Source organism: Pseudomonas protegens (assembly GCF_003363755.1).
Taxonomy (GTDB): domain Bacteria; phylum Pseudomonadota; class Gammaproteobacteria; order Pseudomonadales; family Pseudomonadaceae; genus Aquipseudomonas; species Aquipseudomonas danubii.
This window is the reverse complement of sequence record NZ_CP031396.1, coordinates 6,030,297-6,087,401: the sequence shown is the minus strand read 5'-3', so window position 1 is coordinate 6,087,401 and position 57,105 is coordinate 6,030,297. Positions and strand designations below refer to the sequence as shown.

General features: G+C 64.4%; 51 protein-coding genes and 1 pseudogene (2 of these 52 running past the window's edge). 26 read left to right on the top strand and 26 right to left on the bottom strand.

Annotated elements, in window-relative coordinates; genetic code table 11:
* Positions 1–247, top strand: partial view of a hypothetical protein gene (locus DWF74_RS27605; RefSeq protein ID WP_162884132.1) — the 3' portion only. The gene continues 290 nt to the left of window position 1, outside the view; the window shows 247 of its 537 coding nt (coding positions 291–537); its start codon lies beyond the left edge, outside the window; its stop codon occupies positions 245–247.
* A 339-nt stretch (positions 248–586) separates the two neighbouring features.
* On the opposite strand, the gene DWF74_RS30520 is transcribed toward DWF74_RS27605, so the two are convergent.
* The 7 genes from DWF74_RS30520 to DWF74_RS27570 form a co-directional block, all read right to left on the bottom strand.
* A complete protein-coding gene (locus DWF74_RS30520; protein WP_162884131.1) occupies positions 587–1,468 on the bottom strand; it encodes a ubiquitin-like protein in 882 nt (293 codons plus the stop codon).
* A gap of 304 nt (positions 1,469–1,772) precedes the next feature.
* On the bottom strand, positions 1,773–2,297 hold the full coding sequence (locus DWF74_RS27595; RefSeq protein WP_115582131.1) for a hypothetical protein: 525 nt from the start codon (positions 2,295–2,297) through the stop codon (positions 1,773–1,775).
* Between the two features lie 149 nt (positions 2,298–2,446).
* Entirely contained in the window at positions 2,447–3,376 is a 930-nt protein-coding gene (locus tag DWF74_RS27590) for a PoNe immunity protein domain-containing protein (RefSeq protein WP_115582130.1), read from the bottom strand.
* Positions 3,377–3,524: 148 nt separating this feature from the next.
* Entirely contained in the window at positions 3,525–4,073 is a 549-nt protein-coding gene (locus DWF74_RS27585) for a cupin domain-containing protein (RefSeq protein ID WP_015635120.1), read from the bottom strand.
* A gap of 250 nt (positions 4,074–4,323) precedes the next feature.
* Positions 4,324–5,604: an NAD(P)/FAD-dependent oxidoreductase gene (locus DWF74_RS27580; protein WP_115582129.1), complete on the bottom strand. Its 1,281-nt coding sequence runs from the start codon at positions 5,602–5,604 to the stop codon at positions 4,324–4,326.
* Between the two features lie 55 nt (positions 5,605–5,659).
* Positions 5,660–7,150: an aldehyde dehydrogenase gene (locus DWF74_RS27575; RefSeq protein WP_115582128.1), complete on the bottom strand. Its 1,491-nt coding sequence runs from the start codon at positions 7,148–7,150 to the stop codon at positions 5,660–5,662.
* Between the two features lie 33 nt (positions 7,151–7,183).
* Entirely contained in the window at positions 7,184–8,560 is a 1,377-nt protein-coding gene (locus DWF74_RS27570; protein ID WP_102864203.1) for a glutamine synthetase family protein, read from the bottom strand.
* Between the two features lie 266 nt (positions 8,561–8,826).
* Here DWF74_RS27570 and DWF74_RS27565 point away from each other — a divergent pair, with 266 nt between their 5' ends.
* The 8 genes from DWF74_RS27565 to DWF74_RS27530 all read left to right on the top strand — a co-directional run bounded on the left by DWF74_RS27565 (position 8,827) and on the right by DWF74_RS27530 (position 16,797).
* On the top strand, positions 8,827–9,582 hold the full coding sequence (locus tag DWF74_RS27565) for a gamma-glutamyl-gamma-aminobutyrate hydrolase family protein (RefSeq protein WP_115582127.1): 756 nt from the start codon (positions 8,827–8,829) through the stop codon (positions 9,580–9,582).
* Between the two features lie 250 nt (positions 9,583–9,832).
* A complete protein-coding gene (potA, locus tag DWF74_RS27560) occupies positions 9,833–10,975 on the top strand; it encodes a polyamine ABC transporter ATP-binding protein (protein WP_060838662.1) in 1,143 nt (380 codons plus the stop codon).
* 44 nt (positions 10,976–11,019) lie between these two features.
* Positions 11,020–11,901 (top strand): ABC transporter permease subunit, encoded by an 882-nt coding sequence (locus DWF74_RS27555; protein WP_162884176.1) that lies wholly within the window; start codon positions 11,020–11,022, stop codon positions 11,899–11,901.
* Entirely contained in the window at positions 11,898–12,794 is an 897-nt protein-coding gene (locus DWF74_RS27550) for an ABC transporter permease subunit (protein WP_115582125.1), read from the top strand. The genes DWF74_RS27555 and DWF74_RS27550 overlap by 4 nt, the downstream gene beginning before the upstream one ends.
* Positions 12,795–12,944: 150 nt before the next feature.
* Complete coding sequence (locus tag DWF74_RS27545; protein WP_240322082.1) at positions 12,945–14,051, top strand: polyamine ABC transporter substrate-binding protein; 1,107 nt, start codon at positions 12,945–12,947, stop codon at positions 14,049–14,051.
* A 416-nt stretch (positions 14,052–14,467) separates the two neighbouring features.
* Positions 14,468–14,992, top strand: coding sequence for a DUF2867 domain-containing protein (locus DWF74_RS27540; RefSeq protein ID WP_115582123.1), 525 nt, complete (start codon positions 14,468–14,470; stop codon positions 14,990–14,992).
* A 24-nt stretch (positions 14,993–15,016) separates the two neighbouring features.
* Positions 15,017–16,186: an N-methyl-L-tryptophan oxidase gene (gene solA / locus DWF74_RS27535; RefSeq protein WP_115582122.1), complete on the top strand. Its 1,170-nt coding sequence runs from the start codon at positions 15,017–15,019 to the stop codon at positions 16,184–16,186.
* Between the two features lie 170 nt (positions 16,187–16,356).
* Entirely contained in the window at positions 16,357–16,797 is a 441-nt protein-coding gene (locus DWF74_RS27530; RefSeq protein WP_102864196.1) for a CBS domain-containing protein, read from the top strand.
* Between the two features lie 162 nt (positions 16,798–16,959).
* Here the strand turns inward: DWF74_RS27530 and DWF74_RS27525 are convergent, their stop codons facing one another.
* Both DWF74_RS27525 and DWF74_RS27520 read right to left on the bottom strand, forming a co-directional pair.
* Positions 16,960–18,303 (bottom strand): sensor histidine kinase, encoded by a 1,344-nt coding sequence (locus DWF74_RS27525; RefSeq protein WP_115582121.1) that lies wholly within the window; start codon positions 18,301–18,303, stop codon positions 16,960–16,962.
* Positions 18,300–18,959 (bottom strand): response regulator transcription factor, encoded by a 660-nt coding sequence (locus tag DWF74_RS27520; RefSeq protein ID WP_102864194.1) that lies wholly within the window; start codon positions 18,957–18,959, stop codon positions 18,300–18,302. Before DWF74_RS27520 ends, DWF74_RS27525 begins: the two co-directional genes overlap by 4 nt.
* 234 nt (positions 18,960–19,193) lie before the next feature.
* On the opposite strand from DWF74_RS27520, the gene DWF74_RS27515 reads away from it, so the two are divergent.
* From DWF74_RS27515 to DWF74_RS27490, 6 genes are all read left to right on the top strand, one after another.
* The gene (locus DWF74_RS27515; protein ID WP_115582120.1) at positions 19,194–19,664 is read left to right on the top strand and encodes a DUF2271 domain-containing protein; all 471 of its coding nucleotides are present in this window, start codon (positions 19,194–19,196) and stop codon (positions 19,662–19,664) included.
* A gap of 26 nt (positions 19,665–19,690) precedes the next feature.
* Positions 19,691–21,877: a PepSY domain-containing protein gene (locus tag DWF74_RS27510; protein WP_115582119.1), complete on the top strand. Its 2,187-nt coding sequence runs from the start codon at positions 19,691–19,693 to the stop codon at positions 21,875–21,877.
* Positions 21,867–22,841, top strand: coding sequence for an FAD:protein FMN transferase (locus tag DWF74_RS27505; protein WP_162884175.1), 975 nt, complete (start codon positions 21,867–21,869; stop codon positions 22,839–22,841). The genes DWF74_RS27510 and DWF74_RS27505 overlap by 11 nt, the downstream gene beginning before the upstream one ends.
* 55 nt (positions 22,842–22,896) lie before the next feature.
* Complete coding sequence (locus DWF74_RS27500; RefSeq protein ID WP_115582117.1) at positions 22,897–23,598, top strand: VIT1/CCC1 transporter family protein; 702 nt, start codon at positions 22,897–22,899, stop codon at positions 23,596–23,598.
* A gap of 331 nt (positions 23,599–23,929) precedes the next feature.
* Positions 23,930–26,155, top strand: a complete 2,226-nt coding sequence (locus DWF74_RS27495) for an LTA synthase family protein (RefSeq protein ID WP_205413468.1) — start codon at positions 23,930–23,932, stop codon at positions 26,153–26,155.
* A 212-nt stretch (positions 26,156–26,367) separates the two neighbouring features.
* Complete coding sequence (locus DWF74_RS27490) at positions 26,368–27,999, top strand: methyl-accepting chemotaxis protein (RefSeq protein ID WP_115582115.1); 1,632 nt, start codon at positions 26,368–26,370, stop codon at positions 27,997–27,999.
* Here DWF74_RS27490 and DWF74_RS27485 read toward each other — a convergent pair.
* Entirely contained in the window at positions 27,989–29,200 is a 1,212-nt protein-coding gene (locus tag DWF74_RS27485; protein ID WP_115582114.1) for a CynX/NimT family MFS transporter, read from the bottom strand. The two genes, DWF74_RS27490 and DWF74_RS27485, sit on opposite strands and share 11 nt — an antisense overlap.
* 159 nt (positions 29,201–29,359) lie before the next feature.
* Here DWF74_RS27485 and DWF74_RS27480 point away from each other — a divergent pair, with 159 nt between their 5' ends.
* Positions 29,360–30,325 carry a helix-turn-helix transcriptional regulator gene (locus DWF74_RS27480; RefSeq protein WP_115582113.1) on the top strand — a complete coding sequence of 322 codons (966 nt, stop codon included), beginning with the start codon at positions 29,360–29,362 and terminating at the stop codon, positions 30,323–30,325.
* 83 nt (positions 30,326–30,408) lie between these two features.
* Positions 30,409–31,251 carry an NAD-dependent protein deacetylase gene (locus DWF74_RS27475; protein WP_115582112.1) on the top strand — a complete coding sequence of 281 codons (843 nt, stop codon included), beginning with the start codon at positions 30,409–30,411 and terminating at the stop codon, positions 31,249–31,251.
* Positions 31,252–31,254: 3 nt separating this feature from the next.
* Here the strand turns inward: DWF74_RS27475 and DWF74_RS27470 are convergent, their stop codons facing one another.
* Positions 31,255–32,157 carry a LysR family transcriptional regulator gene (locus DWF74_RS27470; protein ID WP_102864184.1) on the bottom strand — a complete coding sequence of 301 codons (903 nt, stop codon included), beginning with the start codon at positions 32,155–32,157 and terminating at the stop codon, positions 31,255–31,257.
* Between the two features lie 181 nt (positions 32,158–32,338).
* Between DWF74_RS27470 and DWF74_RS27465 the strand changes: the two genes are divergently transcribed.
* The 5 genes from DWF74_RS27465 to DWF74_RS27445 all read left to right on the top strand — a co-directional run bounded on the left by DWF74_RS27465 (position 32,339) and on the right by DWF74_RS27445 (position 36,359).
* Positions 32,339–33,037: a CoA transferase subunit A gene (locus tag DWF74_RS27465; RefSeq protein WP_011060621.1), complete on the top strand. Its 699-nt coding sequence runs from the start codon at positions 32,339–32,341 to the stop codon at positions 33,035–33,037.
* A gap of 37 nt (positions 33,038–33,074) precedes the next feature.
* The gene (locus tag DWF74_RS27460; protein WP_011060620.1) at positions 33,075–33,734 is read left to right on the top strand and encodes a CoA transferase subunit B; all 660 of its coding nucleotides are present in this window, start codon (positions 33,075–33,077) and stop codon (positions 33,732–33,734) included.
* Between the two features lie 11 nt (positions 33,735–33,745).
* Positions 33,746–34,924, top strand: a complete 1,179-nt coding sequence (locus tag DWF74_RS27455) for an acetyl-CoA C-acetyltransferase (RefSeq protein WP_102864183.1) — start codon at positions 33,746–33,748, stop codon at positions 34,922–34,924.
* Between the two features lie 259 nt (positions 34,925–35,183).
* The gene (locus DWF74_RS27450; RefSeq protein WP_102864182.1) at positions 35,184–35,591 is read left to right on the top strand and encodes a hypothetical protein; all 408 of its coding nucleotides are present in this window, start codon (positions 35,184–35,186) and stop codon (positions 35,589–35,591) included.
* Between the two features lie 21 nt (positions 35,592–35,612).
* Positions 35,613–36,359: a hypothetical protein gene (locus tag DWF74_RS27445; protein WP_162884130.1), complete on the top strand. Its 747-nt coding sequence runs from the start codon at positions 35,613–35,615 to the stop codon at positions 36,357–36,359.
* A gap of 225 nt (positions 36,360–36,584) precedes the next feature.
* Here the strand turns inward: DWF74_RS27445 and DWF74_RS27440 are convergent, their stop codons facing one another.
* Both DWF74_RS27440 and DWF74_RS27435 read right to left on the bottom strand, forming a co-directional pair.
* Positions 36,585–36,887, bottom strand: coding sequence for a hypothetical protein (locus DWF74_RS27440; RefSeq protein WP_047303532.1), 303 nt, complete (start codon positions 36,885–36,887; stop codon positions 36,585–36,587).
* Positions 36,888–37,077: 190 nt separating this feature from the next.
* A complete protein-coding gene (locus DWF74_RS27435) occupies positions 37,078–38,001 on the bottom strand; it encodes a LysR family transcriptional regulator (protein ID WP_102864180.1) in 924 nt (307 codons plus the stop codon).
* A gap of 129 nt (positions 38,002–38,130) precedes the next feature.
* Between DWF74_RS27435 and lysA the strand changes: the two genes are divergently transcribed.
* A complete protein-coding gene (gene lysA, locus DWF74_RS27430; protein ID WP_102864179.1) occupies positions 38,131–39,363 on the top strand; it encodes a diaminopimelate decarboxylase in 1,233 nt (410 codons plus the stop codon).
* Between the two features lie 7 nt (positions 39,364–39,370).
* On the opposite strand, the gene DWF74_RS27425 is transcribed toward lysA, so the two are convergent.
* On the bottom strand, positions 39,371–41,095 hold the full coding sequence (locus DWF74_RS27425) for an alkaline phosphatase D family protein (RefSeq protein ID WP_102864178.1): 1,725 nt from the start codon (positions 41,093–41,095) through the stop codon (positions 39,371–39,373).
* 36 nt (positions 41,096–41,131) lie between these two features.
* Positions 41,132–42,568: an MFS transporter gene (locus DWF74_RS27420; RefSeq protein WP_115582110.1), complete on the bottom strand. Its 1,437-nt coding sequence runs from the start codon at positions 42,566–42,568 to the stop codon at positions 41,132–41,134.
* 128 nt (positions 42,569–42,696) lie between these two features.
* Here DWF74_RS27420 and DWF74_RS27415 point away from each other — a divergent pair, with 128 nt between their 5' ends.
* Positions 42,697–43,620: a LysR family transcriptional regulator gene (locus DWF74_RS27415; RefSeq protein ID WP_115582109.1), complete on the top strand. Its 924-nt coding sequence runs from the start codon at positions 42,697–42,699 to the stop codon at positions 43,618–43,620.
* A 25-nt stretch (positions 43,621–43,645) separates the two neighbouring features.
* Positions 43,646–44,101 carry a hypothetical protein gene (locus DWF74_RS27410; protein ID WP_102864175.1) on the top strand — a complete coding sequence of 152 codons (456 nt, stop codon included), beginning with the start codon at positions 43,646–43,648 and terminating at the stop codon, positions 44,099–44,101.
* 75 nt (positions 44,102–44,176) lie between these two features.
* Here DWF74_RS27410 and DWF74_RS31120 read toward each other — a convergent pair whose 3' ends face one another.
* The 11 genes and pseudogenes from DWF74_RS31120 to DWF74_RS27355 form a co-directional block, all read right to left on the bottom strand.
* Complete coding sequence (locus DWF74_RS31120) at positions 44,177–45,343, bottom strand: methyl-accepting chemotaxis protein (protein WP_430757479.1); 1,167 nt, start codon at positions 45,341–45,343, stop codon at positions 44,177–44,179.
* A 3-nt stretch (positions 45,344–45,346) separates the two neighbouring features.
* Positions 45,347–45,934 (bottom strand): annotated as a pseudogene (locus DWF74_RS31115) (cache domain-containing protein); the annotation flags it as partial.
* A 533-nt stretch (positions 45,935–46,467) separates the two neighbouring features.
* Positions 46,468–46,884 (bottom strand): fascin domain-containing protein, encoded by a 417-nt coding sequence (locus tag DWF74_RS27400; RefSeq protein ID WP_047285711.1) that lies wholly within the window; start codon positions 46,882–46,884, stop codon positions 46,468–46,470.
* Between the two features lie 324 nt (positions 46,885–47,208).
* Positions 47,209–47,502 (bottom strand): DUF3144 domain-containing protein, encoded by a 294-nt coding sequence (locus tag DWF74_RS27395; protein WP_102864173.1) that lies wholly within the window; start codon positions 47,500–47,502, stop codon positions 47,209–47,211.
* A gap of 205 nt (positions 47,503–47,707) precedes the next feature.
* Positions 47,708–48,826, bottom strand: a complete 1,119-nt coding sequence (locus tag DWF74_RS27390) for a site-2 protease family protein (protein ID WP_115582107.1) — start codon at positions 48,824–48,826, stop codon at positions 47,708–47,710.
* A 318-nt stretch (positions 48,827–49,144) separates the two neighbouring features.
* Positions 49,145–50,173: an RNA 3'-terminal phosphate cyclase gene (rtcA, locus tag DWF74_RS27380; protein ID WP_115582106.1), complete on the bottom strand. Its 1,029-nt coding sequence runs from the start codon at positions 50,171–50,173 to the stop codon at positions 49,145–49,147.
* An 8-nt stretch (positions 50,174–50,181) separates the two neighbouring features.
* Complete coding sequence (locus DWF74_RS27375; RefSeq protein WP_108542823.1) at positions 50,182–50,970, bottom strand: nucleotidyltransferase domain-containing protein; 789 nt, start codon at positions 50,968–50,970, stop codon at positions 50,182–50,184.
* A 16-nt stretch (positions 50,971–50,986) separates the two neighbouring features.
* Positions 50,987–51,631: a hypothetical protein gene (locus DWF74_RS27370; RefSeq protein WP_240321971.1), complete on the bottom strand. Its 645-nt coding sequence runs from the start codon at positions 51,629–51,631 to the stop codon at positions 50,987–50,989.
* Positions 51,632–51,649: 18 nt separating this feature from the next.
* Positions 51,650–52,993, bottom strand: a complete 1,344-nt coding sequence (locus DWF74_RS27365; protein WP_115582105.1) for a PBS lyase — start codon at positions 52,991–52,993, stop codon at positions 51,650–51,652.
* A 4-nt stretch (positions 52,994–52,997) separates the two neighbouring features.
* Positions 52,998–54,224 carry an RtcB family protein gene (locus DWF74_RS27360; protein WP_115582104.1) on the bottom strand — a complete coding sequence of 409 codons (1,227 nt, stop codon included), beginning with the start codon at positions 54,222–54,224 and terminating at the stop codon, positions 52,998–53,000.
* Between the two features lie 765 nt (positions 54,225–54,989).
* Positions 54,990–56,540, bottom strand: a complete 1,551-nt coding sequence (locus DWF74_RS27355; RefSeq protein ID WP_115582103.1) for an RNA-binding protein — start codon at positions 56,538–56,540, stop codon at positions 54,990–54,992.
* 204 nt (positions 56,541–56,744) lie between these two features.
* On the opposite strand from DWF74_RS27355, the gene rtcR reads away from it, so the two are divergent.
* Positions 56,745–57,105, top strand: partial view of an RNA repair transcriptional activator RtcR gene (gene rtcR / locus DWF74_RS27350; protein ID WP_115582102.1) — the 5' portion only. It continues 1,232 nt past the right edge of the window; only the first 361 of its 1,593 coding nucleotides appear in the window; its start codon is at positions 56,745–56,747; its stop codon lies off the right edge, out of view.

Genomic DNA, 57,105 nt, shown 5'->3' with positions numbered 1-57,105 from the left:
GTTGCAGGGCTCCGGCTCGACAACAGTGCCATTGAACGAATTGCCCAGCGAATTGGTGGCAGGCTGCCAGATCACAAAAGACGCGGCCGGTAACGCCCAAGCCTTCAGCAAAGACGACGCCTGCGACAAGGTGTTCTACAAGTCGCTGGCGCCGTTGCTGGGCAAAGTGATGCCGGTTGAAGTGGCCCGCCAATGCAGTGTGATGGTGAGTGAGCAGACCGTGTTTGACCAACGCTTCAACTTTTAGAAAAAAGCACTGGAGCACAGGCAGGACAGCGGACACAGAGCCGATCGCTGGAAAGCATCCCGCTCAAGCAAAAAGGCGACGCATTGCGTCGCCTTTTTTGTTGCTTCATTACTCAACCAGGGGTCAGGCAGGATCAGCCTGCCTCAAGGTTCTATCACCCGGGGTACGCAACAGATCGAAGCCATCACCGAGCAACAGGCCGATGGCAAAGCGGATCTGTGAGAGGTCCTGCGGGCCAGAAGCGCAGTCAAGGATTTCCAGCAGTAGGAAAAAAATCTGTCCCGCTTTCCTTCATGGCAAAGGTTTTGGGGCTAGAAGTGACGATTCATCGCGGCCGTATCAGAACGAACCTGTCCAACTCATTGCCACCCAGCGTGCTGGCTGCTGCCCCTCACCGGCCTCGTCATAGGATGAAACTCGCGTTTGCACATAGTTCAAGTCTGCATAGGGTGAGAGCTCCACGCCCATGGGGCGCCAGAGAGCTTCCCAGTCCAACCGGGTACGCAACGCCACGGTATCGACTCCTGGAGTGGCGCTTGAGCCCTCATCCCCTGAAAGTGTCGAATAACCACGGCGAATGTCAGCATCGCCATGGTTGTAATACGCGGTCAGAGTCGACCAAAGATCGGGAGACAGCGCGGTCACTGGCGCGATGAACTCCACCAACAGGTAGGATCCTTGCTCTTTGATGGCATTCGCCCCTCCAGAGCTATCGCGTACACGGCTTTTGCCCACCGCAAGCCCCAGTTGCGCGCCGCTTTCCGTAAGACGCTGGCACCCTCCGACCTCAGCAACCCCAACCGAGCTACCGGCACCGCCGAGGTCATCCCCGCCCCAATCTCCGGCTAGCCAAGCGCAATTTTGCTTGCCGGAGGCAACACGAAAATCCAGGGGGTGCCCGTGGTTTCCACTCAGTACTAAAACAGCGGAGTTCACTGCGAGTTTTGACACGTCGCTCGCCTGCCGGGCAAGTCCATCCAGCCCACTAGGCTGCAATACGATCTGCACCATCACCAGGTGAAGCGTCGAGTCTTTTGCAATGTTGTAATCCGAAAGAGTTCGGCCATCCTCCAGGGTTTTTCCGGCAAACCTCAGCGTCTGCTTGTCGGGAGGAATGCCTTCTTTATCCTGAATCTTGGCTTTGACATTCTCGAGCGTGTCACTAGCTTCAACGTCCAACGTGATGGTCTTGCCAGTGAGGGTCTTGACGAATATCTGCATGGCAAATGCGGGTGTGGTTACACCACATGCCAGCACTAGCAACAAGGCACGAACAAGCAGGGGAACTCTAACGATTGGTAGCGACACAAAAGATACCGACTCTGTAAAAAAGCCGGCGATAGTAGCACGGTAATATCACCTGAACAGCCACTCCCCCTCAGTGAATCGCAGCTGGTTGCATACATACCTTCGGAGCTCATAGCGAAGCTACAGATCCAGCGCACTCATCTGACAGGACCTTGCGCCCGCGTCCGCTTTTGGACGAAAACAGCCCACCACTAGAAAGCTTTTCACCCCATAGCTTTCATTGAAAGAAGGTCACGAAGCTGGTTTCAATTTCGACGCATGCTGGCGGGAGCGTATTGACCAACATGGCGGCCTCGTCGCCCTGGTTAAGAAAAATCAGGAAGTCCCCGGACTCAAACTCGATCCTAAATCCGACTAGCCGAGATACCTGGCCATTGAGGGCATCGAGAACGCCCTTGACCTCGAGAACTTTCTCGCCTTCAAGGTGGGACGCTGATAACGCTGCAAGGAGGTTTTCCCTTTTCCAGGCACAGGTCACGCCAGGCTCTATCTCGAAGGAAACAGGCGTGTTGATAGGGTATATGTCAGCCCCAACACTCTCACCATCACTCAAGAGGTACATGGATATCACCTCTTGCCCGCCGAAATGCCATTCAATAGAGCCTACATATCCCAGACTCCTTTCCCCGTTGAAATAGTACTGGTCATGCATCAGCGCGCTCAGTCGCTTACCCACCAGCAAACGTGCCGTGTGCAAGTCTTGGGCTGCTCTGGTATGAGAAAAGCAATAGCGGCTATTCATTAAGCACCTCATGTACGTCGGACGAGGGGCAGTCCACTGCTGACCGAAAACTGCCACTCAAGGACGATGCCGTTGAGTCGATAGCAGCCCCTTCTGCATTCGACCAGAAACAAGGGTTGGAAAACGCTACAACGAATGGCAGCCCACCCCTACCCCACCCAATACCAGACCGCTCCCCCCTCAAACTCCGGCATCACTTCCCCCTGTGCAAAGCAGCGCCGCGACTCCGGCTGCGCCGGGGTAAACCAATAACCGGCCTTGCTGCAGGACTGCCCCGCCACCACCGGCGCTACATGCTTCGAATCGCTCGGCTGAAGATTCCTCGCATAGGCCACCAGATCCTTGGGATAGACCCTGTGCTCGACCCCGCTGTCATCGATGCCATAAAGGAAGGCAATGGCCGCCGCCTCGAACGCCCAATACCCGCAATAGCTGCCCTCGTCCCCTTGCAGGTGGCTGTCGTGCCAGGGCGCTTGCTCGAACGCGGGGTACCAGTCGTCACAGTACTGCTGCAGAAGGTCGCCGGCCTCGGTCGGGTCGTCGGCGTAGATGGCTTGTATCAGCGGTGTGTAGACGTCGTGGTACCAGTCATCGACGTCATATCGGTCGGGCAGCAGTTTGCACAGCAGGTCTTCGTAGAGGGTGTCGTCCCCGGCGTAGCCCGCGGGGTCGATCAGGGCCACGAAGCGTTGGAGCAGGTCGGTGCGGTGCAGCAGGATGCACAGGCTGAACACCTGGACGCACTCTTGGTACTGGTCGAGCCAGTCGTCGATCGCCAAGGGGGTGATGTTCGGAATCTGGTTGTACTCGGCCAGTTGTCTTTGCAGGTGTTCGTAACTGTCCACCAGGGTTTCCAGCAAGGGAATCAGCAGGTCGATGCTGTGGCCGGCGGTGTAGCGGATGAGGATTTCCTTGAAGATCCATTTCTGGAAATGCCGGGCCCTGAGGGACTTTTCCTGGGCTTCGGAGTCGGCCTCAAAGGTGTTTTCGGCAAAGAACTGCACGCTGTGCTGGTAGTTGCTGAAAAAGTTCTCCAGGCGCGCAGCGCTGAGGAATGCTTGTCGTCTGTCCTTGATCATGGGTCTTCCTTGTCTGAACGGCGCCCGCTCCAGGCCCTGACCGCAAGCGCGGCAACGGCAGTCACCGACCTAAAAAACAAAGCCTGCGACACAAGGCGCAGGCTGGATAGGGTTGCAGCAGGTCGAGCCGGATCAGTTACCCGGCCCCTTAGAAGTTCGCCGGGGTGTTGGCGCTGATGATTTCCGCCTCATCCTGGCCAATGTTGCGAAAGCTGTGGGGCAAGGTGGTGGGGAAGTAATAGCCATCCCCCGGGTTGAGCACGCTGACTTGCCCGTCCACGGTCAACTCCACGGTACCGCGAGTCACCAGCCCGCACTCCTCGCCTTCGCTGTGCACGATGGCTTCTTCGCCGGAGCTGGCGCCGGGGGCGTACTGCTCGCGCAGAAAGCGCATCTGCCGGTTGGCCACCGGGGCGCCGATCATCAACAGGCGCAGGCCGTCGCGACCCAGGTCGGGCTGTTCGTTGGCGCGGAACACGTATTGGTGTTCCCGGGGGGGCTGGTCGAAGGTGAAGAAGTCGGCCAGGGACATGGGGATGCCTTCCAGCAGCTTTTTCAGGGAGCTGACGGAGGGGCTGACGCGGTTCTGTTCGATCAGGGAGATGGTGGCATTGGTGACGCCGCTACGACGGGCCAGCTCGCGCTGGGAGAGTTTGTAGCTTTCGCGAACGAGTTTGAGTCGGGTGCCCGTGTCCATAACAGCCTTATGTGAGAAGTACTTAAGGGTATTTTTGCGGCGGTTGGGTCGCGAGGATCGCGATTTGGCTGCCCTGGAGCCTGAAAAGGCGGCTATTTAAACATGTTTGACAGGCAAGCTGTAAAGGCTGGCGATGAGGGGTGCCGCGGGGGAAATGTGGGTGCTGTCGGGGAGCGTTGGGAGGTCCTGCGGACCTCGTCGCAGCCTGCGGCAGCGGCTACAGAGTGGGGGCTGTAGCCGTGACGTGCATTTAGATGCCGAAGCGGTCGCGCAGGGCGTAGTACGCGGCGCCCATGGCGGTCAGTGGGGCCTGGAAGGTGCGGCCGCCAATCATCGGCATGTGCGGCAGGGAGGCGAAGGCGTTGAAGCGTTCGGCGTCGCCGCGGATCATTTCAGCAATCAGCTTGCCCGCCAGGTGCGAACAGGTGACGCCGTGGCCGCTGTAGCCCTGCATGTAGTAGGCGTTCTTTTCGATCCGGCCAAATTGCGGCATGCGCGACATGGTCAGCAGGAAGTTGCCGGTCCAGCGGTAGTCGATCTTCACGTCCTTGAGCTGGGGGAAGGTCTTGAGGATCTTCGGCCGGATCAACTGGTCGATGTCGTCCGGTTCCCGGGCGCCGTAGACCACGCCACCGCCGTACAGCAGGCGGTTGTCGCCGGTGAGGCGGAAGTAGTCCAGCAGGTAATTGCAGTCTTCCACGCAGTAGTTGTTGGCGATCAGGCTGCGGGCCAGTTGTTCGGGCAGTGGCTCGGTAACCACGATCTGCGAGCCGCAGGGCATGCTCTTGCGGGTCACTCGTGGATCGAGGTCTTGCTGCAGGTAGGCGTTGCCGGCGATCAGCAGGTATTTGGCGCGCACCAGGCCCTTGGCGGTACGCACCACGTTGGGTTCGCCGTAGGTGATTTCCACCGCTGCCGACTGTTCGAAGATCTTGCCGCCCAGGCCGATGATGGCGCTGGCCTCGCCCAGGGCCAGGTTCAGCGGATGGATGTGGCCGCCCTGCATGTCCAGCAGGCCGCCGATGTAGTTCCTGGTGCCGACTTCGCGGTCGATCTGCGCCTTGTCGAGCAGCTTCAGGTTGTGATTGCCCAGGCGTTCCCAGTTGCGTTTCTGTTCCGCCAGGCCCTTGAGCTGCTTGTTGTTCAGGGCGGCGAAGATGCCACCGGGGCGGTAGTCGCACTGGATGTCGTAGTGCTGGATGCGCTGGCGAATGATGTCGGCGCCTTCGAAGATCATGCTGCCGAGCACTTCGGCGCTTTTTTCGCCGTAGCGTTCTTCGATCACGTCCACGTCGCGGCTGTAGGAGTTGACCAGTTGCCCGCCGTTGCGCCCGCTGGCGCCGAAGCCGACCTTGGCCGCTTCGAGCACGGTGACGCTGTAGCCCGCTTCCGCCAGGAACAAGGCCGAGGACAGACCGGTATAACCGGCGCCGATCACGCAGACGTCGCACTCCACACTCTCTTCGAGTTGCGGGTAGTCGGTGGTCTGGTTGCGGGTCGCGGCGTAGTAGCTGTTCACGTAGGTTTGCATGAGAAATTCCCCAGCGGGTACGGGCCCAGGCCCGCCGCCGCTGTTGTTATAAGAGTTAGAGCTTGATCCAGGTCGCTTTGAGCTCGGTGTATTTGTCAAAGGCGTGCAACGACTTGTCGCGGCCGTTGCCGGACTGCTTGAAGCCGCCGAACGGCGCGGTCATGTCGCCGCCGTCGTACTGGTTGACCCACACGCTGCCGGCCCGCAGGCCACGGGCGAAGCGGTGGGCGCGGCTGAGGTCGGCGGTCCAGACTCCGGCCGCCAGGCCGAAGATGCTGTCGTTGGCGATCTGCAGCGCTTCTTCTTCGGTATCGAAGCTGATCACCGACAACACCGGGCCGAAGATCTCTTCCCGGGCGATGGTCATGGCGTTGGTCACGCCGTCGAAGATCGTCGGCTCGACATACAGGCCGCCAGTGTTTTCCAGGGTACGAACGCCACCGGCCAGCAGTTGCCCGCCCTGCTCCTTGCCGATGTCGATGTAGCGCAGCACGTTGTCCAGCTGGCGCTGGTCCACCACCGCGCCAACCCGGGTTTGCGGGTCGAGGGCATGGCCCGGTTTCCAGCCCTTGAGGGCCTCCACCAGCAGCGGGATGAACCGCTCGCGGATCGAGCGCTGCACCAGCAGGCGCGAGCCGGCGGTGCAGACTTCGCCCTGGTTGAAGGCAATGGCCGCGGCCGCCGCTTCAGCCGCGGCGCGCAAGTCCGGGGCGTCGGCAAACACCACGTTGGGGCTCTTGCCGCCGGCCTCCAGCCACACCCGCTTCATGTTGCTTTCGCCGGAGTACACCAGCAGTTGCTTGCCCACGGCGGTGGAGCCGGTGAAGGCCAGCACGTCCACGTCCATGTGCAGGGCCAGGGCCTTGCCGACGGTGTGGCCGTAGCCCGGCAGGACGTTGAACACGCCCTTGGGGATGCCGGCGTCCAGGGCCAGCTGGGCGATGCGGATCGCGGTCAGCGGCGACTTCTCCGACGGCTTGAGGATGAACGAGTTGCCCATCGCCAGGGCCGGGGCGAACTTCCAGCTGGCCATGATCAGCGGGAAGTTCCACGGCACGATGGCCGCCACCACGCCTGCCGGCTCCCGGGTCACCAGGCCCAGCTGGTCGTGGGGCGTGGCCGCCACTTCGTCGTAGAGCTTGTCGATGGCTTCGGCGTTCCAGCGGATGGCGTTGGCCGTGGCTGGAATGTCGATGCTCATGGAGTCGCCAATCGGCTTGCCCATGTCCAGGGTTTCCAGGAGCGCCAGTTCTTCCTGATGCGCCAGGATCAGGTCGGCGAAGCGAATCAGGATACGCTTGCGCTCGGCCGGGGCCTTGCTCGACCAGACGCCACTGTTGAACGCCTGGCGCGCCACCGCCACCGCACGATCGGCATCGGCCTGATCGGTGCTGGCAACGTTGGCCAGGAAGCGCCCGTCCACCGGGCTCAGGCATTCGAAGGTGGCGCCGCTGGCGGCGGCGCAGTACTGGCCGTCGATAAAGGCACGGCCTTCGAGGCTGAGGGACTGGAAGTACTGCTCCCAGTCGCTGCGGGATTTAGTCATGGCAAATACTCAAGACAGGAAGTGACACGGTCATCAGACCGTGTGCAGGTACCAGTTGTATTCCAGGTCGGAGATGGAGTTTTCGAACTCCGCCAACTCGCTTTCCTTACAGGCCACGAACACGTCGATGTACATCGGGTCGATGTACTTGGCCATCACTTCACTGTCGTCCAGTACGCGCAGGGCGTCCCGCAGGTTGGTGGGCAGGCTTTGTTCGTTCTGCTCGTAGGAGTTGCCTTCAACCGGCGCGCCCGGGTCGATCTTGTTGGTCAGGCCATGGTGAATGCCCGCCAGTACCGAAGCCATCAGCAGGTAAGGGTTGGCGTCGGCGCCGGCCACCCGGTGCTCGATGCGCACCGCATCGGCAGAACCGGTGGGTACGCGTACGGCCACGGTGCGGTTGTCGATGCCCCAGGTCGGCGAATTCGGCACGTAGAACTGCGCGCCGAAGCGGCGGTAGGAGTTGACGTTGGGGCACAGGAAGGCCATCTGCTCGGGCAGGGTGTCGAGCACGCCGCCGATGGCGTGACGCAGGGCTTCGTTGGTTTCCGGGTCTTCGCTGGCGAAGATGTTGTTGCCCTGCTTGTCGAGAATCGAGATGTGCACGTGCAGGCCGTTGCCCGCCTGGCCCGGGTAGGGCTTGGCCATGAAGGTGGTGTCCATTTCATGGTCGTAGGCGATGTTCTTCACCAGGCGCTTGAGCAGCACCGCGTAGTCGCAGGCTTTGATCGGGTCGCTGACGTGGTGCAGGTTGACTTCGAACTGCGCCGGGGCGCTTTCCTTGACGATGGCGTCGGCCGGAATGCCCTGCTCTTTCGCGCCTTCGAGAATGTCTTGCAGGCAGTCGACGTATTCGTCCAGATCGTCGATCAGGTAGACCTGGGTCGACTGCGGACGCTTGCCGGAAATCGGCGAACGGGGCGACTGTGGACGGCCGTTCACGTTGTCCTGGTCTATCAGGTAGAACTCCAGCTCGAAGGCGGCACAGATGGTCAGCCCCAGCTCGTCGAACTTGGTGACGACTTGGCGCAGCACTTCGCGGGGGTCGGCGAAGAATGGCTGGCCTTCAATCTCGTGCATGGTCATCAGCAGTTGCGCGGTGGGGCGCTTCTGCCAGGGCTCGACACTCAGGGTGCCGGGGATCGGATAGCAGATGCGGTCGGCGTCGCCGATGTCCAGGCCCAGGCCGGTGCTTTCCACCGTGGAGCCGTTGATATCCAGGGCAAACAGCGAGGCTGGCAGGTTGATGCCCTTCTCGTAGACCTTGTGCAGCGCGGTGCGCTCGATGCGCTTGCCGCGCACCACACCGTTCATGTCTGCAATCAGCAGATCGACGTAGAGAACCTCGGGGTGTTTTTTCAGGAAGGCATTGGCTTCATTGAGTTGAATGGCACGCGGGGGGACCGACATGATGCACCTATTGTGTTAATTATTATGTTCACTGCTGTGACACGCCAGCAGTCAACCCGAAAGAAAAACCGGAGTCAATAGCCAGCAACAGCGGCTTTTCGTCAATTATTTTGCTCCACTAGAGACAAATAACCGGCGCAATCCGCGCCAGCTGCGGGTTTCGGACGATTAACGTTTAGAATTTTTTACATGGAAGTTGTTAATTAAAATCAACGAGGATAAGCTCTGGAAAAACTCGTTCCAGCGTGAATTTCGAGGTGATAAAAATGGCATTCAAGCCATTGATCGGCGTTACTGCGTGCGTCAAAGAGATCGGCCTGCACCCCTACCACGTCAGCGGCGACAAGTACTTGCGTGCTGTCAGCGTCGCGGCCGAGGGCCTGCCCCTGATCATTCCTTCCCTGGCGGATCTGATCGATATCGACGATCTGCTGCACAACATGGACGGGCTGCTGTTTACCGGCTCGCCATCCAATGTCGAACCCTTCCATTACCAGGGCACGCCCAGCGAACCGGGCACCGCCCACGACCCGCAACGCGATGCCACCACCCTGCCCCTGCTGCGCGCGGCGATTACCGCTGGCGTGCCAGTGCTCGGCATCTGCCGCGGCTTCCAGGAAATGAACGTGGCCTTCGGCGGCAGCCTGCACCAGAAGGTGCATGAACTGCCGGGCTACATGGACCACCGCGAAGCCGACGACCCGCGCATCGAAGTGCAGTACGCCCCGGCGCACCCGGTGGCGATCCAGCCCGGCGGCGTGTTCGAGGCCATGGGCCTGGCCGGCGAGATCCAGGTCAACTCGATCCACAGCCAGGGCGTCGACCGCCTGGCCCCCGGCCTGCGGGTCGAGGCCCTGGCACCGGATGGCCTGATCGAGGCGCTGTCGGTGGAACACAGCACAGCCTTTGCCTTCGGCGTGCAGTGGCACCCGGAATGGCAGGTGCTGTCGAACCCGGCCTACCTGCGAATCTTCCAGGCCTTTGGCGACGCCTGCCGGCAACGGGCCGCGCAACGCCGCTAACCGGCAAACCCCGGCCGCTGTGGCGGCCTTCCAGGCATTCAACAAGATTCACCACGCCCTGCCCCGCGGCGAGCGCGCCTGTGCGCGCCCGACGTCCGGCGTGAGCAGCAAACGGCAAGACCACAACAACAAATAGCGTCAGGCCGCCAGGAAGGCAGCGCCGAATCAGCCCGCACCCCCTGCGGGCTGGCAATCAACCTTTAGGCCCGGCCGAATTGGCCAGGCTGCTGACACCTGTTGGGAGTTTCACATGGCAAACGCCTCCAGCACTTACCGCAAGGCCCTCGAAGGCACCCCGAGCCCGCAGAAGGTCCTGGTCAAGATCGACCGCGTGACCAAGAAGTTCGATGAAACCGTGGCCGTGGACGATGTGTCCCTGGAGATCCACCAGGGCGAGATTTTTGCCCTGCTGGGCGGTTCCGGCTCCGGCAAATCCACCCTGCTGCGCATGCTCGCCGGCTTCGAACGCCCCACCGAGGGCCGCATCCTGCTGGATGGCGTGGACATCACCGACATGCCGCCCTATGAGCGGCCGATCAACATGATGTTCCAGTCCTACGCCCTGTTCCCGCACATGACCGTGGCCCAGAACATCGCCTTCGGCCTCAAGCAGGACCGCCTGCCGCCCGCCGAGATCGAGGCCCGGGTCGAGGAAATGCTCAAGCTGGTGCACATGACCCAGTACGCCCGACGCAAGCCGCACCAGCTGTCCGGTGGCCAGCGCCAGCGCGTGGCCCTGGCCCGCTCCCTGGCCAAGCGCCCCAAGCTGCTCTTGCTGGACGAACCCATGGGCGCCCTGGACAAGAAGCTGCGCTCGCAGATGCAGCTGGAACTGGTGGAAATCATCGAACGCGTGGGCGTGACCTGCGTGATGGTGACCCACGACCAGGAAGAGGCCATGACCATGGCCCAGCGCATCGCCATCATGCACCTGGGCTGGATCGCCCAGACCGGCAGCCCGGTGGACATCTACGAGGCGCCGGTGAGCCGCCTGGTGTGCGAATTCATCGGCAACGTCAACGCCTTCGACGGCACCGTCACCGAAGACCTGGAAGGCTACGCCATCATCGACTGCCCGGACCTTGAGCAACAGATCTACGTCGGCCACGGGGTCAGCACCTCGGTGCAGGACAAGTCGGTGACCTACGCCATCCGCCCGGAAAAGATGCTGGTCACCACCCTCAAGCCCGACGCCCGCTACAACTGGTCCAAAGGCAAGGTGCACGACATCGCCTACCTGGGCGGCCACTCGGTGTTCTACGTCGAGCTGCCCGGCGGCAAGATCGTCCAGTCGTTCATGGCCAACGCCGAGCGCCGTGGCGCGCGGCCGACCTGGGACGACCAGGTCTACGTCTGGTGGGAAGACGACAGCGGCGTGGTGCTGCGAGCATGAGGACTGCGACCATGAGCACGTTCAATCAGAAGTTGTTCCGTATGCTGCCCAGTGGGCGCAAGCTGGTGATCGGCATTCCTTTTCTCTGGCTGTGCCTGTTCTTCATGCTGCCGTTCTTTTTGGTGATGAAGATCAGCTTCTCGGAAGCGGCCCTGGCGATCCCGCCCTACTCGGAGATCTACAGTTACGCCGAGCAGAAATTCCAGCTGCTGCTGAACCTCGGCAACTACGCCATGCTGGCCGGCGACGAGCTGTACCTCTCGGCCTACCTGGGCTCGCTGAAGGTGGCGCTGCTGAGCACCCTGATGTGCCTGGTGGTGGGTTTTCCCATGGCCTACGCCATCTCCAAGGCCAGCAAGGAAGCGCAGAACGTCTTGCTGCTGCTGATCATGATGCCGACCTGGACCGCGATCCTGATCCGCGTCTACGCCTGGATGGGCATCCTCAGCAACAACGGCCTGCTCAACAGCTTCCTGCTGTGGACCGGGCTGATCAGCCAGCCGCTGGAAATCCTCAACACCAACATCGCCGTGTACATCGGCGTGGTCTACGCCTACCTGCCGTTCATGGTGCTGCCGCTGTACGCCAACCTGGTCAAGCATGACCAGAGCCTGCTGGAAGCCGCATCCGACCTGGGTTCGAGCAACTTCAACAACTTCTGGAAGATCACCGTGCCCCTGGCCAAGAACGGCATCATTGCCGGTTGCATGCTGGTGTTCATCCCGGTGGTCGGCGAGTTCGTGATTCCGGAACTCCTGGGCGGCCCGGAAACCCTGATGATCGGCCGCGTGTTGTGGCAGGAATTCTTCAACAACCGTGACTGGCCGGTGGCCTCCGCCCTGGCGGTGGTGATGCTGGCGATCCTGATTATTCCGATCCTGCTGTTCAACCGCAGCCAGGCCAAAGAGATGGAGGCACGGGCATGAAACGCTTCGAATTTTCCAAACTGATGCTGGTGCTGGGCCTGCTGTTCATCTACCTGCCGATGCTGATCCTGGTGATCTACTCGTTCAACGCCTCCAAGCTGGTGACGGTCTGGGGCGGCTGGTCGATCAAGTGGTACGTCGGCCTGCTGGACAACCAGCAACTGATGGGCTCGGTGATGCGCTCCCTGGAAATCGCCCTGTACACCGCCGTGGCGGCGGTGGCCCTGGGCACCCTAGCGGCCTTCGTGCTGACCCGAGTCACCCGCTTCAAGGGCCGCACCCTGTTCGGCGGCCTGGTCACCGCGCCGCTGGTGATGCCCGAGGTGATCACCGGCCTATCGCTGTTGCTGCTGTTCGTGGCCATGGCGCAATTGATCGGCTGGCCCATGGAACGCGGCATCGTCACCATCTGGATCGCCCACACCACATTCTGCGCCGCCTACGTGGCCGTGGTAGTCTCCGCGCGGCTGCGGGAGCTGGACCTGTCCATCGAAGAAGCGGCCATGGACCTGGGAGCGCGACCGTTCAAGGTGTTCTTCCTGATCACCATCCCGATGATCGCGCCGTCACTGGCGGCCGGCGGCATGATGTCCTTTGCCCTGTCCCTGGATGACCTGGTGCTGGCCAGCTTCGTTTCCGGCCCGGGTTCCACCACCTTGCCGATGGAAGTGTTCTCGGCGGTGCGCCTGGGGGTCAAACCCGAGATCAACGCCGTGGCCAGCCTGATCCTGCTGACGGTGTCCCTGGTGACCTTCCTGGTCTGGTACTTCGGCCGTCGTGCCGAAGCCGCCCGCAAGCGGGCGATCCAGGAAGCCATGGACTTCACCGCCAACGAATCCTGGCAGCCACCGGCGGCGAAAAAACCTGCGGTACCCGCGCCGGCGACGGCCTGACCGTGACCGCTTCGCCAGCCCGCCGACGCCTACAGGTTGATGTTATCCGTAGGTGCCCGCTGGCTGGTGAAGCGGGTAAAAAGCTCCCCCAATATCCACCTTGCACACGCAGCAATCTGCACAATAAGAAATGGAGTTGTAGTGATGAAAATGCTTGGCAGGACACTGTTCGCCAAAACCCTGCTCTCACTGTCCTTGATGGGCGCGATGGTGACCGGCGCTCAAGCCAACGATAAGGTGCTGCGCGTTTACAACTGGTCGGACTACATCGCCCCGGACACCCTGAAAAAGTTCGAGGCCGAAACCGGTATCCACGTCACCTACGACGTCTTCGACAGCAACGAAACCCTGGAAGCGCGCCTGCTCACCGGCAAGTCCGGCTACGACATCGTGGTGCCGTCCAACAGCTTCCTGGCCAAGCAGATCAAGGCCGGGGTCTACCAGGAACTGGACAAGTCCAAACTGTCCAACTGGAAAAACCTCAACCCGGTACTGCTGAAAAACGCCTCCGCCAGCGACCCGGGCAATGCCCACGCCTTCCCCTACATGTGGGGCTCGATCGGCATCGGCTACAACCCGGACAAGGTCAAGGCGGCCCTGGGCACTGATGCCCCGATCAACTCCTGGGACCTGCTGTTCAAGCCGGAGAACGCCGAGAAACTCAAGGCCTGCGGCATCAGCTTCCTCGACTCGCCCACCGAGATGCTCCCCGCCGCCCTGCACTACCTGGGCTACCCGGTGACCAGCAAGGACAAGGCGCAGATCCTCGAAGCCCAGGAACTGTTCATGAAGATCCGGCCTTCGGTGACCTACTTCCATTCCTCCAAGTACATCTCGGACCTGGCCAACGGCAACATCTGCGTGGCCGTGGGTTACTCCGGCGACGTGCTGCAGGCCCGTTCCCGCGCCGAAGAGGCCGGCAACAAGGAGAAGGTCGCGTTCAGCATTCCCAAGGAAGGCGCCGGCAGCTTCTACGACATGATGGCCATTCCCAAGGACGCCACCAACGTCGACAACGCCTACCTGTTCATGAACTTCCTGATGCGCGCGGACATCATCGCCGAGGTCACCAACAGCCTCGGCTACAGCAACGCCAACGCGGCGGCCACACCACTGGTGGACGAAGCGATCCGCAACGACCCGGCGTCCTACCCGCCACAAGAGGTACTGGCCACCCTGTACGCGGTGCCGGATCAGCCGATTGCCATCCAGCGCGTGATGAACCGCGGCTGGACCAGGATCAAGCTGGGTAAATGATCCAAGGTGCCCGCCGCGGGCGGGCACGGCTGCCCTTTTTCCGTTCATGTCGCGCCTTACCACCGCGACACTCCTGCGAACGGCTTCACCCGGCTCCCTCGGTTGGGGTGAATCCTTGGCGCCTTCGGGCGCCTTTTTTGTGCACCCTGTAGCCGCTGCCGCAGGCTGCGAAAGGCTTGGGCGGCAGACCGACGCAGCAAACGCTGCGATCCTGAAGACAGCAGAGGGTCCTGCGGCCCCTGTCGCAGCCTCGCTAACGCTCGACAGCGGCTACAAAGACTCCAGATACCTTCTTGTGCACCTTGTAGCCGCTGCCGCTGGCTGTTCCCCGCCCCTGGAAGTGGTATTTTTTGCCGCTTCTGGCGTGGCTGATCGGCATGCAGCCCCAGCCGCCAGTTCTACAGGGAGCCGTATCGATGAAAACCGCTGTTCACCCTTGCCCGTTGCCCCATGACTCCAGCATCGCTGCCCTGGCCCCGGGGGCGAGCTTCATCGACTGTCGCCGCACCCTGGCCGAAGACCCGGAGCGCAGCGCCATGCGCCACCTGCTGTGCCTGATGAGCCAGACCCCGGCCTGGATCGACCGCATGATGGGCCTGCGCAACCGCGTGGTGCAGCTGTTCGGCCTCAAGGACCTGGGGCGCCTGACCCGCATTGACCTGGCGCGCCCCGACGAGGATTACCAGCCCGGCGACCGGGTCGGCATCTTTACCCTGATCTCCCAAAGCCCCAATGAGGTGCTGGTGGTGGACCGCGACAAGCACCTGGACGTGCACCTGTCCCTCAACCTCCAGCCCCAGACCGCCGAGGGCCTGCGCCCGGTGGTGCTGAGCACCGTGGTGCATCCGCACAACCGCCTGGGACGCCTGTACATGCTGCCGGTGGCGCCGTTCCACCGGATCATCGCGCCCATGACCCTGGCCACCATCAATAACCGCTGAGCCTTCACCCCCAAGGATCTTGCCGTGCAGACACCCGAATTCGATGTTGTCGTCGTAGGCCTGGGCGCCATGGGCGCCGCCACCCTCTATCAACTGGCCAAGCGCGGGGTCAAGGTGGCGGGCATCGACCGCTTCGCCCCGCCCCATGACCAGGGCTCCAGCCACGGCGACACCCGCATCACCCGCCAGGCGGTGGGTGAAGGCGCGGCCTATGTACCCCTGGCGATCCGCTCGCAGCAGATCTGGCGCGAACTGGAAGCCGAACTGGATGTGGCGCTGTTCGAGCAGTGCGGCGTGCTGGTGATGACCGCCAGCACCGAGCCGCTGCGGCCGGCGGACGCCCGGGACTTCACCGACAACAGCATCGAACTGGCCCGGCGCTATGGCATCGAGCACCAAGTGCTGGACGCCACCGAGATCCGTCAACGCTTCCCGCAGTTCGCCCCGCTGGATGACAGCGCCCGGGGCTACTTCGAACCCGGCGGTGGTTTTGTCCGCCCGGAACGCTGCATCGACGCGCAACTGACCCGGGCCCGGCAACTGGGGGCGACCTTGATCACCGGCCAGACCGTGCAGGAGCTCAAGTCCGACGCCGGGGGCGTGGAGATCATCAGCACCGGCTCGCCGATCAAGGCCCGGAAAGTCATCGTCAGCGCCGGCATGTGGTCGGCGCAGCTGCTCGGCGCGCCCTTCGACGCCCTGCTGCAGGTCTGCCGTCAGCAGCTGTACTGGTTCCGCCTCGATGAGCCCCGACACTACCCGGCCCGCTCGCCGAGCTTCATCCTCCACAGCGCCGGCGATGTCGACGCCTGCTACGGTTTCCCGCCGATTCCCGGCGAAGGCAGCGTGAAGATCGCCACCGAGCAATACAGCGTCAGCAGCCAGCCGGACAGCCTCGACCGCCAGCCCAGCCTCGCCGATGCCCAGCGCCTGTTCCACGAGCTGGTGGCCCCGCATATCGCCGGGCTGGCGCCGGAACTGGTGAAGGCCAGCGTCTGCGCCTACACCGTGACCCCGGATTCGGGCTTCATCATCGACCGTCACCCGCGCCTGGACAACGTCACCGTGGTCAGCGCCTGCTCCGGCCATGGCTTCAAGCACTCGGCGGCGATTGGCGAAGCCTTGGCCCAGTTGCAGGTGGACGGCCGCAGCGAAATCGACCTGCAGAGTTTCTCCCTGCAACGCTTCCACTGACGGCCACGGCCCCGTTATCGGGGCCGCGATGAAAAAAAAATCCCCGGGCTGACGTTTTTCGCCGTTTATCTGCCGTTTTCAGCCTTGCCGGTTGGTCGAGTCTCTACGATTCTTTAGAAACCCCTCAGGGCGGCACATCGCCGCCCCACGTAGAACCCTCGGAGCGCCCCATGAAGAGCGTCGCAGAACTGCTGAAACTCAAGGCCAAGCACAACCAGCAAGTGCACACCATCGCCCCGCACCAGATGGTCCTGGAAGCGCTGATGCTGATGGCCGAAAAAAACGTCGGCGCCTTGCCGGTGATGGAGAACGGTCAAGTGGTCGGGGTCATCAGCGAGCGCGACTATGCGCGCAAACTGGTGCTCCACGGGCGCTCTTCGGTGGGCACCCCGGTCAGCGCCATCATGAGCTCGCCGGTGATCACCGTGGACTCCCACCAGAGCGTGGAAACCTGCATGAGCATCATGACCGACAGCCACCTGCGCCACCTGCCGGTGGTGGAGAACGGCCAACTCCTGGGCCTGCTGTCCATTGGCGACCTGGTCAAGGAAGCCATTGCCGAACAGGCCGACCTGATCCGCCAGCTGGAGCAATACATTCGCGGCGAGTAACCCCGCAAACCTTGCACCGCCCCAAACGGCGCCTTCGCTGGCCCGCCAGCTCCTACAGACGCTCGCTCAGCGGCAGCCCATTGCGTAGGAGCCGGCTTGCCGGCGAACAGGCCCGCAAGCCTTGCACCGATCCAACCGGCGCCTTCGTTGGCAAGCCAGCGCCTACGATTGGCTCGGCCTCTCCAGGGGAAAGTGCACGCGAACTTCGAAGCCGTCGGCGCGGCCACTGGCCGGTGAGGCCAGGTGCAACTGGCCGCCGACGCCGTGGACGATACTCTGGGCAATCGCCAGGCCCAGGCCCGAACCGCTGGTTTCGCTGTTGCCACGCACAAAACGTTCGGTCAGGCGTTGCAGTACCTCCGCCGGCACCCGCGGCCCGCCATTGATCACCCGCAAGCAACCGTCGGCGCCGAGGCTGATCTCTACCGGCTGCGCCGGATCGCCATATTTCAGGGCGTTCTCGATCAGGTTGCGCAGCAGGATGCCAAAGGCGTCCGGATCGATGGCCGTGCACACCCGCGCTGCCTCCGGCAGCTGCAGGTTGATCCGCGCCGCCGCGCCGCGATTCCACTCCTCCACGCCATGGGCCAGCAACGGAATCAAGTCCTCGGGGGTTTGCGAGAGCAGCCCGCCGCCCTCTGCCTTGGCCAGTTGCATGAGCTTTTCCGAGAGCCTGGCCAGTTCCCGCAGGGCGTTCTCGATCTTCGCCGCCCGCACCTGCAAAGGGCCCTCTGGGGCTTCCTGGCGCAGGCGCTGGATCTGCGCCAGGGTCGCGGCCAGGGGCGTGCGCAGTTCATGGGCGCTGTTGGCAGTGAAGCTACGCTCCGCTTCCAGGGCTTTGCGCAGGCGCTCCAGCAGATGATTGACCGCCTCGGCCAACGGGTCGATTTCCGCCGGCAGGCGCGCCACCTTGATCGGTGACAAGTCGCCCACACCCCGGGACTCCACCGCCCGCCGGTATGCCAGCACGCTGCGCAGGCTGATGCGCACGAACACCCAGGTGCCCAGCAGGCTGATGGGAATCAGCCCGAGCAAGGGCAGCAACAACGCCAGCAACGCCTCCCGCGAGGCTTCGCGGCGGTGGGCCAGGGGCTCGGCGATTTCGATGACGATCGAGTCGTTCTCGATGCTGGCGCTGTACAGGCGGTATTTGTCCGTGGTGCTGAAGCCGGGACTGGGGCGGTGGCTGAAGATTTTCAGTTTGGCATCGTGGGAGCGCATGAGGATTCTCCCCTCGGCATCGCGCACCAGATAGGTCAGGTACTCGCTGTCCATCTTCAGAGTCGCCACGTGCCGCGCCCGACGCGGCCCGCGACGGTTGCCGATCTCCAGCGCCGCCAGGGGCAGGATGCGCTGGGCAGTGGCTTCCAGGGCGCTGTCGAAGGTTTCATCCAGCTCGTGCTGGACCACCAGCCAGGTGCCGGCGGTAGCCCCCAGCCAGAGCAGGGTCATGCCCAGGGTCAGGCCCAGGCTCAGGCGTTTTTGCAGGCTGATGGGACGCTTCATGCGGGCATCAGCCGGTAGCCCATGCCGCGCACGGTTTCAATCAGTTCGCGGCCGAGCTTCTTGCGCAGGCGGCTGACGTAGACCTCGATGGTGTTGCTTTCGATTTCCGCGCCGAAGGCATACAGCCGCTCCTCCAGCTGGGACTTGGAGAGCAAGGCGCTGGGACGCTGGACAAAGGCCTCGAACACCGCCCATTCGCGGGCAGTGAGGTCGATGATGCTGCCGCCGCGCTGCACGGTGCGGGCACTCAGGTCCACCTGCAGCTCGCCGAGGCGGATCTGCGGGTTGGGGTTGCCGCTGTAGCGCCGGGCCACCGCGGCGACCCGCGCCGACAGTTCGAACAGGTCGAAGGGCTTGACCAGGTAGTCGTCGGCGCCGGCATTGAGCCCGGCGATGCGCTCGGAAATCTGGTCCTGGGCGGTGAGGATGATCACCGGGGTCACATCCCCGGCGCTGCGGCGCTGACGCAGAAACTCCAGGCCGCGCCCGTCGGGCAGCATCAGGTCCAGCAGGATCAGGTCATAGGGCGTGCTGGCGACGCTGGCCCGGGCCTGCTCCAGGCGCTGCACCCAGTCCACGGCGTGGCCATCGTCGGCAATCTGCTCGCGCACCGCGTCCCCCAGCCCTGTCGCATCCTCGACCAATAACACCCGCATCGACGTTCTCCTGTACCTGTGTGGTGCTGCACCTTAACCGCTGAACCTGACGCGAATCTGAAGACGCCGCCGGCCTGATCAGGGTAGCCAGTGTCGCGCCCGCGGGATGCGAGGCAGATCAGCAAAAGCCCGAATCGCCGAGAGCACCACGACCTGAAGTTTTTTCCCGGCCTTCAGGTTGCTGTCAGCTAACCGGCCCAGGCTGCAGCCACATTCATCGAAAAGGACAGCCTCATGAACAAGCTTGTCGCCGCCGGTTGCCTCACCGCGGCCCTGGCCCTGCCAGCACTGGCCCAGGCCCGTGAAGTGACCCTGACCACCCAGCTCAAGCCCTACAGCGGCAACGGTGCTTACCTGGCGATCTACCTCACCGACGCCAACGGCGCCTACCAGAAGACCCTGTGGGTCGCCGGCAAAAAGGCCAAGTACTACAAGCACCTGCCGGACTGGGCCCGCGGTGGCGGCACGGTTGCCGGTCAGTACGACGGCATCAGCGGCGCCAGCGTGGGCAGCGGCGAGACCCTGACCGTCAGCGCCGATCTGGCGGACAGCCTGATCGACGCCGGCTATCAGATCCGCATCGACAGCGCCGTGGAAGACCAGCGCGATGTGCGTGCCGACGTGGTCCTGCCCCTGACACTCAAGGGCGCGGGCCAGCCCGCCAGCGGCAGCACCTATGTGCAGTCGCTGCGCTACGACCTGTAAGCCCTGCGCCTTGAGGAGGCCCGACCATGTTGCGCTCGTTGCACTCAATTCCCGGACTGCTGGCCGCCCTGCTGGTGATGCTGCTGGCCATCAGCGGCGCGACCCTGGCACTGAACCCGGCCCTGGAACGCCTGCAGGCGCCACCGGAGGCGGCAATCAGCGTGTCGCAACTGGCCGAACGCGTGGCCGGCCAGCTGGGCGGGATCGAGCAGATCCGCCGCACGCCCTCCGGCACGCTGGTTGTCTACCACCGCGAGCATGGCCAGACCCTGGCCAGCCGCGTCGATCCACAGACCGGTGCGCTGCTCGCGCCCTACACGCCCTCGGCCTTGGCCCGCTGGGTCAAGGAACTGCACCGCTCGCTGTTTCTCGACACCCCGGGGCATATCGTGGCGGCCCTGGGCGCCCTGGCAATGCTCTTGCTGTCGGCGTCCGGCGCCGTGCTGCTGGCTCGCCGCGCCGGTGGCTGGGGCAAGCTGCTGCGGCCGTTGCGCGGCAGTTTCAGCCAGCGCTGGCACGCCGAAGTGGGACGTCTGACGATTCTTGGCCTGCTGCTGTCGGCCCTGAGCGGGCTGTACCTGTCGGCCGGCACCTTGGGCCTGATCGCCGACGACGGCCAGAGCCAACCGCCCCAGCCGCCCCCGATCAGCGCCGGCCCCGCCTTGCCGGTGGCCAGCCTCGCGGCGCTGCAGGCCCTGGACCTCAACGATCTGCGCGAATTGGTCTACCCCGACCCTGGCAACCCCAAGGACCTGTACAGCCTGCACACCCGCAGCGGCCAAGGTTATGTCGATCCGGCCAGCGGTGCCCTGCTGGCCTTCCAACCCGACAGCGGGATGCAGCAGCTTGATGCGCTCATCTATCGACTGCACACCGGGGAAGGCCTGTGGTGGCTGGGCCTGCTGCTGGGCGTGTGCGCCCTGGGGGTACCGCTGATGAGCCTCACCGGCCTGTGGCTGTGGTGGCGCCGGCGTCGCGACGCGGTGGCGATCGACGACAATTGCCCGGCCGACGCCGCCGACTGCGTGATCCTGGTGGGCAGCGAAAACAACAGCACCTGGGGCTTTGCCCGGACCCTGCAGCAGGCCCTGGTGGCGGCAGGACGCAAGGTCCACAGCGCGCCGATGAACCAGCTGCGCGGCGACTACCCCAAGGCCCGCCAGTTACTGATCCTCACCGCCACCCACGGCGACGGCGATGCCCCGGCCTCGGCCAGCGACTTCCTCGCGCGCCTGCAACAACAGCCGCTGGCGCCTGATCTGAAGTACGCCGTGCTGGGCTTTGGCGACCGGCAGTTCCCGCGCTTCTGCGGCTTTGCCGAACAGGCACACAAGGCCTTGAGCGCCAGCGGTGCGCAGTGCCTGCTGCCCCAGGAAAACATCCATCGCCAGTCGCCCCAGGAATTCCGCCGCTGGGGCCAGGCCCTGGGACAGGCCTTGGGCTTGCCCCTGGACCTGCAGCATCAGGCCCACGCCCTGCCCTGCCACGAGTGGCAACTGGTGGAGTCGGTGGCCTATGGCGATCAGGTCCAGGCGCCGACGCGGATCCTGCGCTTCAAGGCCGCCGACGGCAGCGGGCAACAGTTGCCCGAGTTCCAGGCCGGCGACCTGGTGGGCATCCTGCCCCCCGGCACGACCCAGCCCCGCTTCTATTCCCTGGCCAGCAGCCGTGCCGACGGGGTGCTGGAGATCTGCGTGCGCAAGCACCCGGGCGGCCTGTGCTCGGGCTTTCTCCATGAGCTGCACCTGGGCGCGCGAATCCAAGGTTTCATCCAGCCCAATCCGCAGTTTCGTCCGCTTAAAGGCGCGCAGCCGGTGATCCTGATCGGTGCCGGCACCGGCATCGGCCCATTGGCGGGGTTCATCCGCGGCAACCGCTCCCGGCAGCCCATGCACCTGTACTGGGGCGGGCGTCATCCAGCCTCGGACTTTCTCTACGAGCCGGAGCTCAAGGGCTACCTGGCCGACCGGCGCCTGACCGCCCTGCGCGCGGCCTTCTCCCAGGTCCAGGAGCGCGGTTACGTGCAGGACCGGCTGCTGGCCGATGCCCTGGCACTGCGCCGGCTGGTGGAAAAAGGCGCCCAGGTGCTGGTCTGCGGCAGCCGGGACATGGCCAAGGGCGTGATGCTGGCCCTGGACGAAGTGCTGGCCCCGCTCAATCTCAGCGTACTGACCCTCAAGGCCCAAGGACGTTACCGTGAAGATGTCTACTGAAACCGCCGCACGGCAGCGCTACAGCCTCAACGGCCCGACCATGGGCAGCCGCTACAGCGCGCTGTTCTACGCCGCCCCGGGCTTCGCCACCCAGGACCTCGGCGAGCGTCTGGCCCAGGCCGTGGCGCGGGTCGAGCAGCAGATGTCGGGGTGGAACCCCCAGTCCGATCTCAACCGCCTCAACGCCGCGCCCCGGCATCGCTGGATCAGCGTGCCCCGGGAGCTGATGAGCGTCATCACCACGGCGCTGCGGGTCAGCGAGCAATCGTGCGGTGCCTTCGAGATTGGCGTGGGGGATCTGGTCCAGAGCTGGGGCTTTGGCCCCACGCCACGGACCCTGGACCTGCCGGCCTTGCGTGAACTGGGCCGGCAGCGTCGCAGCCCGGCCACCAGCGCCCTGGTGCTGGAGCCCAGGCGCCACCGCCTGCGCAAGCGCGGCAAACTGCGCCTGGACCTCAACGGCATCGCCAAGGGCTTTGGCGTCGATGAGCTGGCCCGGGCCCTGGAAGCCTCCGGCATCCGCGACTACCTGGTAGGGATCGACGGCGAAATGCGCGCCCGGGGCCGCAAGCCCGGGGGCCAGCCCTGGAGCGTGGCCGTGGAAAAACCCCTGCGCGGCGAACGCCAAGTGATGGGGGTAATGGAACTGGAAGATGCGGCCATTGCCACCTCCGGCGACTACCGCCGGTGGGTGGACATCGCCGGGCATTCCTACGCCCATACCCTCGACCCGACGACGGGCGAACCCCTGCGCAATCGTCTGGCCTCGGTCAGTGTGGTGGCCAGCAGCTGCATGCTGGCCGACGCCTGGGCCACCGCGCTGCTGGTACTCGGTGAAGTCGAGGGGCCACGGCTGGCCCAGGAACGCGGTATGGATGCCTTGTTCGTGATCCGCGACGGTACGCAGTGGCGGGAAGTGTCTATTGTGGGTGGACAGCTGCAGGCCGAGATCGAGGCCCGCTGAAACCCGTATCCGCAGCTTCCGTGTCTGCAATGCCATCAACCTGAGTCCATCGCCGATGAAATTCATGCACCGACACCGCGAACTGCACCGCAACGACCGCATCGGTTGGTTGCGCGCCGCCGTCCTGGGGGCCAATGACGGGATCGTCTCCACCGCCAGCCTGCTGATCGGCGTGGCCGCGGCCAGCGCCAGCCACGGCACACTGCTGGTGACCGGCATGGCCGGGCTGGTGGCGGGGGCCATGTCCATGGCCGCCGGAGAATACGTATCCGTGCACTCCCAGGCGGACACCGAACAGGCCGACCTGGCCCGGGAACGGCTCGAACTGGCCAGCGACCACCCGGCCGAGCTCAACGAACTGGCCCGTATCTACCAGAGCCGCGGCGTGAAGCCGGAACTGGCACGGCAAGTGGCGGAGCAACTGATGGCCCACGACGCCCTGGGAGCTCACGCCCGGGACGAACTGGGCATCAGCGAGGCCCTGGCGGCCAACCCGCTGCAGGCGGCGCTGGCCTCGGCGGCGAGCTTCGTGGTGGGCGCGGCCCTGCCCCTGGCGGTGACCTTCATGGCCCCGACCCACAGCGTGGTGCCGTGGATTGCCGGCATGTCCCTGGTGTTCCTCGGCGGCCTGGGGGGCCTGGCAGCCCGTGCCGGTGGTGCCAACGTACTCTCGGGTGCCTGGCGCGTGACCCTCTGGGGCGCCCTGGCCATGGGCCTTACCGCCGCCGTGGGCAGCCTGTTCGGTAGCGTGGTCTGAGCCGGTAGCAGGCTTGCCGGCGAATAGCCCCTCAAGACCCGCACCGCCCTGCCGGGCGCCATCGCTGGCAAGTCAGCACCTGCAACAGCGCGGCGCCATCACCTTGGAGCAGATCCAGCGGTGCGGTTTTTTTCACACTCTGAAATAGTAAATCCCGCCACTGACAGCCCTGTCCACAACAGCCGTCAGACGCCTGAACACTGGCCTTCAGCTCAATCTGAAGAGCATCCGGGCCAATTCTCAACTCGGCCAAAACTGAATTCCCCCCACGAATAAGAAACGTCTCACCTGAAGCTCTTGTTAAACTCGCGCACATTTGCGTGAAGATTTGATGACAGGCAGGTTATTTGTGAAGTTGATCCGTCGTTGCCTCCAACACCCTCTTGCTCCCCTGTGCACCTTGTTCGGCTTGCTGTTGCTGGTGCCAATGGGCGCACGCCTGGCTCTGGGCTGGTCCAATCCGCTGGGTTACCTGTCCGACCTGACCAGCGCCAGTCTGCTGACCCTGCTCTTGTACCGCCGCCGCTGGTGGCTGGCGCTGCCGGTGCTGCTGGTGTGGGCGCTGCTGACCCTGGTCAGCGCCGAGCTGGTGAGCGCGGTGGGCCGCATGCCCAACCTCGCCGATCTGCACTACCTGGTGGACCCGCAGTTTGTCGGCAATTCCACCGGCGGCGGCCTGACCCACCCTGAGCTGGGGCTGACCCTGATGTTGGGGCTGGCGCTGTGGCTGGTGGTCCAGCGCAGCAGTCGTGCAGTGAAAACCCCGACACTGCCACGCACGCTCTGGATTCTGCCGCTGGGCTTGCTCCTGGCCCACGGCGCCACCCAATACCTCAAACCCAGCGAAGCCGATCAGTGGCAGCTGTTCAACCTGCCCCACCAGGCCCTGGCCACCGCCACCGGCCAGGCGCAGATGCAATTGGAAGACTGGCTGCAAGGCGATGTCGCCGATGTGCCGCCGCCCATGGCCGGGCTGACCCGTCTCGACCTTGAAGGCCAGCCGCTGCTGCCCAGCGCCGGCCGCGCGCGCAACGTGCTGCTGATTACTCTGGAAGGCATTCCCGGGGCCTATATCCGCACCAACCGCGAGGCCCTGAACAGCCATTACCAGGAAGACTTGATGCCCAAGCTCAGCGCCTGGGCCGAGCGTGGCATGAACACCCCGGACTACGTGCTGCACAGCCACCAGACCATTCGCGGCCTGTACGCCATGCTCTGCGGCGACTACGACAAGCTCGACAACGGCACCCCCAAGGGCGTCGAGATGCTCACCCAGAACCAGCGCAACCAGGCCTGCCTGCCGGCGCAGATGCACAAGTTCGGTTTCAACACCCACTACCTGCAAGGCGCCGGCCTGCGCTTCATGGCCAAAGACAAGATCATGCCGCACATCGGCTTTGACGCGACCCATGGCCTTGAGTGGTTCAAGAACGACAACTACCTGGAATTCCCCTGGGGCAAGGACGACAAGGCCTTCTTCGAAGGCGCCCTGAGCTACGTGGATCAGTTGAAGAAGAAAAAACAGCCATGGATGCTCACCCTGCTGACCGTCGGCACCCACCAGCCCTACTCCGCGCCCGAGGACTACCTGGAGCGCTACGAGACGCCCAAGCAGGCGGCGGTCGGCTACCTGGACGACGCCATCGACCAGTTCCTCACGGGGCTGGAACGCAAGGGCGTGCTCAAGGACACCCTGGTGATCATCACCTCCGATGAATCCCATGGCATCGACGGCGTGCGCCTGGCCTCGTCCTGGGGCTTCAACCTGATGCTGGCCCCGGACCAGGACCTGCTGCCCCACCTCAAGTCGGGCACCTACGGCCACGTCGACCTCAGCGCCTCGGTGCTGGACTACTTCGGCCTGCCGGTGCCCGCCAGCCTCAGCGGCCGCTCGTTGTTCCGCGACTACGCCCAGGGCCGGGAAATCATGTCCTACACCAACGGCAAGCTGCGCTACCACGACGGCCAGGGCACCTTCACCGAATGTGATTTCCAGCAGCGCTGCCGCTACTACTCAAGCACCGGTTTCATCGCCGACAGCGCCAGTCTGCAGGGTCAGTACGGCGGCCTGCGGGCCCGGCAGATCAGTGCCCGGGCCACGCATCTGGATCGCAGCCTGCTGCAATCGCCGCTGAACCAGCACTATCAGTTCGGCAGCCCGGCGATCATCCCGCTGCAGGCGCAGATCAAGGATGACTGGGCCGACAACCTGATCGGCGCCCAGTACCTGGAAATGCCCAAGGGTTCCCAGACCCGGGTGCGTTTCACCGTGCGCTCCGCCGACCCGCAGCAGAACGCCTACATCCTGCTCAAGGGCAAGGAACTGGAACAGGACGTCCCCCTGGGCCTGCCGGAAGAAATGCTGGTAACCCCCGACCAGCCGCTGCAGATGGACTTCAGCTTCGACAACCCGGAAACCCGCAAGGCGTTCTCCTTCCACCTTCTGGGCTACGGCCTGGGCGCGGTGGAAGTCAGCGACTTCAGCGTGATCACCGAGTTGCCGGGGCAACCTGAAAACGTCGACCCCGAAGAAGACAGCAGCGCCCATTCCAGCTGAACCCTGCCGGACATCGAGCAGCGCCCTTTCGGGCGACGCTCGAAGCGCCCTCTACACGCCCCGCAAAAAATATTTTCCTGTACATGAAACTTTTTTTGTACAGGAAAAGTCGGACCGTTGATGTCATTTGAACATCATTGAGCTATCACGCTGCCTCGTCGAGACACAGCCCTGTGAAGCATTCAGTCAACGGTTTAGGAGCGGTCCTTCCTATGTTTTCCAATCTGAGCATTTCACAAAAGCTCTATGCCGGTTTCGGCGTCGTCCTGCTGATCCTCCTGCTGCTGGTGCTAGCGGCCCTGCGCGGTTTCGATCAGGTCAGCAGCAGTGTCAAAAGCAACATCCACAGTTACGAGGTCCTGAGCCAGTCCGACGCCCTGCTGCGCAGCCTGATCAATGTCGAGACCGGCATGCGCGGTTATGCCCTCACCGGTCGCGACAGCTTCCTCGAACCTCTGGAGCAAGGCGAAAAAGCCTTTGCCGACTATTACGCCCGGATCAAAAGCAGCACCTCCGACAACCCCGAGCAGCAGGCGCGCCTGGAGCGACTCAAGGCCCTGCACGACCAGTGGCTGCGCGACGACGTCCAGGGCAACCTGGACCTGCGCCGGGCGATCAACGCCGGCAGCCAGCCGGCCACCGCCATGGCCGAACAGATCAGCGCCGGTCGCGACAAGGCCAAGATGGACGCCATGCGCCAGCTCACCAGTGAATTGCGCGACGCGGAAAAAAGCCTGCAGGACGCCCGCAGCCAGGCCATGGACGACGCCAAGGCCTCGGCCCTGGCGATCCTGATCGGCGGCGGCTTGCTGGCGGCGGTGCTGGCCATGCTGGTGGCCTGGTCGCTGTCCAGCAATCTGGTGGGCCGTATCCGCCAGGCCGTGGACGTGGCCAAGGCCATCGCCGCCGGCCGCCTGGACAGCAGCATCAGCGCCACCGGCCGTGATGAGGTGAGCAACCTGCTGCAGGCCTTCGCCGCCATGCAGGAGCGCCTGCGGAGCATGATCAGCCAGATCAAGCAGGGGGCCGACCAGTTGGTCAGCGCCTCCCAGAGCATTTCCAGCGCTTCGTTGCAGCTCTCGGCCTCGGCCCAGGAGCAGTCCCACTCGGCCTCCTCCATGGCGGCCACGGTGGAAGAGCTGACCGTGAGCATCAACCATGTGGCGGACAACGCCGGGGATGCCCACGCCCTGTCCAGCGAGTCCGGGCGCCAGTCCGAGGAAGGCGGCAGCGTGATCCAGGACACCCTGGGCAGCATGCGCCTGATCGCCGAGACCGTGCAGGCTTCGGCCACCCAGATTGGTGAACTGGGTCAGCACGCCGAGCAGATCTCCAGCATTGTCAGCGTGATCAAGGGCATTGCCGAACAGACCAACCTGCTGGCCCTGAACGCGGCCATCGAAGCCGCCCGGGCCGGAGAACAGGGTCGCGGCTTCGCCGTGGTGGCCGATGAGGTGCGCCTGCTGGCCCAGCGCACGGCCAACTCGACCCAGGAAATCACCGAAATGGTCGGCAAGATCCAGCTGGGCACCCGAGAGGCGGTGAGCAGCATGGACGTGGGGGTCAATCAGGTGAAAAACGGTGTCGAACTGGCCCAGCAGGCCGGTGAGGCCATCGTCAATATCCGCACCTCGTCCGGCAATGTGGTGCGGGTGGTGGACCAGATCTCCCTGGCCCTGCGGGAGCAGACCGCCGCCAGCCAGGATGTGGCGCGCAATGTCGAGCGCATCGCGCAGATGTCCCAGCAGAACAGCCAGGCCGTGGAGGAAACCACAGAGACAGCCCGCTCCCTGCAGCAACTGGCGCAGAACCTGGAACAGCAGGTAAGTGTGTTCAGGCTCTAGGACTGGCACTGGCACTGCCCGACTCAAGCGCTCGGGCACGCACCAGCATCAGACTCAGCCCCGCACCCAGCAGCAGGACCGCGATCAGCATCAGCCAGGCGCTGGCAAAATCCGCCGCGCCCTGCTGCACGGCGCCGAATAGCACCGGCCCCAGGGCGAACCCGGCGAAGAAGCCTGCCGAGAGCAGACCCGAGGCGCAGGCCGGGCTGCCAAAGGCCGGATCGCGCAGCAGCATGCTCATGGCGATAGCGTTGGTGGCCACGGCGCTCAGGCCCATGCCCAGAGCGCCGAACCACAAGGGCCAGTGCGCCTGAGGCGTGGCCTGGGCAGTCACCACCAGGGCCAGGCTGGCCAGGAGCATCAGCGTCAGCAGCAGCCAGGACTCCTCGGCCATGCGGGCCGCCAATGGCGTCAGCAGGGTTCGGGCCAGGATGCCCATGACCCCGAACCCGGCGACCATGGCCCCGGTCTCGCCGACCGTCACTCCTTGGCGGGCCGCGAATACCCCAAGAAAGGTCACGAAGGACGAAAGCACCAGGCCGACACACAGCTGCACGCTGAGCAGCAGCGTCAGCCGTGAATTGGGCCGGGGAATCGTCAGGCTCACGGCCTTGCCCACGGCGCTGCCCGGCGCCACCCTGGGCCCCCACAGGGCCAGCAGCAACGTCGGCACAAGCAGGCAGGCCAGGGCCGCGCGCCAGCCCAGAGACCCGGCCAGAGGCGGCAGCAACAGGCCGGCGATCAGCGCGGACAACTGCACCCCGGACTGTTTCAGCCCCACCACCGCGGCCTTGCTGCGGGCCTCGACACACTCGGCCACCAGCAGTTGGGTCACCGGGTTGGCCAGGGCCTGGGCCACTCCGCAGATCGCCAGGGCCAGCAGCGCCCCGGCAAAGCCCGGCAAGCTGACCAGCAGGCCATACCCCGCCAGGGTCGCCCAGAACAGCAAGGCCAGGCCCCGGCGGGTGCCGAGTCGGCTGGCCAGCGGCCCCGCCCACAGGGACAGCAATGCCGCCAGGCCAAAGGCGCTGGTCAGCAGCCAGCCCAGCCAGTGGGGCGCAATCCCAAGATCGGCGATCAGCAGGGGCCCGAGGGCGCCGATGGCATAGAAGATCAGCATCGGCAGGCCCATGGCACACACCAGCACTGTACGCAGCCAGAGCCCCCGGGGACTGGCGTTTTTCAAGCTCTGAGGGTTCATCCCTTGCTCCGTGGCAGGTGGCGCGCCGCCGGGTGACGACGCTCACCCCTGCTTGGGAAACAGCTTACTTTCTAGCGAGAATGCTTATCATGCGTGTTCATATGGGAAACGGATCCATTCCCATGGCAAACGCAGAACATCCATTGCAGGAGCGCGAACATGGCCGTTGCACCCGGTTCTTCCCAGTCCTATCGCTTGCCGTGCCACGCACCACGCGAGCACCGCCAGGCCCCGGGCGGCGGGTCACGCCAGCAGTTGCCCCAGGCCTTGGGCGATTGCTACAGCGACAGCCTGCCCCTGGCCCAGGACCTCACCCTGGTGCGCTCGCGCTACCACCCCAATCGCCCCTTGATCGAAGAGGCCAGCAGTTGCCACGCCGGCCGTCTACTGGTGATCACCTGTGCCCTGCAAGGCATCTCGGGCTACCTCGACGCCAAGGGTTCGAGCCTGGTGTTTCGCGCCGGGCACACCAGCGTCAGCGCCTTCCAGGCCAGCCGTGGCGAACGCCGTTATGGCGCCAATGAAACGGTGGAGCAGCTGCGCCTGCTGGTGGGCGAAACCCTGCTCCAGCAGTACCTGGGCCCCACCCGGGCTCGCCAGTTGCTGGGCCAGGACGCCGTGCAATTGCTGGCCTGCGGGCCCACCTCCCGGGCCAGTGCCGGCCATCTCAGTGCCCTGGCCCAACCCTGGGGCCGGCAGCAGCCAGCGACGCTGGAGTTGCACATTCACGCCCTGAGCCTGCTGTCCCTGCAATTGCAGGCCCTGGCCCCCGCCCCTGTCGCCCCGGGCCGGCGCCTGAAGGCCGCCGATCTTGAACGGCTGCAGCGGGTACGCGACCTGATGTTCGAGCAGATGCACCAGCCCTTGAGCGTGGCCTATCTGTGCGCCGCTGTGGGGCTGAACGAGTTCAAGCTCAAGCAGGGCCTGCGCGAGCACTACCACACCACGCCGCAGCGCATGCTCCTGGAAATCCGCATGGGCCATGCCCACCGCCTGCTGGAAGGCGGCTGCCAGGTGGCCCAGGCGGCCTATCAGGTGGGCTACCGCTTTCCCGGCAACTTCAGCGCGGCCTTTACCCGGTTCTATGGCAAGTCACCCAAGTCGGTGTTCGGCCCCCGGCGCTGAACCACGGGTAAGACACTGGCGCCGCGAAGGCTTTGCGTCTATTTCTGGTAGGCGTCCCTGGTCACTGGAAACGAGTGCAGCCCATGATCGACCGCCCTACTGCCCCACCGCTCGAACAACTCGCCGCCGCCATGCACGGCCAGCCGTTCATGGTCCTGACCGGCGCCGGCATCAGCACCCCGTCGGGCATCCCCGACTACCGCGACAACGACGGCGTGCGCCGCGGCAAGCAGCCGATGATGTACCAGGAGTTCCTCGGCCAGGCCGAAGCCCGGCGCCGCTACTGGGCCCGGGCCATGCTCGGCTGGCCGCGCATGCGCCAGGCCCGGCCGAATGCTGCGCACCAGGCGTTGGCGCAATTGCAGGCGGCAGGAAGCATCGCCGGGGTGATCACCCAGAATGTCGACACCCTGCACGATCAGGCCGGCAGCCTGGACGTCATCGAGCTGCACGGCAGCCTGCACCGGGTGCTGTGCCTGGATTGCGGCCAGCGCAGTCAGCGTGATGCCATCCAGCAGCAGTTGCAGGCGCTCAATCCCTACCTGGCCGGCGTCGACGCGGTGCAGGCACCGGATGGCGACACCCTGCTGGACCCGGCCTTCGAGGAACGCTTCCAGGTCCCCCGCTGCCCCTACTGCGACGGTGACCGCTTGAAGCCCGACGTGGTGTTCTTCGGCGAGAACGTGGCCCAGATCACCGCCGCCCGGGCCTTGAATGCGGTGCACGAGGCCGCCGGCCTGCTGGTGGTGGGTTCATCGCTGATGGCGTATTCGGCGTTTCGCCTGTGCCGCGCCGTGGCGGACCAGGGCAAGCCGCTGCTGGCCATCAACTTCGGCAAGACCCGCGCCGACGAGTTGCTGGACCTCAAGCTCGGCGAGCCCTGTGACCAGCTCCTGCCGCTGTTGGCCGAACGCCTGCTGCGCTAAGCCTCAAAGCATGGCCACGCGCTGGTCGAGGTTTTCCTCGCGCAGGATGTCGAACAGCGCCTGGGCCGCGGTGGACAACTCCTCCCCCGGCTTGGTCAAGACGCCGATGGCCCGCTCCACCACCGGATCATCCAGGGTCAGGCAATGCCCACCCAGCTCGCGCATGTGCTGGGCACACAGCGCCGGCACCGCACTGACGCCCAGGCCGCTGGCGACCATGCGCCCCACGGTCGCCAACTGGTGGCTTTCGAATTCCACCGGCAACTGCACGCCCCGGGCCCGCAGATGGTCCTCCAGCATCACCCGCACCGTGGACGGCCGCTGCAGGGTGATAAAGGGCTCCTGCAGCAGCGTCTGCCAGTCGATGCGGCTGCGCTGAGCCAGGGGCGAATCCTTGGGCACCACGGCCACGAAACGGTCGATGTACAGCGGGGTGAACAGCAAGGAAGTGCTGTCCTGAGGCTCGAAGGCCACCCCCAGCTCCACCTCGCGGTCGCGGACCATCTCCAGCACCTGCTCGTTGACCACATCATTGACCGTGACGTTGACCTGGGGGTAGCGGGCACGAAAGTGCTTGAGAATCGGCGGCAGCAGGTTACCGGCAAAGGACGGCATGGCCGCCACCGTGACCCGCCCGCGCTGCAGGGTGAAACGCTGGCGCAGTTCGTCCTCGGCGTTGTCCCAATCGGCGATCAGGCGTCGGGCCAGGGGCAGCAGAGCCTCGCCTTCCGGGGTCAGCGCCACATTGCGTGTATTGCGGGTAAACAACCGTCCGCCCAAGCCTTCTTCCAGGGCCTTGATGGTCAGGCTCAAGGCCGACTGCGACAGGTGCAGGCGTTCGCAGGCCAGGGCAAAGCTCAAACTGTGGGCCACCGCCAGAAAGGCCCGAATCTGTTTAACCGTCATCTGTCATCCTCATGGGGGGCAGCGGCCAGCTATAAACTTCAGGCCGCAAGCTTGGAGCTGATTATGCTGCTTTTCAAATCAATCAACCTTAAAAATCAACTTAACAAATCAATCGTGCAGCGCAACACTGATCCGCAAACGGCTGGCCAGCCGCCAACGAACAAGAAAGAGGATGGTGCAAATGGCAGGTTTCGATAAGCGCGTGGCGTCCTATGAGGAAGCCCTGGAAGGTCTGCAAGATGGCATGACCGTGATCGCCGGCGGCTTCGGTCTGTGCGGTATCCCCGAGAACCTGATCGCCGAGATCAAGCGCCGCGGCACCCGCGATCTGACCGTGGTGTCGAACAACTGCGGGGTCGACGGTTTCGGCCTGGGCGTACTGCTGGAGGACCGCCAGATCAGCAAGGTGATCGCCTCCTACGTCGGTGAAAACGCCCTGTTCGAGAAACAGTTGCTCAGCGGCGAAATCGAAGTGGTGTTGACCCCCCAAGGCACCCTGGCGGAAAAAATGCGCGCTGGCGGCGCCGGCATCCCGGCCTTCTTCACCGCTACCGGCGTCGGCACCCCAGTGGCCGACGGCAAGGAAACCCGCGAGTTCAAGGGCCGCACCTACCTGATGGAAGAATCCATCACCGGTGACTTCGCCATCGTCAAGGGCTGGAAGGCCGACCATTTCGGCAACGTGGTCTATCGCCACACCGCGCAGAACTTCAACCCCCTGGCGGCCACCGCCGGCAAGATCACCGTGGTCGAAGTGGAAGAAATCGTCGAGCCGGGCGAGCTGGACCCGACGCAGATCCACACCCCTGGCATCTACGTCGACCGGGTCATCTGCGGCACCTTCGAGAAGCGCATCGAACAGCGCACCGTGCGCAAGTGATCGCCCTTCCCCAGCCCGACTAACAAGGACAACCAACATGGCTCTTACCCGCGAACAAATGGCTCAGCGCGTCGCCCGCGAACTGCAGGACGGCTTCTACGTCAACCTCGGCATCGGCATTCCAACCCTGGTGGCCAACTACATCCCCGACGGCATGGAAGTCATGCTGCAGTCGGAAAACGGCCTGCTGGGCATGGGCGCCTTTCCGACTGAAGACGAAGTCGACGCTGACATGATCAACGCCGGCAAGCAGACGGTGACCGCCCGCATTGGCGCCTCGATCTTCTCCTCCGCCGAATCCTTCGCGATGATCCGCGGCGGCCATATCGACCTCACCGTACTCGGCGCCTTCGAAGTCGACGTGCAGGGCAACATCGCCTCGTGGATGATCCCCGGCAAGCTGGTCAAGGGCATGGGCGGCGCCATGGACCTGGTGGCCGGTGCCGAGAACATCATCGTCACCATGACCCACGCCTCGAAAGACGGCGAATCCAAGTTGCTCAGCCGCTGCAGCCTGCCGCTGACCGGCGCCCAGTGCATCAAGCGCGTGCTCACCGACCTGGCCTACCTGGAGATCGAGAACGGCGCCTTCATCCTCAAGGAGCGCGCCCCCGGGGTCAGCGTCGAGGAAATCGTCAGCAAGACCGCCGGCAAGCTGATCGTGCCGGACCACGTGCCTGAAATGCAGTTCGCTTAAGGAGCCCCACCATGCAAGACGTCGTTATCGTTGCCGCTACTCGTACCGCCGTGGGCAGTTTCCAGGGCTCCCTGGCGGGCATTCCCGCCGTCGACCTGGGCGCCGCGGTGATTCGCCAACTGCTGGCCCAGACCGGCATCGACCCGGCCCAGGTGGACGAAGTGATCATGGGCCAGGTGCTCACCGCCGGCGCCGGGCAGAACCCCGCGCGCCAGGCCGCGATCAAGGCCGGCCTGCCCCACGCCGTGCCCGCCATGACCCTGAACAAGGTCTGCGGCTCTGGCCTTAAAGCCCTGCACCTGGGCGCCCAGGCCATCCGCTGCGGCGATGCCGAAGTGATCATCGCCGGCGGCCAGGAAAACATGAGCCTGTCCAACTACGTGCTGCCCGGCGCCCGCACCGGCCTGCGCATGGGCCACAGCCAGATGATCGACAGCATGATCAGCGACGGCCTGTGGGACGCCTTCAACGACTACCACATGGGCATCACCGCCGAGAACCTGGTGGAAAAATACGGCATCAGCCGCGAAGCCCAGGACGCCTTCGCCGCCGCCTCCCAACAGAAAGCCGCAGCGGCCATCGAGGCCGGGCGCTTTGTTGACGAGATCACCCCGATCCAGATTCCCCAGCGCAAGGGCGAACCGCTGACCTTCGCCACCGACGAACAACCGCGCCCCGGCACCACCGCCGAAGCCCTGGCCAAGCTCAAGCCGGCATTCAAGAAAGACGGCAGCGTCACCGCCGGCAACGCCTCGGCGCTGAACGACGGTGCCGCCGCGGTGATGCTGATGAGCGCCAGCAAAGCCCGGGCCCTGGGCTTGCCAGTACTGGCCAGGATCGCCGCCTACGCCAACGCCGGGGTCGACCCGGCGATCATGGGCATCGGCCCGGTCTCGGCCACCCGCCGCTGCCTGGACAAGGCCGGCTGGACCCTGGACCAGTTGGACCTGATCGAAGCCAACGAAGCCTTCGCCGCGCAATCCCTGTCCGTGGCCAAGGAGCTTGCGTGGGATGCGAACAAGGTCAACGTCAACGGTGGCGCCATTGCCATCGGCCACCCGATCGGCGCGTCGGGTTGCCGGGTGCTGGTGACCCTGCTGCATGAAATGCTCAAGCGCGACGCCAAGAAAGGCTTGGCGACCCTGTGCATCGGCGGTGGTCAGGGCGTGGCATTGGCCATCGAGCGCTAAGCCGCTATCGCGCTTCACGGCTGGCCCCCGGACCCACGATACCCGGCGACCTGTCGGCAACACACCCGGCGCACTTACCCGTGCGCCGAGTGCATTTCGCGACCTGACCGATGGCCCACGCAAGCCGCTAGCGGCGCTATAGCCGTCAGCTACATTCAACTTGTACGGCTGGCGCGATCCTGCTTTTCGACACTTACTCCTACTGACTCACCGCTGAAACAGTACGGGGTCGTGCCCGCGCCAACGAGCGGGAGGCAGCATGAAGATCTCAGAGGGAATTCAGATACTCGCCAACCTGGCGCAGGCCAAGGCGCTGGCGTTGCAACACGTCAACCAATCCGTCGTGCCGTTCAACAAAGTCAGCACAGATGCGCCTGAGCAGAAGATCGTCTACCAGCCCGGTACGGACGAGGAAAAAGACGCCATCGACGCCTTCCAGAGCCGCCTGAAGGAGCCGGAGCTGACCACGTCCACCACCGAGAAACCGCTCGCCGAACTGGCGGTCACGGCGATTACCCGGTACATCCAGATAATGGAAAAAACCAGCTTCAAGAGAACCAAGGCCGACTACCCCGCCTTGCGTAAGGTTCTTCTGCTGCTCGACCTGAGCATCCTGACCTCGATGGTCTGGTCCCTATCAGTGAATCAGTCCAGTACCACCCGCTAAGCCGTTTGCAAGGATTGCATCATGAAGAAATGGATCGCCTTAACGCTAATCTGCATTGCCCTCTTGAGCTTGAGCACATTGGCGACACTCTCTGTCTGTTGTTCGTCCTCCATGACGGGCCTGCCCAGCGAGATCGGCAAATCGGCGCTACAACTGCTGATGGTCTCGGTGATCGGCACAACCGTCTCGTTGCTGGTGTTTGAGTATCAGCGCGAACGACAAGCTACCGACAGAACCGCGGAGCAAGCCCGTCAAGCCAGCGAAAAACAGCGCGACCTGCAACAGAAGCGTTTCGAATACCGAGAATCGCTGTTGACCTCAGTGCTTTCCAGGACCATGAACGCCTATAGCAAGACCAAGAAAGCCCGGCGCATGACCCGAGCGCATATGACGCTTATAGGTACAGTGCGCCAGCTTTCGCTGAATCAATACGACACTTTCTTCGACTTGATCAATGAGGCTCAATTTGAGCTGGAAAATCTCAAGCGGGATATCAGGACCAGCGCCAAGGCCTTCTACGACGCCAAACACCTGACAGATAATCTGCAGACCATGGACGACTACCTGGGACACCTGATTGGCGAATACGAAGTCAGCCGGCAGAAATTCATCGGCATTGCGCCAACCCTGCCACTCGCTGGCCTTCCATTGCTGGAGAACTTTCTTGAACCGGCGGCCAGCAGCGATTTCAAACCCAAGATGATTATGCCTTACAGCACTATCCAGGCCGTCATCCGCGAAGACCTGCTGCATCCCAACCTGCCCTGAAAGCCCCCACGCCTTGTCGCTCAACGCCGGTGCCGCCGCAGTGCTGCTGGTCAACGCCAGCAAGGCACGGACCCTGTGCCTGCTACTGGCGAAAATCGCCGCCTGCGCCAATGCCAGACAAGCTTGTGAAGGCGCTGGCCGGACGGCGTTTTGCTTGCCAGCGAAGGCGCCCTCAAGATCGCCTTCGCCAGCAAGCTGGCCCCTACAGAAAAAGCTGGCTCCTGGTTACGCCAGGTCAAGCTGAACACCGTCCGGCGCGCCCTCGACCGTCCATTGGCGGGCCCAGTCACTGTCTTGTTCCACACTACTGAAGCCGTGATAGACCACATTCAACTGGGTGGCCTGGGCTGTCACCCCATTGCAGATCAAATACAGAGTGGCATTGGCATCCGCTTGCAGAACATAAAGAACCACATTGCCTTGAGCAGGAATGTTCACATTGGCCAGGTTGTTGCCCTGGGCAGTGCCCCTGATGGCAACTTGCTGCGCAGCAGCGGTGTTATTGCGGGCATGGATGGCGATAGGCATTTTCTTCAACTCCGGAACCCGTCAGCGGATTCAGTCGGTAGGGATTGAAATGCTGTCGCCCGACTCGCTTGAGAGGTTCAGTCGACAGCTGAGGCCATCCTCGGTAATTGTCGACAGCCAGACGAGAGGGACATGTTTCCCTGAAGAGCCAGGTTCCACTCTCGATATTGCACATAGGCCTCGAATGCCCCTAAGCGCCCTGCACTATCCGCCCCACCTGCTCTTGCAGCCCCTTGGCCTGGGCCCGCAACGATTGGCAAAAGCCCTCGACAAAACTCGATGAAGGCCGGTAGTCCGGGCGGATCAGCATCACCCGATACGGCACCGACAGCTGCAACGGACGGATCGCCAAGCCACGCCCCACTTCTTCCATGGCGCTCAAGGGATTGATGATCGCCACCCCCAGTTTCTGGCGCACCATGGCGCACACCGAGGCGGCGTTGGTGGTTTCCACCACCACCCGGCGATCGACCCCGGCCTGGCGAAAATGCTCGTCCAGGGTTTGCCGATAGATATCCAGGCCCGAGAGGTTGATGAAGTTCTGCCCGCGAAAATCCTCCGAAGTCAGCCGTGGCCTGGCCAACAGCGGATGATCGTCCGGGAGGATGCAGACCATATCGGCGCAGAACAGCAGTTCCCCTTGAGTACCTCGTGGCAGGTGCTCGCTTTCAGTGAGGCCCAGGTCATGGCGCTGGGCGCTGAGGGACTCTTCCAGCAGCGGCGACTCCTGGGCAGTGATGCTCAGGCCGATCCCCGGATGCGCTTGCAAAAAGCGCTGGCACACCCGCGGCAGCAGGGTCTGGGAGAACAGTGGCAGGCAGCTCAGGCTCAACTGGCCGTGCTCGAAACGGCGGATCGACTGGGCCACGCTGTTGATCCGCTCCAGCCCCACATAGGCCCGCTCGACCTCTTCAAGCAACAGCAGGGCCTGGGCCGTGGGCAGCAGGCGCCCGCCTTCGCGGTCGAACAGGCGCAGACCGGAAAGCGCCTCCAGCCGCGCCAGTTCGCGACTGACCGTGGGCTGCGAGGTGAACAGCAGGCGCGCGGCGCCGGTGACGCTGCCGGCCTGCATGATGGCGCGGAAGACTTCGATGTGCCGCAGGGAGATGTCCATGAACAGAGGCTCGCTTGATCGCTCAACCCATATCAAATCTGAATCAGGCTACAAAGAATAGATATTTTATTGAATGACCGGAAATCGGCATGCTGCAGCCACTCTCACTGACCACAGACAGCAATCGCCATGGCCATTCCCTTCTCTCCTGCTCAACTCGCCGCCGCCGCCCGCCAATATGGCACTCCACTGTGGTGCTATGACGCCGCCACCATCCAGGCGCGCATTGCCCAGCTGCAGGCCTTCGACGTGGTGCGCTACGCCCAGAAAGCCTCGTCCAACCTGCACCTGCTGCGCCTGATCCGCGAGGCCGGGGTACGGGTCGACGCCGTATCCCTGGGAGAAATCGAGCGTGCCCTGCTGGCCGGCTTCAGCCCGGTGGATGCCGGCATCGTCTTCACTTGCGACCTGTTCGACGCAGCCACCCTCAAGCGCGTGGTGGAACTGCAAGTGGAGGTCAACGCCGGCTCCATCGACATGCTCCGTCAACTCGGGGAGCAGTCCCCGGGGCACCGGGTCTGGCTGCGGATCAACCCGGGCTTCGGCCACGGCCACAGCCGCAAGACCAACACTGGCGGCGAGAACAGCAAACACGGCATCTGGCACGATCAGGTCGGCGAAGCCCTGGCGGTGATCCGCCAGTACGGCCTGCACCTGGTGGGCCTGCACATGCACATCGGTTCCGGGGTCGACTACGACCACCTGGAACAAGTGGGCGCGGCCATGGTGGCGGCGGTGAAATCCCTGGACCACGACATCGAGGCGTTCTCCATTGGTGGCGGCCTGTCCACCCCTTACCGCGACGGCGACACCGCGGTGGACGTGCAGCGCTACGCCAACGCCTGGAGCGTTGCGCGCCGGGAGATCGAGGCCTACCTGGGCCACGGCGTGCGCATGGAAATCGAGCCCGGGCGTTTCCTGGTGGCCGAGGCCGGTTGCCTGGTCAGCGAAGTACGGGTGGTGAAGACCGCCGGCCAGCATCACTTTGTGCTGGTGGACACCGGCTTCAACGACCTGATGCGCCCGGCCATGTACGGCGCCTACCACGGCATGAGCCTGCTGGACGCCAGCGGCCAGCCGGTGCAGCGCCCGCAACAGCTGACCGTGGTCGGCGGCCCACTGTGCGAATCCGGCGATATCTTCACCCAGGACGACGAATGCCTGACCCCGCGCCTGCTGCCCCAGGCCCAGGTTGGCGACCTGCTGGTGCTGCACGACACCGGCGCCTATGGCGCCAGCATGTCCTCCAACTACAACAGCCGGCCGCTGCTGCCGGAAGTGCTGTTCGCCAACGGCCAGCCACAGCTGATCCGCCGGCGCCAGCCCCTGGCGGACTTGCTGGCGCTGGAACTGGGGTTGTAAGGCGCCGTTACCAGGGCTCCAGCCGGAGCCGTTCCTCCTGGTTGTTCACGCTGTCGTCCTGCTTGCGGGTCAACAGCGGCGCACCGTCGGCGCCGTAGAACTGCACCACCAACTCGGCGCTGTCGGGATGCAAGTCGAGACGGGCGAAGTTATCGGCCTGGGTAAAGGCCCAGGTGTGGTAATCCATGGTGTGGGTACCGTCGAGAAGCGCAAAGCTATCGGGCGTCTGCGGCGCCGTTGAGTCGTGCACGTAACCGGCCGGGTCACCGTCGGCAAAGGGAAAAGGCCAGTAGAAGGCCGACGAGGTGACGGCATAGGACTTCAGGGCCTGACCCGCGGCACTGAACGTCAACCGGGAAATGTTCGAACAGTGAATGTCTCCGGACAGGAACACCACGTTCTGCACCTGGTGCTCGATCATGGTTTCCAGCACGGCGCGCCGCGTGGAGGGGAAAGCCGACCAGGAGTCGCTGTCGTTCTTGTGGCGCACGGCATCAGAGTCTGTGCCCACGGTATCCACACCGTTGGGCACAAAGACGCTGGAAGTGACCACGAACTTGGGGATGTTGCCCCGATCCTCCTGCATGTGGCGCAACCAGGCACACAGCCGGTCGAGCTGACCCGGTTCGCTGGGGTGCAGTGAAGGACGACCCAGCAGATGGTTGTCCTCCAGGGCGTCCGGCACATCATCGAGAAAGCGCTGGGTACGGGTGTCGAGCACGAAGAACGGGTAGTCGCCACAGGAGAAGTCGTAGAACAGCTGGTTGGTCTGCAAGTGCTGCAGGTACTTGTCGTCACCGGTCATGGCCCGGCCATGGACATAGCTGTCGGCAAAGCGGGGTCCATGGCTCCACTGGTAGCTCATGTAGGCGCCCATGGCGAGGTTGAACAGCAGGCGCTTGTCACGGTCCTTGCGAATCCGGTCCTGGGTCCAGTTGTCCTCGATCTCGTGGTCGTCGAGGATCATGTAGGTGGGCAGGTGGGCCAGCAATTGGCGGATGTTCGGCGAGCCGAAGGCGCTGTGGTAGCGCTCCTCGAATTCCTCGAACGTATCCGCCAGCCCCACCGGCACCAGGCGGTTGAACAGGTCGGCATAAATCTGGTCGCCCACCATCAGCACCAGTTGCGCATCCCCATGGTCGGCCAGCATCGGCCCGAAGATGGTGTCGGAATTCTTGCGTTTCCACAGCAGCCCCGGGTAGCGGCAAGACCCCAGCAGAAAGCTCAGGGGCGCTGGTTTGGCGCCGGCACTGGGGTGGGTTGTGAACTCGGCTTCGACGTACATCTTGTCGGCCCCGGTGCGGTTCAGATCATTGGCCCAGGCGCCAGGCTCGGGCAGACGCTGCACCACCGACTCGCTGGACACATCATCATCGTTGCTGCCCGCGTCATCGACGTTGAGCGACGCCATGCGCACCCGATACCGGGTGTCAGGCGTCAGCACAAAGGGCTTGAGCTGCTTGCGCGCGGCCTGGTTGCTCCACAGGCTGGTGTCGACACCGAGATTGAAAGTGCCGGTACGGTGGTACTCGCGTCGCAAGCGAAAATAGAAGATGTTGTCCGCCGCGACCCGACCATTGCTGCCCACCACGCCAATCACGCCGATGGTGCGGATATCCTCCGCCACGCCCTTCTCGTCCAGGGCATCGGAGGCGGCGATCCATAAACGGCAGGACGTATCAGTGGTGTGCCCGACAATCGGGCCTAAAGAAGGGGTGCGAAGTGTACTCACGGTGACCTGCTCCTTGGTGGGGTGTGCAGGCCAAGCTTAGTTCGGGCGCGGCAACCGACAAGCCGGATCAGGCGCCTCGGACAACCGGTCGAAACAGGCGACAATCAGCGCCAGCAGCATCAGGACGGCAGCGACCGCAAAGGTCCAGTGCATGCCACGGGCCACCGCCGCGACATCGGCAGGACCGCCCTCACCCGGCCGCGACATCACGGCAAACAACGCCCCCATGGCGGCCGCGCCGCTGATCAGGCCAAGGTTGCGTGACAAGCTCAACAGGCCCGCCGTCAGCCCCCGTTGCTGCGCTGCCACGTCGAGCATCACCAGGCTGTTGTTGGCCGCCTGGAACAGCGCATAGCTGGCGGTCACCAGGGCAATGGGCAGCAGGTACCCCGCCAGCCCCAGGCTCACGGGTAACAGCGCCAGCAGGCACAGACCGAAGAACATGCCCAGCAGCCCGAGCCGGCACAAGCGCCGGGCGCCGAGCCTATCCACCAGGCGTCCGGCGGGTACCCCGCTCAGGGTCGCCACCAGCGGCCCCAGGGACAGGCACAGGCCCACCCAGACAGTCGCCAGCCCCAGCCCCTGGGACAGATAGAAAGGCCCGATCACCAGAGTGGTCATGATCACCGTGGACACCAGCAGGCTCAGTAGCAGGCTGCGGCGCAGTTGCGGCCGGCGCAGCAAGGCGGGCTGAAACAGCGGCGCGGCGACCCGTCGCTCGACCCACACCAACAGCACGCCCCCACCCACCGCTACCGACAACAGTCCCAGGTTCAACAGCGCCAGCGGGTTCTCACCCAGGGTCAGGGCCAGGGCATAGGCACCCAGGCTCAGGGCCAGGAGCAGCGTCCCGGGCAGATCGAAAGCGCTGGCTGAGGTGGCTTTGGGGTCCTGTGGCAGGCAACGCCAGGCCAGCAGCCACGCCAGTAGTCCCAACGGCACATTGACCAGGAAAATCCAGCGCCAGCCGACGCCGGCCAGCAGCAGGCTGCCCAGGGATGGGCCGACAGTGGTGCCCAGGGCCGACAGGCTGCCCAGCACGCCCATGGCCGTTCCCATGTGAGCCTTGGGTAACGCGTCGCCCACCAGGGCCATGCTCAGGGCCAGCATCAGGGCCGCCCCCAGGCCTTGCAGGGCCCGGGCCGCCAGCAGCCACCCAAGGCTTGGCGCCAGACCACAGAGCAGCGAAGCCAGGGTGAACAGGGCGATCCCGCCCAGCAGCACCCGGCGCCGGCCCAGCAGATCTCCCAGGCGCCCGGCGCTGGCAATCAAGGTGGTGATCACCAGCAGGTAGGCCAGGACAATCCACTGCACCTGCTGAAAGGATGCCTCCAGGCTCCGGGCCAGGCTCGGCAGCGCGGCGTTGGCAATGCTGGTGTCCAGGGACGGCATCAGCGTCGCCAGCGACAGGCTGGCCAGGGCCCAGCGTGCACGGGATCGAAGCGCGGGACGGTTCGACTCAAGGGTGGGCATTGCGCAGACTCCATCAAGGCGTTTGCCCGCCAGCCTATGTCCGCGCCAGACCTGGCGGAAGACGCAGGCTTTGCAGTTAATTGATGCATGCAACGCCATGTCAGCCCTGGGCGTGCTAGATTCCGCCCATGTCGACTCCCGATCTGAATCTGCTGCTGACCCTAGACGTACTGCTGAGCGAAGGCAGTGTGGCCCGGGCCGCCCTGCGCCTGAACCTGAGCCCGTCGGCCATGAGCCGGGCCCTGTCCCGCCTGCGCCAGGCCACCGGTGACCCGCTGCTGGTCCGCGCCGGACGCGGCCTGGTGCCCACGCCCCGGGCACTGGAGCTGCGCCAGCAAGTCGGACCGCTGGTGGAGCAAGCTCAGGCCGCCCTGCGCCCGGCCGAGCAGATCGACCTCAGGCAACTGGTGCGCACCTTCACCCTGCGCAGCCGCGACGGTTTCGTCGAGAACTTCGGCCCGGCCCTGGTCAACCGCCTGCGGGCCGAAGCGCCCGGGGTACGGGTGCATTTCGTGCCCAAGCTGGACCGCGACAGCAAGCCCCTGCGCGAGGCCAGCGTCGATCTGGAAACCGCAGTGATCGATGCCGACACCAGCCCCGAGTTGCGCACCCGGGCGCTGTTTCGCGATCGCTTTATCGGCGTGGTGCGCAGCGACCACCCCTTGAGCCGCGGCCCGGTGAGTCTCGACCATTACCTGGCCGGCCAGCACATCCTGGTGTCCCACCAGGGGCACGACCATAGCCGCATGGACGATGCTCTGCAGGCCCTGGGCCGGCAGCGGCAGATCGTCACCCTGGTCAGCGGTTTTTCCGCGGCCCTGGCCCTGGCCCGGGGTTCGGACCTGATCGCCTTGGTGCCCGAGCGCCACACCAGCAACCTGCGAGAAGGCCTGCACAGTTTCCGCCTGCCGGTACCGCTACCGGAGCTGACCATTTCCCTGCTCTGGCACCCGCGCATGGAGGCCGACCCGGCCCATCGCTGGTTGCGCCAATGCGTCCACGAACTCTGCAGCGACACCACAGATACCCTAGCCGGCGGCCACCACCGCTGATGCCCCTGATCGTCGAGACTCTGCAATGCCCTCACCCTCACTAGCCGTACCCGTTGCCCCCCTCAGGTACCTACCCGCCATCGTCGCGCTGCTCTGGGGGCTGTCCCTGGCAATCGTTCGGGCCTGGCAGCCGATGGATTATTTCTGGGAAAACTTCGCCGCCTACTGGCTGCCCCAGGGGCTGATCCTCGGCCTGCTGCTGTGCACCCGGCCCACGCCGGCGCTGTTCACCGGAGTGGCCCTGGCCCTGGCGGCGCACCTGCAGCTGTTCTGCCTGTGGATCACCTCCCCGATCGACAGCATGGGCTGGCTGTTCTACCTGTTCGATTTTCCGGGCGCGCTGGTCGGCGCCGCCATTGCCCGCTTCCTAGCCACGCACAGGGCCGCGGGCAAACCGCTGGCGAGCGGGCTGCTGGGTTTTGGCGGGGTGGCCTTGGGGCTGTTGCTGAACTTTCAGCTGGTGCTGTTCAGCCAACACTGAATCGGGGCGACGACAGCGCCCCGCAGAGGGAGTTGAAACTCACCCGGACCGCCGGCGGCCCGGGTGAGTGAGTCTTCAGCTGTGGCCCTGGCTCAGGTGCGACAAGCGCCCGGACAGGGCCTGCATGGCCTCACTGACCTTGTCCAGTGCCTGGGCGTCCCGGGCGTTGTCCTCGCTGATGCCGTGGATGCGCACCGCCAGTTCGTTGATCTCCTGGGTCACATGGCTCTGCTGCTGCGCCGCCACGGCAATCTGCTGCGCGCGCTGGGAAATATCGTCGAAGCTGGTGACGGTGCTCGACAGCGCCTGCGACGCGCCAGAGGCCTCGCCCACGGCTTCACGGGTCCGCGCCTCACCGGCCTGAATCGCCTGGACTGCCTGACGTGACGCCTGCTGCAAATCGCTGATCATGCCGCTGATCTCGTTGGCTGAGGTCTGGGTCCGGCCGGCGAGGGTCCGTACTTCATCCGCCACCACGGCAAAGCCGCGGCCTTGCTCCCCGGCCCGAGCGGCCTCGATGGCGGCGTTGAGCGCCAGCAGGTTGGTCTGCTCGGAGATGGCCTTGATCACATCCAACACCGCGCCGACCTGCTGGCTGTCCTGTTCCAGGCGCTGGATCACCGCAGTGGCCTCGGCCATTTCCGTGGACAGCAGCTGGATCGACTGACTGTTGGCCGCGACCCGCTGCTGGCCGTCCTGCACCACCACCAGGGATTGGCGGGCAGTGTCGGCGCAGTTGTTGGTGTTCTGCGCCACTTCAAGAGCACTGGAAGACATCTGGGTAATGGCCGTGGCCAACTGGGTGTTCTCCTGGCGTTGCTGCTCGGCGCGCTGGGCCAGGGTGCTGCTGAGTTCACCCAGGCGCGCGGCTTCGTTCTGCAACTGCTGGGCTTCGCTGGCGATCTTCTGCAACATCTGCCGCAGTTGCCCGGCATAGCGGTTCACCGCACCGCGCAAGGCGCCGATCTCATCGGCCCGGGCCACATGCAGCTCGGCGTTGTCCGTGGCCTGACCACGGCCCAGGGCATCGATCTGCTGGGTGGTTTCCTCCAGTTGGGCAATCAGCTTGTGCCCGGCCAGCCAGGCGAAGAACAACAAGAGCGCCAGCAACGGCAGCAGGAACAGCAGGATCTCGGTGGTCATGGCCCGAGCCAGGCCGGTGACCTTCTGCTCGGGGGTCACCAGGCCGATGGTCCAGCCGCTGCCGGGCATGCTGAACAGGCTGACCCGCGCCGCTTCCATCAGCCGGCCATCCTCTGCCAGATCCAGGCTGCGCACCTGCCCGGCAGGCGCCGCCTTGGCCAGGGCCTCGGCCACCGGATGCAGCCAGGGCTGCTGCTTGCTCAAGGCGTCGAAGCTGAGCATCTGCCCACCGGCACTGGCCTGGGCATCGGGGAAATACAAGACATTGCCGGCCTGATCCAGGGCAAAGGCATAACCGCCGGTGACCGCGCCCTGTTCCTTGAGGAAACGCGCCAAGTCATCCAGGCGCAGGTCGATGGTGGCGACCCCGGCGAAGGCGCCGTCCTGACGATAGGGCACGCTGCACGTGGTCATCGGCACCTGGGTCACCGGGTCCTGGTAGGCCTCGGACCACAGGCAACGCCCCGGCGCACTGTTGCGCGCGCCGGTGTACCAGGCTTCATGGTGATAGCCGGCGCTGCCGGCAGCGTTGTAGTCATCGGAGAACGTCAGGGACCCGGCATCGCTGCGCGCCCAGAAGAAGCTGCGGCGCTCGACCCCGGCAGAGAAGGCATTGGGTTGCGGCCAGATGCCGCCCCCGGCGATCGCCTTGTCGCCTTCGTGATCGATCAGCTTGGGCAAGGTGGCCATCACCAGCGCCTGCTCCTTGGGCAGCCCTTCCACCAGATGGGCCATGCTGGCCGTCACCCCTTCGATCCCGGCCAACTGCAAGGCCAGTTGCCGGACAATGGCACTGCCGGTCTGTTCAATCAGGGCCGAGCTCGCCGCCACCACTCTGGGCTGCCCCCGCAAGGTCATCACGGCGAACACCGCCAACGCCGTGAACAGCAACAGCAGCACACTGCCGAGGGTCAAACGATGAGACAGACGAACCGGTAGCAAGGCCATGACGAACTCCGTATCAATAGGCATGCAGAGCTTATCGACCAAGGTCATGGATCACTTGAGAAAAGAGTGACGCCGATCACGTTTTGTGTGACCAGAATGTGTGTGTGAATACCCGCGAGCGACTCGGCAACGGCGCTGATGACAGCACTCGCGTTCGACAGAGTGTGTCCGGCCCTGCACCACGGGTTCAATCGGTGGACGAATGCTCGCAGCTGCGAATGACCGTCACCGTCTTGCCCCGGCCAGCGCCAGGGAGCTACCCAATCACCCGGGCATCAACCTTCCAGAACCAGCATGAACTGGCTGAACCGGTCGATCCCGTCCTTGGACAACTGGAGCCCGGTCTCGCCCATCCGCGACATCCATTTGCCGTTGTCGCCGCGCAGGGAAACCTGTCCGCTGGCGGTATCGATGGCATAGGCGAATTGGCAATACTGATCGATGCTGTCCTTGGACAACTCCAGCCCCGTCGCCCCCATGCGCGACATGAACTTGCCTGTGTCGCCCTGCAGCGCGAGTTTCTTGTCGGTGCCGATTTGCACCAGCACCACCCGGAACTTGCAGTATTGGTCGATGGAGCCCTTGGAAAGCTCAAGCCCCGTCGCGCCCATCCGCGACATATAGTTGCCCGAGTCGCCGCGCAGCGAGATGACACTACCGTTTTCAATGACACGCTGTGGAATGACGATCATGGTTGGCACTCCTTGCTGATTGGATGTGTTCCTGTCTGTCGCGGGGCCTGAAGCCACCGTGCCATCGGCCTCCCTGAGGAGGAGGTACGACGCCCGGCAAGACTTGCCGCAGGCGCAGTGTAGTTGAGCCCCTGGCGGCGCTCGGGATGGCCGCAAGACAACAGGACCAACGGTTGCCGTGGTCCTGGAACACTCAGATCAAAGGGTTATGCAAGGTGGGCGGCAGACAACCCGAGGCGATAAGTGCCCGGGTTGCAGCGCGGCAGCAAGCGACTGCCCGACAGTCTCACGAAAGCGGCCCAGGCAAGAGCGCATCGACTGTTTTCAATCCGGATTGGCGTTCATGTACCGCGAGTAGTTCTCGACGTAGTCGGTGAGGTTCTCCTCCAGCATCAGGCGGAACTCCTCAAGGAAATAGTCCACCGCCTGCTGCTTGGACGCCGCCAGCTCCTCGGCATTACGGCAGCCACAGGCGCTGACCCAGGCGCTGAAGCGCGCATTGGCGTACATCAGCGAAGCGCTGGCCTTGCCCCGGCTGCTGTCGGCGATGTGGGAGTTGGTCAACTCGATGATGGCATCGGCGCGGTTGTAGAAATCCTGATCCGGTTCGTTGGCCACGGGGCGTTCCTCTGGCTGGTAGGGAAAATAAGGCGCCGGAGTATAAGAGGTTTGCCGCCGCGAACCGATTATTTTCACCCCGCCCACTCCCCCATCACACCGGAAACCGGCTGGGCGCTGCACAGACCTTGGTCCCCCTGCGGCAAACCTTCGCAGGCAAGCCCGCGCCAGCACAACGGCCTATTCGATGCCGGGGGCCGGACCTTTAGCGGCCTGGTGCCGGCAACGCCCGCAGGTATTCGGCCAGCAGCGCTTCGCTCTTGCCCTGGGCCAGCACCACGCTGTTATTGGCCGCCTGCAGCGCCTGCTGCAGATGATGCTCGCCCTGCTGCCGGTCGCCCTCCAGGAAGGCTTGCAAGGCCAGGCAGCGCGGTCGCAGCCAGGGCGCATTCCAATCCACTTCGGCGCTCATCGGGGGGCTGTTCAAGGGGGCGACGTCACGCTGCACAAAAGCGCGGCAGAAGGCCAATTCGCTACGCAACAATTCGATCAGGCCACTCATGCCGTTCAGCTCCGTCGCCCGGGCCACCAGCAGCTGTTCCAGCGCCTGTTCCATCTGCACCGCGGCCGGCCAGTCACCCTGATCCTGCAGGGCATTGAGGCGACAGCCGAAAGCGAGCAGCGGCCCGGGCATGGCGCCTTCGGCCAAACGCTGCAGATCTTCCTGCGGCAACTCCGCGCTGGGCACCCCGGCCACGGTCTGGGCCAGCAGGCGCGCCTGGGCCAGTTCCGGGCGTTGATCGTCGCGATGCATAAACCAGCCCAGCAGGAGCATGCCGTCGCTGGGCGACACCCGCCAGGCCGGCATCAGGTTCCCCAGGCCCATGGCCAGATTGATCGCGGCGAACGCCAGGGCCATGGCCCCGGGCACCCCGGACCAGGACAGCCCGAGCCCCAGGGCAGCGGCGCCCAGCAGCAGGTTCAGCAGCGGCCCGCAGAGGACCACCACCATCCACTGCCGCCGCAGCGGGCGTTGCAGATTGCTCACGGCAATCACATAACCGCCCAGGCGATTGCGCTTGAGCTGCGGCGCCCAGCGCAACCGCCAGCCGCGTCGCTGCACCTGGATTTCCACCGCGGCCACCCGCACCTGCAACACCGGCATTGCGCACCCGCGTGCCCCCAGGTAATGCCCGCCCTCATGCACCACCAGCGCGACCACCCCCAGCAGCGACGCCAGGAACATCGCCAGAAAGGGCTGCAACCCGGACTTGATGGTGAACCCCAGTATCAGCGCGGCGATAAACCAGCCACTGAGCAACACCACGCGTTGCAGAAACGTCAGCAGTGCGTTCAAGGCCTTGAGCCAGGTATTGCCATCCATTGGGTACATCCTTGTGAGAAAACCGACACCAGCGCGGGCGCGCAGACTGCCAGTTTCGCCGGTACAAACTCAACTGCCGCTGCAATCTGTCGCCCTCACCCCGCCTACTGCAGAAGCGGGGGGCCGCCGAGGGGGCCGCCAGCAAGCCAGTGCCTGTGCAGATGCGCAGGCCGACGGCGCTTCAGGCAGCAGCCCGGAGTCGCGACACTCCAGGCCGAGGCGGATCAGGATCGCCGCACTGTCGCTGAGGATACGGCCGTCAGGGTGGCCATCTGCAACAGCGGGTTGAGCCGCGCCAGGGCCTCGCGCCCCGGGCTGTCATCCCAGGCCGTGGCACTCCATCCGCAACAGGTGCGCGCCCAGCGAACGCGCCTCGATGCGCACCGGCAGGAACGCTTCAATCACCCGGATGTTGCTTTCCAGGTGCTCGGTCATGCGCGGCGTGGTGAAACTGCCGCCGCCAGCCAGGGCCATGGGCAGCAACAGTTGATCGGCCAGGTGCTCGGCCACCGCGGCGCCGGAATCCAACCAGTCACGGGCCTGATCGATGGCAAGGTCAGCGACCTTCTCCGCCCGCAGGCTGTTCTGAGCGAAGCCGCAAAACAGCTCGGTCAGGTGCTCGAAGGCGAACTCCAGCAACAACACATTGCCCGGGCCGTATTGTTCATCCAGCTGCACCGGGGTGAGGTGCTCCCGCGGCAGTTCCAGGCGATTGTGCACCCGACGCAACTCGCGCTCCGCCACATGCTCGGGCAGGCCCGCGCTCAGCGCCCAGGCCCGGCTGCCCAGCAGTGCGCCACGCTCTTGCAGGTGCAGGGGCTGCAGCACCGACGGCTGGACAAAGGCCTCCAGCTCGCCACCGCCGGCCGGGACAAAACCGTGGCGCAGCAGTTGCAGCTCGACCCGCCCGCCCATGCGCCGCAGTAACGGCAACCAAGCCTGCTGGAGGAAATCCACTGGTGGCGCCAGGGGGTTATGGGTGCCGCCGCTGATGCTCACGCGGCTGGGTTGCGGTGCATGCAACAAGGCGGGCAGCAGGGTCTGCAGCACCAGGGTGCAACTGCCCGCCGTGCCGATGGCGAAGCGGTAGTCGCCGCCACGGATCGGCCCCGGTTCGAAGGTCAGGGCCTGGGAGCCGAGTTCGACCCCCGAGGTCTTGGCGCCACAGACCTGGGCCGCGGCCTGCACCGCCGTCAAATGCTGACGCAGCAGCCCCGGGCGGCTGCGCCGGGCACGAATATTATGAATGCGCAGGGTCTTGCCGCTGAGCATCGACAGGCTCAAGGCGCTGCGCAGTACCTGGCCGCCGCCGATGGCGCCGTCCAGTTCGATGACTTCCTGTTTCATTTCATTCCTCAGGCGTAGTGCCGGACCGTTTCCCGCAGGTAGGCGTCCAGCAACGCATTGTCTTCATGGGTGCGCGCCAGTTTCGGCACCGGGCGTTCCAGCTCGGCGGCGATAAAGGCGTGCAGTGCCGGGCGTCGCGGCCCGTAGGCGGACTCCTCGGCGCTGCGTTTCAAGGCCAGCAGCTCGGCCACTTCGTCCAGCAGCGGTGGGTGGTCGACCGTGGTCAGCAGGTCGGCGAAGGTCATCGGCGGTCGGCCGCGGCCTTGATCGATCCAGCGCACCGCGAGCAAGGGCCGCAGTACGTAGAAGTACTTCTTGAAACGCACGCTGTCGCCTTGCAGGTAACCGCGAAAGTTCTTCTTGGCCATCGACAGATAATGATTGCGCGCTGCCGGCGGGCTGTAGAACGCCTCCGCCAGCTCCCGCAGGCGCGCGGTGGCGGCCGCTTCGCTGCGATACACCAGGGGCGAATCCAGCCATTCCAGCAGGGTCGGGTTGGACTTGCGCAACAGCCCGAGGGTCTTGCGCAGTTCCCAGCCGCTGATGTCCAGCTCGTCGTCCAGGGGCCGCTCGATCACATCGCGCCCGGCATCCACCTGGATGAACCATTCGGGCTTTTCCACGTAGACGAAACGCACGTCGTAATCACTGTCGGTGGAGGCAAAGCCCCAGGCCCGACTGCCGGATTCGCAGGCGTACAGCACCTGCACATTGCGCTCGCGCTCGATCCGCGCCAGCTCGGCCAATACCCGCTCGCGCATGGCGCTGCTCAGGGGATGACGCTCCAGGTGTTCCATGATCCTTTTTCCTTGTTCAATCGGTGGCGCTGGCAGCCAGCACACTCAGGGTCCGGCGCACGGGGTTCCACACCGTCAGGCACCAGACGCCCCACCACTCCAGGCCTTCGTCGAAATAGTCACTCCAGGGCTGCAGGTGCGGGCCCATGTCCGGCGCCTGACAGTCCAGTTCCAGGTTGCCTACCCAGTTGATCACCTGGGGCTGCTGTTCGGGGTCCAGCCCCAGCACGTCCAGCCATTGGCCGTATACCTGCCGCGTCTGTTCGGCGCCGCCGGGGAAATGCAGTCCGTATGGCGGCTGGCGAAACGCCCGGTACAAGGCCAGCTCCTGCTGCTCCAGGTTTTCGCAAACCAGCTGCCGGACCTGCTCCTGGCTGAGCACCTCAGGCACCGCCCGCTCCTGCTCCCAGCGCATCGACGTCAGGCCGACGTCGGCATAGCGCGGGTCCTGGCGCAGTTGCTCCCAGCGCTCGCGGCGTTCGGCCATCAGTTGCAGGTACAGGTGCTGCAAGCCCCGGCGATGCAGGGCTTGATCCACCACCGCCTCGGGTTCGACCGCCAGCAGCACAAAATCGAAGACGCAATACACCTCCTTCAGTTGCTGGCGTAGCGCGCGGCAGTGTTCATCTTCTATTCGGGTCAACAGTGGCCGCGGCTGCATAAAGGCGCTCTCCATTTTTCAAAGCAGGCGCTGGGCTGTACCTGCGGGCAATTCACCGGCTGCCTCCATGGCCTGCAAGCGCTGCAGCATGGCTTCGCGCAGCGGCTTGGGGGTGACCGGGTCGAACATCCCGTAGCGGCTATCGCACCAGTGCGCCAGGGTCTGGCGCCAATAGGCGGCGTCGCTGCCGCCCTGCCCCAGGCGCCACAGCAGGTATTCCAACTGGCGCCAGCCCGGCTTGAGGGCCAGCAGGGCCCAGCGCCGCGCCTTCGGCAGGTCGTGCCAGTGCTGGTCCAGACGCTGTTCCAGGGCTTCGTCGAACACCGCCCAGGGTTGCTCGTGCAACAGGCCCAGGGCGCAGTTGAAGACCTTGTCCGAGGCGTCGTCCAGGGCCGCCAGTTGCTCGGCCATGCCACGCTCGCCCAGGGTCTGCAGGGCCAGCAGGCGCACACTCGGCGCCGGCGAGGCCAGGGCCTGGCGCACCATGGCATCGGCCATGGGCTCCTGCAGTTCCTTGACCAGCCCCAACAGCCCCAGCCAAGCGCGCTTGTTCCGTGGTGCCGGCTGTTGCAGCCGTTGCAGCAACACCTCGCGCGGGTCCAGCCCGTGACGGGGCGCGGCCCAATGGGCCAGGCAACGCAAGGCCCCCGAAGGGTCCAGCAGGGCCTGACTCAGATACTCACGAGGATCGGCCAGCAACGGCAGCAGCAAGCGCAGCGCCTTGACCCGCACACTGGCCCCACAGCTGTGCATCACCTCTTCCAGCAGGGGCACGGCCTGCCCGGCGGGCAGCTCGGCGCAGGCATCCACGGCCATCTGCCGCACGCTGACTTCGCTGTGGCGCAAAGCCCGGGCCAGCAGCGCTGCCCGATCCTGCGCCCCTTCGAGCAACAGTTCGAAGACAAAGCGCGCGGCCTTGCCCCGGCAATCACCAAAGGCGTCTTCAACTACTTCGCGTACCTGGGCCAACTGCAACACCGAACGCGCCCGTTCCAGGGTCGCACCGTGATCGGCGCGCTGTTTGCCGGCCAGGGCCAGCAGCGGCTTCAGGCTCTGCAACAGCAGCTCGGCGCGCTCTGGCGCCAGATACCCCTCGACCGCCGCAGCGGCCTCCTGGCGTACCTGGGGCACCCAATCGTTGAGACGCTCCAGCAAGGCCGCCAGGGCCTCGGCCGAAGGCTGTGCGGCCAGGCCGCGCACGGCGGCCTGACGCACGAAACCGTTGCCGAAGCGGCTCAGTTCCAGCCAGGCGCTGTGCCGGTCCAATTCGTCCATCACCTCCCGCACGCGGCGGGCTTCGTAGTCGCTCAGCTGGTAATGCCAGCCGGGCGGCGCCGCTATCAAGGCGTCCATGTCGTCCATTGTTCTACCCCTTAACGCACACCACCTGACGCAGGGTGTGCAGCACTTCCACCAGCTCGCGCTGGGCGTGCATCACTTGGTCGATGTCCTTGTAGGCCATCGGGATTTCGTCGATCACCGCTTCGTCCTTACGGCACTCCACATGAGCGGTCGCGCGGATCTGGTCGGCCAGGGTGAAGGTGTTCTTGGCCTTGGTGCGGCTCATGGTACGCCCCGCGCCGTGGCTGCAGGAGCAGAACGCCTCCTCGTTACCCAGCCCGCGAACGATGAAGCTCTTGGCCCCCATCGACCCCGGAATGATCCCCAGCTCGCCCTTCTTCGCCGACACCGCGCCCTTGCGGGTCACCAGCACCTCCTCACCGAAGTGGCGCTCCTTCTGCACGTAGTTGTGGTGACAGTTGACCGCCTCCAGCGCCACTTCGAAGGGCTTGCTGATCACCTTGCGGGTGGCCTGGATCACCAGTTGCATCATCAGCTCACGGTTCTGCCGGGCGAAATCCTGGGCCCAGGCCACGGCTTCCACGTAATCCTCGAAGTGCTGGCTGCCTTCCTCGAAGTAGGCCAGGTCACGGTCCGGCAGGTTAGCGATATGTTGACGCATATCGGCCTGTGCCAGATGAATGAACAGGTTGCCGATGGCGTTACCTACGCCACGGGAACCGCTGTGCAGCATGAACCAGACCCGGTTGGCCTCATCCAGGCAGACCTCGATGAAGTGGTTACCGCCGCCGAGGGTTCCCAGGTGCTGGCGGTTGTTGCTGTTGGCCAGGGCCGGGTACTTATCGGTGATCGCCTTGAAGCGCGGGTGCAGCGCAGCCCATGCCTGGTCAGTCTGCTGCGGCACATCGCCCCAGGCGCCCTTATCGCGACCGCTACGGGGCGAGGTACGACCGTGAGGCACCGCGGCCTCGATGGCGCTACGCAATCCGGCCAGGTTATCCGGCAGGTCCGAGGCGGTCAGCGAAGTACGGGCGGCGATCATTCCGCAACCGATATCCACCCCGACCGCGGCCGGGATGATCGCGCCTACGGTGGGGATCACGCTACCGATGGTCGACCCCTTACCCAGGTGCACGTCGGGCATCACGGCCAGGTGCTTGAAGATGAACGGCATCTTCGCGGTGTTCATCAATTGCTGGCGGGCTTCGTTTTCCACGGGCACGCCCTGGGTCCACATCTTGATCGGCTTGCCGTTGGCCACTTCCAGCAGTTGGTAGGTTTTGTGTTCCATGTCGTTGACTCTTTTTCCTGTGGCCGCTGATCCGGCCTTGTTCATTAGGGTGTGTAGGAGCCGGGGGCGCAGAAGACGATCTCAAGGGTCTCTTCGCTGGCAAGCCAGCTCCTACGGAATTTCGGTGTTCGGTACAGACGGCGACAAGTGAAGGTGGAACATGCAGCGCGCTCTGCCTCTGAGCTAGCACCTTGCGGTGAACGGGACTCGAACCCGCGACCACGCTGTCCTGTAGTTCCACCGGCATTCGCCGGGTCAATCGGTGCAGGCCGGGCCTGCGGGCAGCGACAAGGGAACAGGCACATTTGCTCTACCGACTGAGCTACAGCCTTACGGCTGGCGGGGCTCGAACCCGCGACAAAATGTAGTACCCGTGGCATTCGCTGCCATCCCGCCGAGGCGGGAAAAAAGATGCGACGACAAGAGTCGATGGAACAATGCGTTCGTGTTCTGACCATTGAACCACGGCGCCGTTTTCCAGCACCGGCGGGAATCGAACCCGCATCCCGAACCTGGGATGTAGTTCCATCCGCATTCGTCGCAGAAACTGCAAAAAAGGTGGCACGACAAAAGTAGTGACTGATGGCCGGATTCGAACCGGCTTAACCAGGATGTACAGCCACTGGCATTCGTGCCCTCACCGGCCCTGACAAAATTTGCTGAGACGCCTTTGGATGTAGTCACAGCGGCATTCAGGGCCAATGATCAAAAAATCTGTGGTGTGCGCCGGCTGGCCGGCGCACGGTTTATCTCATGTTCCAGCGATCAGAGCGGCATCGCCTCGATTGCCTTGACCCAGTGCTGCGCACCGTAGTTGCCCGCAGTGAACTGCTCGATCACATCGAACACCGCATCACTGAAGCCGCCGACGTTGAGGATGTCCTCGCGGTCTGGCGCCTGGGTCGTGGCCCCCGGTTGCATGTCGATGCACACCAGCTTCGCCTGCGGGTTGATGGCCCGGATCCGCTCCCACTGGCGCATCGTTTCCGTAGCGCCGTGGCGCCGCGCATCGATCCACGACTCGTTGTCCGAGACCAGGATCAGGGTGTCCACGCGGCTCTTGGCGTTGGCCAGTTGAGCCAGGGGCGCCGAGCAGTTGGTCCCGCCTCCGCCGATGTTGGCCAGCTTCTGTGCATTGCTCATCACGCTGTCCCGCGGGTTGAGGTGGATGTTCACCACACCCCGCTCGAACGGCATGACCCGCGCCGCCGGCTGCTTGCGCAACACCGCCGCCGCCACCAGTGCCGCCACATCGATGCAACGCACCGCCGTGGTGGCGCCCTGGCGATAGCCGGTGACCGGGCTGTGCATCGAGCCCGAGACATCCGGGCAGACCACCACGTGGCCCGCCAGCGCCGGCACGTTGGCCAGGGACAGCTCCAGGGCATCCTGCAGCGCCTCGCGGACCGCTTGCGGTACGTCCTCGCCCGCCATGCGGTAGGCCGCCAGCAACTGGTACGGGTAGACCCGGGCCTTGGCCACCTCCCCCGCATCCGCCAGCCGCGCCGCCACGTACTCGGTGCAACCCGGCACCTGGAACGCGCCGTGGCGGGCCAGGGTGTTGAGGTTCATGCGCAGCCCCTGCCAGCCCATGTTGCGGGCCTGTGCCGCCCATTGTCCGGCACTCAGTGTCTCGTTGCCGAGCAGCTGGAACGGCACCTGCGGCACTTCCTGTGTCGCCCCGCTGCGAAACGCCAGCAGGTCGCGGGTCAACTCAGGCAACGCCTGCACATCCACCGGCTTGCCGATCACCCAGGCAAAGAAGGCTTCGCGCCAGGCATCGCTCGGCTTGGGGTGAACCATCTTCAGCACGTCCGCCAGGGAGGGCTTGGTGCCGATCGAAGCCTGCAACAGCTGACGCTCGCTGGCCGTGTTCAACCAGTTCTGCACCAGGCGCTTGGGCTGCGACCCCAGGGATTTGCGCCCGGTCACGCCGCTGCGCAGGATCTGCACGAAGTTGCGCAGCATCTTGCCGTTGTCCACCACCTGGGCGAACAGCTCCGGCACCAGGGCCGAGCGTTGCGCGGTCAGCGCCGCCAGCAGCAGCGCCGGCATGTCTTTCATATGGCCTTGCTGCCGAGCGTAACGGGCGGCCTGGGCGACGAAGCGGCTGTCCAGCTCGCTCACCAGTTGCAGCACCGCGTCCAGCTGGCCTTCAGGCGAGGTGTAGAAGGTCGAGTTCAGGCAACCGGTGACCGCCAGCTGGGCCAGGCGATGCTTGGCGTTGTAGGCATAGGCCGGTGCCTTGGAAGCGTTCAGGGTGGTGCTCGCTGGCGCTTTTGCCTGTTGTGTGTTGAACAGCTGGAAGTTGGCCATCTTGGCGTCTCGCTCTGTTGTCTCGTTCGTTGCCAGATACATTGCAGCCGCTGTGCCAGGTTTTATTTTTCCAGCAAATTATTTTTTAACTTATTGATTTATAACGGTTTTATTTTTATTCACTTTTTCACTGGCCATTCGACAAGACAAACGACTCGATATTTTTATATCTTTGCCTATCGCTTTTTATCTTCAGGTATAAACATGTCGAGCAAGCCCACGGTCGCCATCGGTTTTATTGGTTCCACCCTCGATCGCGTCGGCAAGGGCGCCAATCGCTGGAGCCATTGGCGGCCCACGGTCGGTCTGTGCCAGCAGCAGGACGTGCTGATCCAGCGCCTGGAACTGATCCACGGCCTGGACGCCCGGGATGTCAGCCTGGCCGAACGGGTGGCCAACGATGTGCGCCAGGTGTCGCCGGAAACCGAAGTACGCCTGCACCCCATGGGCTTGAAGAATCCCTGGGATTTTGAAGAGGTGTACGGCGCCCTCCACGACTTCACCAGCGCCTACCCGTTCGATACCGAGCGCGAGGATTACCTGGTGCACATCACCACCGGTACCC

Bases quoted from the DNA above. Each gene is read 5' to 3' on its own strand.
- DWF74_RS27495 (WP_205413468.1), top strand. From the start codon at position 23,930: ATGACAGGCAGGTTATTTGTGAAGTTGATCCGTCGTTGCCTCCAACAC.
- DWF74_RS27455 (WP_102864183.1), top strand. From the start codon at position 33,746: ATGCAAGACGTCGTTATCGTTGCCGCTACTCGTACCGCCGTGGGCAGT.
- DWF74_RS27580 (WP_115582129.1), bottom strand. From the start codon at position 5,604: ATGCAAACCTACGTGAACAGCTACTACGCCGCGACCCGCAACCAGACC.
- DWF74_RS27470 (WP_102864184.1), bottom strand. From the start codon at position 32,157: ATGACGGTTAAACAGATTCGGGCCTTTCTGGCGGTGGCCCACAGTTTG.
- lysA (WP_102864179.1), top strand. From the start codon at position 38,131: ATGGCCATTCCCTTCTCTCCTGCTCAACTCGCCGCCGCCGCCCGCCAA.
- DWF74_RS30520 (WP_162884131.1), bottom strand. From the start codon at position 1,468: ATGCAGATATTCGTCAAGACCCTCACTGGCAAGACCATCACGTTGGAC.
- DWF74_RS27595 (WP_115582131.1), bottom strand. From the start codon at position 2,297: ATGAATAGCCGCTATTGCTTTTCTCATACCAGAGCAGCCCAAGACTTG.
- DWF74_RS27545 (WP_240322082.1), top strand. From the start codon at position 12,945: ATGCTTGGCAGGACACTGTTCGCCAAAACCCTGCTCTCACTGTCCTTG.
- DWF74_RS27420 (WP_115582110.1), bottom strand. From the start codon at position 42,568: ATGCCCACCCTTGAGTCGAACCGTCCCGCGCTTCGATCCCGTGCACGC.
- DWF74_RS27440 (WP_047303532.1), bottom strand. From the start codon at position 36,887: ATGCCTATCGCCATCCATGCCCGCAATAACACCGCTGCTGCGCAGCAA.
- potA (WP_060838662.1), top strand. From the start codon at position 9,833: ATGGCAAACGCCTCCAGCACTTACCGCAAGGCCCTCGAAGGCACCCCG.
- DWF74_RS27400 (WP_047285711.1), bottom strand. From the start codon at position 46,884: ATGATCGTCATTCCACAGCGTGTCATTGAAAACGGTAGTGTCATCTCG.
- DWF74_RS27510 (WP_115582119.1), top strand. From the start codon at position 19,691: ATGTTGCGCTCGTTGCACTCAATTCCCGGACTGCTGGCCGCCCTGCTG.
- DWF74_RS27435 (WP_102864180.1), bottom strand. From the start codon at position 38,001: ATGGACATCTCCCTGCGGCACATCGAAGTCTTCCGCGCCATCATGCAG.
- DWF74_RS27475 (WP_115582112.1), top strand. From the start codon at position 30,409: ATGATCGACCGCCCTACTGCCCCACCGCTCGAACAACTCGCCGCCGCC.
- DWF74_RS27355 (WP_115582103.1), bottom strand. From the start codon at position 56,540: ATGGCCAACTTCCAGCTGTTCAACACACAACAGGCAAAAGCGCCAGCG.
- DWF74_RS27505 (WP_162884175.1), top strand. From the start codon at position 21,867: ATGTCTACTGAAACCGCCGCACGGCAGCGCTACAGCCTCAACGGCCCG.
- DWF74_RS27585 (WP_015635120.1), bottom strand. From the start codon at position 4,073: ATGGACACGGGCACCCGACTCAAACTCGTTCGCGAAAGCTACAAACTC.
- DWF74_RS27485 (WP_115582114.1), bottom strand. From the start codon at position 29,200: ATGAACCCTCAGAGCTTGAAAAACGCCAGTCCCCGGGGGCTCTGGCTG.
- DWF74_RS27375 (WP_108542823.1), bottom strand. From the start codon at position 50,970: ATGGAACACCTGGAGCGTCATCCCCTGAGCAGCGCCATGCGCGAGCGG.
- DWF74_RS27365 (WP_115582105.1), bottom strand. From the start codon at position 52,993: ATGGACGACATGGACGCCTTGATAGCGGCGCCGCCCGGCTGGCATTAC.
- DWF74_RS27565 (WP_115582127.1), top strand. From the start codon at position 8,827: ATGGCATTCAAGCCATTGATCGGCGTTACTGCGTGCGTCAAAGAGATC.
- DWF74_RS27390 (WP_115582107.1), bottom strand. From the start codon at position 48,826: ATGGATGGCAATACCTGGCTCAAGGCCTTGAACGCACTGCTGACGTTT.
- DWF74_RS27370 (WP_240321971.1), bottom strand. From the start codon at position 51,631: ATGCAGCCGCGGCCACTGTTGACCCGAATAGAAGATGAACACTGCCGC.
- DWF74_RS27410 (WP_102864175.1), top strand. From the start codon at position 43,646: ATGCCCTCACCCTCACTAGCCGTACCCGTTGCCCCCCTCAGGTACCTA.
- DWF74_RS27525 (WP_115582121.1), bottom strand. From the start codon at position 18,303: ATGAAGCGTCCCATCAGCCTGCAAAAACGCCTGAGCCTGGGCCTGACC.
- DWF74_RS27480 (WP_115582113.1), top strand. From the start codon at position 29,360: ATGGCCGTTGCACCCGGTTCTTCCCAGTCCTATCGCTTGCCGTGCCAC.
- DWF74_RS27415 (WP_115582109.1), top strand. From the start codon at position 42,697: ATGTCGACTCCCGATCTGAATCTGCTGCTGACCCTAGACGTACTGCTG.
- DWF74_RS27570 (WP_102864203.1), bottom strand. From the start codon at position 8,560: ATGTCGGTCCCCCCGCGTGCCATTCAACTCAATGAAGCCAATGCCTTC.
- DWF74_RS31120 (WP_430757479.1), bottom strand. From the start codon at position 45,343: ATGGAAGCGGCGCGGGTCAGCCTGTTCAGCATGCCCGGCAGCGGCTGG.
- DWF74_RS27590 (WP_115582130.1), bottom strand. From the start codon at position 3,376: ATGATCAAGGACAGACGACAAGCATTCCTCAGCGCTGCGCGCCTGGAG.
- DWF74_RS27530 (WP_102864196.1), top strand. From the start codon at position 16,357: ATGAAGAGCGTCGCAGAACTGCTGAAACTCAAGGCCAAGCACAACCAG.
- DWF74_RS27540 (WP_115582123.1), top strand. From the start codon at position 14,468: ATGAAAACCGCTGTTCACCCTTGCCCGTTGCCCCATGACTCCAGCATC.
- DWF74_RS27520 (WP_102864194.1), bottom strand. From the start codon at position 18,959: ATGCGGGTGTTATTGGTCGAGGATGCGACAGGGCTGGGGGACGCGGTG.
- rtcA (WP_115582106.1), bottom strand. From the start codon at position 50,173: ATGAAACAGGAAGTCATCGAACTGGACGGCGCCATCGGCGGCGGCCAG.
- DWF74_RS27515 (WP_115582120.1), top strand. From the start codon at position 19,194: ATGAACAAGCTTGTCGCCGCCGGTTGCCTCACCGCGGCCCTGGCCCTG.
- DWF74_RS27465 (WP_011060621.1), top strand. From the start codon at position 32,339: ATGGCAGGTTTCGATAAGCGCGTGGCGTCCTATGAGGAAGCCCTGGAA.
- DWF74_RS27460 (WP_011060620.1), top strand. From the start codon at position 33,075: ATGGCTCTTACCCGCGAACAAATGGCTCAGCGCGTCGCCCGCGAACTG.
- DWF74_RS27550 (WP_115582125.1), top strand. From the start codon at position 11,898: ATGAAACGCTTCGAATTTTCCAAACTGATGCTGGTGCTGGGCCTGCTG.
- DWF74_RS27575 (WP_115582128.1), bottom strand. From the start codon at position 7,150: ATGACTAAATCCCGCAGCGACTGGGAGCAGTACTTCCAGTCCCTCAGC.
- DWF74_RS27445 (WP_162884130.1), top strand. From the start codon at position 35,613: ATGAAGAAATGGATCGCCTTAACGCTAATCTGCATTGCCCTCTTGAGC.
- DWF74_RS27500 (WP_115582117.1), top strand. From the start codon at position 22,897: ATGAAATTCATGCACCGACACCGCGAACTGCACCGCAACGACCGCATC.
- DWF74_RS27360 (WP_115582104.1), bottom strand. From the start codon at position 54,224: ATGGAACACAAAACCTACCAACTGCTGGAAGTGGCCAACGGCAAGCCG.
- DWF74_RS27450 (WP_102864182.1), top strand. From the start codon at position 35,184: ATGAAGATCTCAGAGGGAATTCAGATACTCGCCAACCTGGCGCAGGCC.
- DWF74_RS27490 (WP_115582115.1), top strand. From the start codon at position 26,368: ATGTTTTCCAATCTGAGCATTTCACAAAAGCTCTATGCCGGTTTCGGC.